This is a genomic window from Streptomyces sp. NPDC003077 (genome assembly GCF_040611095.1).
Taxonomy (GTDB): domain Bacteria; phylum Actinomycetota; class Actinomycetes; order Streptomycetales; family Streptomycetaceae; genus Streptomyces.
Map to the genome: position 1 here is coordinate 1 of NZ_JBEXNM010000072.1, position 45,094 is coordinate 45,094.

The following is a 45,094-nucleotide window of genomic DNA, read 5'->3' on the forward strand; positions in this document are numbered from 1 at the left end:
GGGGGTCTCGCGGGGGGGGCCGGTGCGGGCCCGCTCCCCGGTGGGGGGGGCCCGGGGGGGGGCCCCCCCCCCCGGTGGGGGCGTCGCCGCCCGGACGCGGGCCCCCGTCGCCCCGTGGTGCGGGGACCTCCGCGGCGGCCCGTCCGTCGTTCGCACGCGCGGCCTGTCCACCGTTCGCACGCGCGGCCTGCCCGGCGTTCGGACTCGTGGCCCGTCCGCCGTTGCCCGTACTCGCGGATCGCCCGCCGTCCGTGCTCGCGGGCCTGGTCCCGGGTACAACGGTGCCGGCGCCCCCCTGCGCGCCGCCGCGCCGTCCGCTGCCGCGTTCCGCGCGCAGGATCTCCTCGTACGCGGCGGTCAGCCGTTCGCCGGGCGGTACGCCCAGTTCCTCGTCCAGCAGGCGGCGGGTGCGGTGGAACCACTCGATGGCGTCCGACTGGCGGCCCGTGCGGAACAGCGTGCGGATCAGGGCCGCGATCAGCCCCTCCCGCAGCGGGTGGGTGACCGCGGCGGAGTACAGGACGGACGCGGCCTGCTCGTGGTCGTCCATCGCCGAGTAGGCACGGGCCAGCGCCTCGACCGCGGTCAGCCGCCGCTCCTCCAGCGCGTGCGCGGCGGCGGCGAACGGCGGGCTGGGCACCGTCCCGGTGAGCGCGGGCCCGCGCCACAGGGCCAGCGCCTCGCGCAGCAGCGGTACGGCGTCGCCGGGGGCGTTCTCGGGGCGTGCCAGGGCGACGAGTTCGCCGAAGCGGTGGGCGTCGATCAGCTCCTCGGGGAGCCGCAGCAGGTACGCCGAGCCGTGCGTGGCCAGCCCGACGCCGTACGCCTCCGCACCGGCCTCGGCGAGGGTGGCGCGGAGGCGGGAGACGTGGCCCTGGACGACCGTCCGGGCGTGCTCGGGTGGCTCTTCCTCCCAGAGGGCGTCGATCAACTGCTCCAGCGGAACAGTGGTGTTGGGCCGCAACAGCAGCAGGGCGAGGACGCTGCGCCGTTTGGCGGGCCCGAGCGCCAGCTCACCGGAACCGGTGGCGACGCTGATCGGGCCCAGCAGGGAGAACTCCAACTCACCCCTCCAGGAAGGTGGTCAGCGCGTTGGCGAGCATGTGCGGGTCGTCCGCGCCGCACAGTTCGCGGGCGGAGTGCATGGACAGGATCGCCACGCCGATGTCGACGGTGGTGATGCCGTGCCGGGCGGCGGTGATTGGGCCGATCGTGGTGCCGCAGGGCATGGAGTTGTGGGAGACGAAGGACTGCCACGGCACCCCGGCCCGCTCGCAGGCGTCCGCGAAGATCGCCCGCCCGGTGCCGTCGGTGGCGTACCGCTGGTTGACGTTGACCTTCAGGATCGGGCCGCCGTTGGGCATGGGGTGGTGGCCCGGCTCGTGGCGCTCGCTGTAGTTGGGGTGGACGGCGTGGCCGGTGTCCGAGGACAGACAGATCGTCCCGGCCAGCGCCCGCGCCCGGTCCTCGTACGAACCGCCGCGCGCGAACACCGAGCGCTCCAGCACCGTGCCGAGCAGCGGCCCCTCCGCGCCGGTGTCCGACTGGCTGCCGTTCTCCTCGTGGTCGAAGGCGGCCAGGACGGGGATGCAGGGGAGGGTGGCGCCGCCGGTCGCCGCGGCGGCGAGCGCGGCGGTGCCGGCGTGGACGGACAGGAGGTTGTCCATGCGCGGACCGGCCACCAGCTCGTGGTCGCGGCCCAGGTAGGCGGGCGGTTCGACGCTGTGGACCATCAGGTCCCAGCCGCGCACCTCGTCGGCGGGCACGTCGGCCTCGTCCGCGACGAACGAGATCAGGTCGCCCTCGTGCACCTCGCCCAGGCCCCAAACGGGCGTCATGTGGCGCTGCTTGTCGAGCTTGAGCCCGTCGGCGTTGACGGAGCGGTCGAGGTGGACGGCGAGCTGCGGGACGCGCAGCAGCGGCCGGTCGATGTTGACGAGCCGGTGGCTGCCGTCGCTCAGGGTCAGCCGTCCGCTGAGGCCGAGGTCGCGGTCGAGCCAGGTGTTGAGGAGCGTGCCGCCGTAGATCTCGACGGCGACCTGTCGCCAGCCGCCGGAGTGGGTGTCCGGGTGGGGCTTGACGCGCAAATTGGGAGAGTCGGTGTGAGCCCCCACAATCCGGTACGGAGTGGCCGGGGTGGCGCCCACGGGCACGTACCAGGCGATGAGGGCGCCACCGCGGATCACGTACTTCCCGCCCGCCTCACCGTCCCAGGCGTCGGTCTCGGCTACCTGGCGGAAGCCCGCCTTCTCCAGCCGCTCGGCCGCGTTCGCCACCGCGTGGTACGGGGAGGGACTGGCGGCGAGGAAGGACATGAGGTCGTCGGTGTGGCCGCGATCGAAGCGGGCGGAATTACTCATGTAGTCAGCATAAGGACTGCTGTCTTGCCGCTCTTGGAACGCGCGGGGCGATGGTTGACCGATGCGGGACGGTCGGCGATCGGTATGGGGGCGGTTGGTGAGCGGTGGGGGCATTTGGGGGCATGTTGGGGGCGGCTGGGGGGAGTTGGGGCGCCGGGTGTTCGGCTGTTGGGGTGGGTGGTCGAGCGTTCGTCGGGTGGTGGCCGGTCCTCGTTCGACCGTCGAGCGGTGGCCGGTCCTCGTTCGACCGTCGGGCGGTGGCCGGTCCTCGTTCGTCCGTCGAGCGATATCCGTCCCTCGTTCGTCCGGCAGCCGCCTGTCCGTCGTCCGGCAGCCGCTCGCCCGTCGTCCGGCGCCTGTCCGTCGTCCGGCAGCCGCTCGCCCGTCGTCCGGCGCCCGCCCGTCGTCCGGCGCCCGCCCGTCGTCCGGCGCCCGCCCGTCGTCCGGCGCCCGCCCGTCGTCCGGCAACCGCCCGCCCGGGACGCGTCCCTCGTCAGCCGAGGAGCCGGGCCACCGCGCGGCGGGTGCGGTCGGGGGCCTTGCGGTCGGCGGAGAGCTGGACCGCCTGGTTGAGGGCCATGTAGATGCCGATCAGCTCGAACGCGATCTGTTCGGGCTCGGTGTCCGGCGGCAGCTCGCCCGCCTCCACGGCGAGGCGCAGCTCGCCGATCAGGCGGCGCCGCCAGAGCGTGAAGAGGCGGAAGACGGTGTCCCGCACGGGGCCGCGGCGCGCGTCGTACTCCACCGTGGCCGTGGTGAAGAAGCAGCCGCCGGGGAAGGTGTCGCGTTCGCGTTCGAGGTAGGTGGTCCAGGACTCGCAGACCGCGCGGAGGCGGGCGAGGCCGGGGGTCGCGTCGGCGGCCGGTTCCCAGACCGTGCGGGAGAAGATCGTCGACGCCTCTTCGAGGGTGGCGAGCTGGAGCGCTTCCTTGGTGCCGAAGTGTCCGAGGACGCCGGCCTTGCTCATGCCGAGGTCGGTGGCGAGCCGTCCGATGGTCAGCCCTTCGAGCCCTTCCACCGAGGCGATCGCGATGCCGCGTTCGATGATCCGCTCCCGCGTCTTGCGGGCCTCGGCAGCGGACTTGCGTGGACTCATGCCCCCATCGTATCGCCGGGCGCTCATTTAACTTACGACCGTTCGGTTGCTATTCTCCCCGGCAGTTCCGACGACCCGAGGAGTACCGCCGTGCCGGGAGCCCGCATCACCGCCCTGGGCCACTACCAGCCGTCCCGCGTGCTGACCAACGACGACCTGGCGCGCATGGTCGAGACCAGCGACGACTGGATCCGCCGCCGCACCGGCATCGCCACCCGCCGGATCGCCGACGAGGCCGAGTCCGTGACCGACATGGCCGCCGCGGCGGCGGAGAAGGCGCTCGCCGCCTCCGGGCTCGACCCCCGCGACATCGGCCTCGTCACCGTGGCGACCTGCTCTGCCGTCGACCGGTGCCCCTCGATCGCCGCCCAGGTCGCGGGCCGCCTCGGGCTGCCGTCCCCGGTGGCGTTCGACCTGAACAACGGGTGTGCGGGCTTCTGCACGGCGCTGGCCACCGCCGATCACGCGCTGCGCGCGGGCGCCGCCCGGCACGCCCTGGTCATCGGCGCGGAGAAGATGTCGGACGTCACCGACTGGACCGACCGCAGCACCTGCGTCCTGCTCGCGGACGGCGCGGGCGCGGCCGTCCTCAGCGCCTCGGAGTCGGACGGGGTCGGATCCGGGGCGGACGGCATCGGCTTCGGGGCGGACGGAATCGGCTCCGGGACAGAGGGAAACAGCTTCGGTACGGCCGGGATCGGCCCCGTGGTGTGGGGCTCCGACCCCTCCCGGGGTGATTACGTGCGGCTGGTGGACGAGTGGCAGCCGCGCTTCACGCAGGAGGGGCAGGCGGTCTACCGCTGGGCCACCGCCGAACTCCCGGGTCTCGCCCGGGAGGCATGCCGCCGCGCCGGGATCGAGCCGGGCGAGCTGGCCGGCGTCGTCACCCACCAGGCCAACCTGCGCCTGATCGAGGCGGTGCTGCGCCAGCTTGACCTGCCGGAGGACGTGGTGATCGCCCAGGACGTCGTGGAGTCCGGCAACACCTCCGCCGCGTCCGTGCCGCTGGCCCTCTCCAAGCTGGTCGAGCGCGGCGAGCTGCCCTCCGGCGGCAAGGTGCTGCTGCTGAGCTTCGGCGGCGGGATGTCCTGGGCGGGGCAGGTGGTGGAGTGCCCGTGAGGGGGAGGCCGTGAGGGGGAGGCCGTGAGGGGCAGGCCGTGAGGGGCAGGCCCCGCCCCCCACGCCAAAGGGCCCGCCCCCGCGAACGGAAGGCAGGCCCTTGGAGCCAAGCCGATCGGCCGGGCGGTGCCGGACCCCGGTATCACCGGGCCCCGGCACCCCCGCCCCGGCTCAGAACGCCGCTTCGTCCAGCTCCATCAGCGACTGGTCCACGGTCTCGGCCAGGCCGCGCTGCACCGCGACGCCCGGCAGGACGTTGTGCGCGAAGAACTTGGCCGCCGCGATCTTGCCCGCGTAGAACGGCTTGTCCTTGGCGGAGGCGCCGGCCAGCTTCTCGGCCGCGACCGCCGCGCCCTTCAGGAGCAGGTAGCCGATGACCACGTCACCGGAGGCCATGAGCAGGCGGGTGGTGTTCAGGCCGACCTTGTAGATGGACTTGACGTCCTTCTCGGTGGCGGCGAGGTCCGTCAGCATGGTGCCGACGATCGCCTCCAGGTCGGCCGCGGCCTTGGCCAGCTCGCCGCGCGCCTGCTCCAGCTCCTCGCCGCCGACCGCCTCGGCCAGGAACTTCTTGATCTCCTCCGAGAGGACGGTGAGCGCCTGGCCCTGGTCCCGGACGATCTTCCGGAAGAAGAAGTCCTGGCCCTGGATGGCGGTGGTGCCCTCGTACAGGGTGTCGATCTTGGCGTCCCGGATGTACTGCTCGATCGGGTACTCCTGGAGGTACCCGGAGCCGCCGAAGGTCTGGAGCGACTGCGCGAGCTGCTCGTAGGACTTCTCCGAGCCGTAGCCCTTGACGATCGGCAGCAGCAGGTCGTTCAGGCGGACGGCGGCCGAGGCGTCCTCGCCCGCGGCCTGCTTGACCAGCACCTCGTCCTGCACGGCGGCGGTGTAGAGCACCAGCGCGCGCATGCCCTCGGCGTACGCCTTCTGCGTCATCAGCGCGCGGCGGACGTCGGGGTGGTGGGTGATGGTGACGCGCGGCGCGGTCTTGTCGGTGAAGGCCGCCAGGTCCGGGCCCTGCACGCGCTCCTTGGCGTACTCAAGGGCGTTGAGGTAGCCGGTGGAGAGGGTGGCGATGGCCTTCGTGCCGACCATCATCCGGGCGAACTCGATGATCTTGAACATCTGGCGGATACCGTCGTGCTTCTCGCCCAGCAGCCAGCCCTTGGCCGGGTGGTTGGCGCCGAAGGTCATCTCGCAGGTGTTGGAGGCCTTCAGGCCCATCTTGTGCTCGACGTTGGTGGCGTAGACGCCGTTGCGCTCGCCCAGCTCGCCGGTCTCCCAGTCGAAGTCGTACTTGGGGACGATGAACAGGGACAGGCCCTTGGTGCCGGGACCGGCGCCCTCGGGGCGGGCCAGCACGAAGTGGACGATGTTCTCCGACATGTCGTGCTCGCCGGAGGTGATGAAGCGCTTGACGCCCTCGATGTGCCAGGAGCCGTCCTCCTGCCGGACGGCCTTGGTGCGGCCGGCGCCCACGTCCGAACCGGCGTCCGGCTCGGTCAGCACCATGGTGGAGCCCCACTGCCGGTCCACCATCCGCTGCGCGATCTTGTGCTGCTCCTCGGTGCCCTCGTCGTAGAGGACGCCCGCGAACGCAGGGCCGGACGCGTACATCCACACGGCCGGGTTGGCGCCCAGGATCGTCTCGGCGAAGGCCCACAGCAGCGAGCGCGGCGCGGTGGTGCCGCCGAGCTCCTCGGGGATGCCCAGGCGCCACCACTCGGCGTCCATGTACGCCTGGTAGCTCTTCTTGAAGGAGTCGGGGACGGGGGCGGTGTTGGTCTCGGGGTCGAAGACCGGTGGGTTGCGGTCGGCGTCGGCGAAGGAGTCGGCCAGCTCGTTCTCGGAGAGCCGGGCGATCTCGGACAGCACGCTCTTGGCGGTGTCGACGTCCATCTCCGCGAACGGTCCGGTGCCGTACACGCGGTCGCGCCCGAGCACCTCGAAGAGGTTGAACTCGATGTCGCGGAGATTCGACTTGTAGTGCCCCATGGGTGCGACTCCGTATGTATTCGTGAGGACCGGCCTCAACACGCAATACCAGCAAGTAGCTACCGATGATGCTACCCGTCGGTAATAAGAAGCAACCCCTGATCGCGCATCTGTGACGAGCGTCCCTCGGCGCTTTACGGGGCGGGCGCCGCCGTTCGTCCGGGGTTCGCCGCGCGTTCTCCGCGATCGCCGCCGCCACGGACCGTCGTACCGTCCCGCGGCCGTCTCCCGTGGGCTCGTTGGGGACTCCGTGACCTTTTCCGGGGGGTTCACCGGGGACGCCGTGACCTTTTCCCGTGGGTTCGCCGGGACTCCGTGACCTTGGGCGGCCGTGTGTCACAAGGACTCAGTACGCTGTGCCGCATGTACGGCTACGACCAGAACCCGGGCCCCGGGCAGCAGCAGTACGGCGCCCCGCCGCCGCAGCACCCGGCCCCCGGCGGCTACGGGGAGCAGCCGCTGTACCCGGAGCCGTCACCGCCCTCCCTCACCGACGCGGTGCGCGCCTTCACCACCGGCTCGATGTCGGCCGAGGACTTCCAGGGCATCTTCTCGACGTCCAAGGTCTACTGCCCGCGCGGTGACAACCCCGGCTTCCTGGCGCTCCACAACACCCAGCAGCCGGTCATCCCGATGTTCACCTCGCTCAAGGAGCTCCGCCGGTACGCGGGCAAGGAGTCCAAGTACTTCGTGATCACCGGCGCGGAGGTGCTGGACCTGCTGCCGACCGGCTACGGCTTCGTCCTGGACATGGAGGGCGACCACCGCATGGTCTTCGACGCGAAGGCCGTGGAGCAGATGGTCGACTTCGCGATGCGGCGGATGTACGGCTGATCCGGTTGCCCGGACCCGTAAGGGGCGGGCGCCTGCCGTTTCGCGGCCCGGGGCACGGGTCGCGGAGGGGTGGGCGCCCGCCTTTTCGCGTTTACGGGCCTCGCTGTTTTACGGGCTCCCGCTCATGGGGCCGGGTGATTTCTCGGGTCCGCCGCCTGACGCCGACGAGGCCCGGCGCGCCCCCACGGGTGTATATCCCGCCTCCGTGAGCACCCGTGTGCGCGAAGGCGCGCGGGCGGGCGCCGGAGGGGCGCGATTCCCCTTCCGTACGCGGACGCTCCTGCGGGAATGCCGTGCGCCTTGCTGATTGTTCACTGTTCAACTAAGTTGGGCGGCGAACGCCAGAAGGAGGCCGTCATGCCTGCTGTGACCGTAGAGAACCCGTTGATCCTGCCCCGGGTGAGTGCCCCCGTCGGCGCGCGTCCGCGCCCGGCCCGGGCGGTGTCGACCGCGCCGAGCGGCTTCGAAGGGGAGGGGTTCCCGGTGCGCCGCGCGTTCGCGGGCATCGACTACCGGCACCTGGACCCGTTCATCATGATGGACCAGATGGGCGAGGTGGACTACGAGGCCGGCGAGCCGAAGGGCACCCCCTGGCACCCGCACCGCGGCTTCGAGACCGTCACCTACATCATCGACGGCACCTTCATCCACCAGGACTCGCACGGCGGTGGCGGCACCATCACCAACGGCGACACCCAGTGGATGACGGCGGGCTCCGGCCTGCTGCACATCGAGACCCCGCCCGAGGAACTCGTCATGTCCGGCGGCCTCTTCCACGGCCTCCAGCTGTGGGTGAACCTGCCGGCCCGGGCCAAGATGACCGACCCCCGCTACCAGGACATCCGCGGCGGCAGCGTCAAGCTCCTGACCTCCGGCGACGGCGGCGCGCTGCTGCGGGTCATCGCGGGCGAGCTGGACGGCCACGAGGGGCCGGGCATCACGCACACGCCGATCACGATGATCCACGCCTCGGTGAGCCCCGGCGCCGAGGTCACGCTGCCCTGGCGGCAGGACTTCAACGCCCTCGCGTACGGGCTCGCGGGGCAGGGGTACGCCGGAGCGGAGAGCCGGCCCTTCGGCATGGGCCAGGCCGTCGTCTTCGGCGACGGGGACACGCTCACCGTCCGCGCCGCCGAGAGCCAGGACTCCCGCAGCGCGAACTTCGAGCTGGTGCTGCTCGGCGGGCTGCCGATCCGCGAGCCGATGATGCACTACGGACCCTTCGTCATGAACACGCACGCCGAGCTCGCCCAGGCCTTCGAGGACTTCCAGGCGGGCCGGCTGGGCACCGTCCCGGCCGAAGCGGCGTGACCCCGGCGGGGTGAACCGGGGGCCGGAGGGCGTTGGGGCGCCCTCCGGCGGCACGGCGCCGAGAGGCGTACGGAGCGGCGCGGGCAGGCCCGGCGGCCGAACCATCGGCCCGCGCCGCTCCCCGTGCCGGGAGCCGGGTGCCGGGGACAACGACTCGGGTGTCCACCTTGCGGGACCGGCGTTCACCGCACATGCGTAATGACTGATTTGCGCAATTTGTAGACGTTCGCATGGTCCACTGTTCCCGTGGCGAACGAGGCGAACGACGCGCACGAGGCGAGAGGACACCAGGACCACGACCGGGGCCGGACCGGCGACGGTGCCGCCCTGCTGCCCCGGCCCGTGCGCCGCACGGCGGCCTGGTGCGGGGCGCTGCTGCTGGTGGCCGCCGTGGTCGCCGTCCTGGTGTGGCTGTGCGTGGAACTGCGGGCCGCCGTCACGCCCGTCCTGCTGGCCCTGCTGGGGAGCGCGCTGCTGGGGCCGCTGTACCGGCGGCTGGTGGCCATGAAGCTGAACCACTCGCTGGCGGCCGGGCTGACCTGCGCCGTCCTGCTGATCGTGGTCGGCGGCGCCGGGTACATCGTGGTGAACGCGCTGGTGGACAGCGGCGACCAGATCGTCGCCTCGGTCAAGCAGGCGGCCCAGGACGTCTCCCGCCACCTCGGCACGCCCGGCACCTCGCTGGACGACATGGCCTCCAACGCCAAGGAACTCCTCGGGAAGTTCGGCGGCAAGGCGGCGTCGGGGGTGATGGCCGGGGTCAGCGTCGTCGTGCAGTACGTGGCCGCCGCGGTGCTGGCGCTGCTGCTGACCTTCTTCTTCCTGCGCGACTCCGGCCGGGTGCTGCGCTCCCTGCGGCACTGGGCGCCCGGCTCCTCGGCGCCCGAACTGGAACGGCTGGCCCGGCGCGCCTTCCAGGCCATCGAGGGCTTCATGCGCGGCACGACGCTGATCGCGCTCATCGACGCGGTGTGCATCTGCGTCGGGCTGCTGATCCTGCGGGTGCCGGGGGCGGTGGGGCTGGGCGCGCTGGTGTTCGTCGGGGCGTACATCCCCTACCTGGGCGCGTTCATCTCGGGCGCGGTGGCGGTCCTCGTCGCGCTCGCCGACCGCGGTTTCGTGATCGCCGTGTGGGCGCTGGGGATCATCCTGCTGGTCCAGGTGGTGCTGGAGGGCCACATCCTGCAACCGATCATCCAGAGCCGCACGGTGCGGATGCACCCGGCGATCGTGCTGCTGGCCCTGGCGGCGGGCGCGGCGGTGGCCGGCATCCTGGGCATGCTGCTGGCCGTCCCCCTGACGGCGGCGGCGATCGGGGTGCTCTCGGATCTGCGGACGCGTTACGGGCCGGGGGAGGACGAGAACGAGGACGGGGACGGGGACGAGGGGGGCGGGGACGTGCGGGAGGGCTGATCACGACCGAAGCCCTCAGCCCGCCGCCCCCGGCCCGTCACCCGCCAGGAGCCCTCAGCCTGCCCCCCACCTCGTCACCCGCCGCCCCCACCTCATCACCCGCCATCCACCCCCGTGGACGCCACCACCCCCCGCGCCGCCGACCCGATCGGCTGCTCCGGCGCGGGTGCCGGTTCGCCGTACGCGGCGCCGGGTGTCGGGGGCTTCCCGGTGGTGTCCGGGGTGCCGGTCCCGCCGCCCTCGTCGCCGATTCCCCCGGTGGTCTCGCCCGCGTCCTCGTACATCTCGAACCACGTCGACTTGCCGTCCCCGCGCGGCTCCACGCCCCAGGCGCCGGCCAGCAGTTCCAGCAGCACCAGCCCGCGTCCGGAGGAGGCCATCTCGCCGGGGCTGCGGCGGTGCGGGAGCTCGTCGCTGCTGTCGGCGACGTCGACGTGGATGCGCCGGGAGCCCATCTCGCCGGTGATCTCGGCGACGAGCAGGGCGTCGCCGTCGGTGTGGGTGAGGACGTTGGTGACCATCTCGGAGACCATCAGGACGGCGGAGTCCACCTGGTCGGGGTCGGCCCAGTCGTGCAGCACGTCGCGGACCTGGCGGCGGGCCTCGGCGATCCGCTGCGGCTCGGCCTGGGCGACGGTGACGACCGTGCGGCGGACGGGGCGCCGCCGCGCGCCGCGGGCCGCGGCGTACGCGTGGCTCTCCCGGGACAGCAGCAGCACGGCGACGTCGTCCTCGCGCCGCTCCGCCAGCGGCCCGGTGGTGTGGTACGAGGAGGGCCCGTGCACCGCCTGGACCAGCGAGTCGGCGAGGGCTTCCAGGCCCTCGGCGCTGCCGTCGTCCTCGTACCGCTCCAGGACCTGGCGCAGCCGGTCCCAGCCGGTGCCCAGGTCGTGGCCGCCGGTCTCGATGAGGCCGTCGGTGCAGACCATCATCGTCTCGCCGGGTTCCAGGGCGAACCGGGTGATGGGGTAGTCGGTGTCCGGGGTGATGCCCAGGGGCAGGCCGCCGGCGGTGGGGCGGATGAGCGTGGTGCCGTCGTTCATGCGGATGGCCGGGTCGGGGTGGCCGGCGCGGGCGATGTCCAGGACGCCGGTCTCCGGGTCGACCTCGATGTAGAGGCAGGTGGCGAAGCGCGGGTCGGACACCGCGGCCTCGGTGTCGTTGATGCCGGCCAGGAAGCGGGAGGCGCGGGAGAGCACCGCGTCGGGGTGGTGGCCCTCGGAGGCGTAGGCGCGCAGGGCGATGCGGAGCTGCCCCATCAGGCCCGCGGCGCGCACGTCGTGGCCCTGCACGTCGCCGATGACGAGGGCGATCCGGCCGGACGGCAGCGTGATCATGTCGTACCAGTCGCCGCCCACGTCCAGGCCGCCGCCGGTCGGCACGTACCGCGCCGCGACCGTCATGCCGGGGATGTCCGGCTGCACCGTCGGCATCATGCTGCGCTGGAGACCGGCCGACAATTCCCGTTCCGTCTCCTGGTCCCCGGCGCGGGCCAGCGCCTGGGCGAGCATCCGGGCGACGGTGGTGAGGACCGAGCGCTCGTCCGGGGTGAAGGCCACCGGCCGGTCGAAGGCCGCCATCCAGGCGCCGACCGTGCGCCCGGCGCTGATCAGCGGCAGGAACGCCCACGAGTGGCGGTGGAAGATCTCGGCCAGCGGCCAGGTGGTGGGGAAGCGGGTCCGGTACTCCTTCGGGGAGGAGAGGTAGATGGCCCGGCCGGTGCGGATGACCTCGGCGGCGGGGTAGTCGGTGTGCAGCGGCATGTCCGCGAAGGGCAGCTCGTCGCCGGGCTGGTGCCCGTGGTGGCCGATGATCGAGATGCGGTCGCCCTCGATGCCGAAGACGGCCAGCCCGTCCGGGACGAAGCCGGGCATGGACAGCCCGGCCGCCACCCGCAGCACCTCGGCGGTGGACCGCGCCTCGGCCAGCGCCCGCCCCGCGTCCAGCAGGAACGCCTCGCGGGAGCGCCGCCAGTCGCCGGTGACGGCGTTGCTCGCGGCGGAGGTACCGGGCTGCGGTTCGGGGACCTCCTGGAGGGTGCCGGCGAGCTGGAGTCTTCCCGTCGCGGAGAGCTGGGGGCGGGTGCGGGTGCGGACGACCCGGACGACGCGGCCGTTCTCGTCCATGACCCGCAGGCGCGCCTCGGCGAGCGTGCTCTCGGACAGGGCGAGCCGGACGATGCCGGTGACCTCGGCGAAGTCCGCGGCGTGGAAGCGGGCGCGGACGGCGGCCGGGGTGAGGACCGCCGGTTCGGCGGGCAGCCCCAGCAGCCGGGCGGCCTCGGCGTCCAGGCCGACCTCGTTCGACGCGTCGTCCCACCGCCACAGGCCGGTTGCGATGGCGGCCAGGAGATCCTTGGTGCGCATGGCATCTCTTCGTGTGGAGTACGGGAAGACGGTTACCAGTGTGACGTACGCGACCATCGTGCCACGGAGTGTCTGATGTCTCCGATGTGCCCGAAGTGCCGAGGACAGCCCAGTGGCGGGAGCGGGGGCGGTAACCTGGAGCGGATATCCCCAGGGTTCCGCAGTGTCGGCTCCGGTCCGCGGCCCGCTCCCGGGGAGCCCCTTCGCGGGGGGCTTCCGAGGCGGCGGCGACGGGCCCGGCGCACGCCACCGCGGTCCCACTCTTCGACTCGCGACGACTTGGATGAGCGATGCATCGTTACCGGTCCCACACCTGCGGCGAGCTCCGGGCCGCGGACGTCGACACGGACGTCCGGCTGAGCGGCTGGCTGCACAATCGACGTGACCTGGGCGGCATCCTCTTCGTCGATCTGCGCGACCACTACGGCCTCGTGCAGCTCGTGGCCCGCCCCGGCACCCCCGCCAACGAGGCGCTCAGCTCCCTGACCAAGGAGACCGTCGTCCGCGTCGACGGCAAGGTCAGCGCGCGCGGCGCGGACAACGTCAACCCCGACCTGCCGACCGGCGAGATCGAGATCGAGGTCACCGACGTCGAGGTGCTCGGCGCCGCCGAGCAGATCCCCTTCACGATCAACGCCGAGGACGGGGTCAACGAGGAGAAGCGCCTGGAGTACCGCTTCCTCGACCTGCGCCGCGAGCGGATGCACCGCAACATCATGCTGCGCACCGCCGTCATCGCCGCCATCCGGCAGAAGATGACCGCGCTGGGCTTCAACGAGCTGGCCACCCCGATCCTGTCGGCCACCTCGCCCGAGGGCGCCCGCGACTTCCTGGTGCCCTCGCGCCTGCACGCCGGCCGCTTCTACGCGCTGCCGCAGGCCCCGCAGCAGTTCAAGCAGCTCCTGATGATCGCGGGCTTCGACCGCTACTTCCAGATCGCGCCCTGCTTCCGCGACGAGGACGCCCGCGCGGACCGCTCGCCGGGCGAGTTCTACCAGCTCGACGTCGAGATGAGCTTCGTCGAGCAGGAGGACGTCTTCCAGCCGATCGAGAAGCTGATGACCGAGCTCTTCACCGAGTTCGGCGGCGGTCGCACCGTCACCTCCCCGTTCCCGCGCATCCCCTTCCGCGAGGCGATGCTCAAGTACGGCTCCGACAAGCCGGACCTGCGCGCCAAGCTGGAGCTGGTGGACGTCTCCGAGGTGTTCGCGGGCAGCGGCTTCAAGGCGTTCGCCGACAAGCACGTCCGCGCCCTGGCGGTGCCGGACACCGGCGACCAGCCGCGGAAGTTCTTCGACCAGATGGGCGACTTCGCCGTCCAGCAGGGCGCCAAGGGCCTGGCCTGGGTCCGCGTCGGCGACGAGGGTGCCCTGACCGGCCCGATCGCCAAGTTCCTCACCGAGGACGACGTCACCGCCCTGCTGACGAAGCTGGACGCCAAGCCCGGCCACGCGATCTTCTTCGGCGCCGGCGAGTTCGACGAGGTCTCCAAGATCATGGGCGCGGTCCGGGTGGAGGCCGCCCGCCGCACCGGTCACTTCGAGGAGAACGTCTTCCGCTTCTGCTGGATCGTCGACTTCCCGATGTACGAGAAGGACGAGGAGACCGGCAAGATCGAGTTCTCCCACAACCCCTTCTCCATGCCCCAGGGCGGGCTGGAGGCCCTGGAGACCAAGGACCCGCTGGACATCCTCGCCTGGCAGTACGACATCGTCTGCAACGGCGTCGAGCTGTCCTCCGGCGCCATCCGGAACCACGAGCCCGAGGTCATGTACAAGGCCTTCGAGATCGCCGGTTACGACAAGGAGACCGTGGAGCGCGAGTTCGGCGGCATGCTCCGCGCCTTCAAGTACGGCGCCCCCCCGCACGGCGGCATCGCCCCCGGCGTCGACCGCATCGTCATGCTCCTGGCCGACGAGCCCAACATCCGCGAGACCATCGCCTTCCCCCTCAACGGCAACGCCCAGGACCTCCTGATGGGCGCCCCGAGCGAGGTCGACGAGTCGCGGCTGAAGGAGCTGCACCTGTCGATCCGCAAGCCGCAGGTGAAGCAGAAGTAGGACGGACGGCGAGCGTTCGCTCGTTCGTACGCGAAGCCCCGGATCGGGTGATCCGGGGCTTTGTGGCGTCTGGTCTCTATAGCGTGGCGGTCCCGTACGCCGACGAAGGGACGAGCCCATGGCCAAGCTGCCGCTCGACGCGATCGACAAGGGGGCCCTGGCCGAGGCCGCGGCGGTCCTCGGCACCCGGACGCCGGAGGGGACGGTGGCCGCCGCGCTGCGGGAGATCGTGGAGTGCCGTGAACCCGGGCGTGCTGTGGCCGGTGTGCCGGAAGATCTCCCAGCGGACACCGCACTGATCAGGATGTGGCACAAGGGGGATGCGCCCGACGGCCCACGTGCCGAACTGCTCGACGGCGAGATCGTCCCGCGGCCCACCCCCGGCCACTTCCACGACCTCCCCGGACGCACCTTCGTCCGCCACACCCCGGAGCCGTTCGAGGCATGGAACGGGCGGGGGCTGCTGGTGGCGGACGACTACCGGCCGCGGGCCGATGCCGTCGTCATCCGGTCCGCCGACCGCCCGGCCGGCAACGAGGCCGACTGGCCCGCGCGGATCGTGCTCGCCGTCGTCGAAACGGTCTCCACGACCCGGACCGCCATCCGGCGCGACCGGGAGGACAAAAGGGAGCGATACGCGCAGGTCGGCATTCCCGTCTACGTGATCGTCGATCCCAACGACGCCACCTGGCACGTGCTCCGGCTCGACGGCCGGCACTACGTCGAGACCGCGAAGGGCGTCTTCGGTCAGGACATCCCCATGCCGGAGCCCATGCGGTTCACCGTGCGGACGGCGGGCTGGCACCCGTACGGAGGCAAGGCCGCGTAGGCCCCGGGTGCCGATGGCGAGGGCCCGGAACCGCTGCACGGGTTCCGGGCCCTCGCCCAACGATCCGTCCGCTTACTCGGCCGCGCCGAACCGCTCCCGGTACGACTCCAGGTCGTCCTCCGTGATCTTCGCGAAGAGCACCGGCGGAACGGTGAACGCCGTGCCGGCCGGGACCGAGGCCAGCGCGCGGGCCTCGTCCGCCGTCACCCAGGCGGCCGTGTCGCCGTCCAGGGCGAACGCGCCCCGCATCGCCTTCGCCGAGGCCGGGATGAACGGCTCGGAGACCACCGCGTACAGGTGGATCAGGTTCATCGCCGTGCGCAGCGTCAGGGCCGCCGCCTCCTGGTCGGTCTTGATCTCCAGCCAGGGGGCCTTCTCCTCCAGGTAGGAGTTGCCCGCGCTCCACAGGGCGCGCAGCGCCGCCGCGGCCTTGCGGAACTGGAGGGCCTCCATGTGGCCCTCGTACTCCGCGAGCAGCCGCGCGATCTCCTCGCCGAGCTTGGCCTCGGCCTCGCCGGCCGCCTTGCCCGCCGGGACCTCGTCACCGAACCGCTTGCGCGAGAAGGACAGCACCCGGTTGACGAAGTTGCCCAGCGTGTCGGCGAGGTCCTTGTTCACCGAGGACGAGAACAGCTCCCAGGTGAAGGAGGTGTCGTCGGACTCCGGCGCGTTCGCCATCAGGAAGTAGCGCCAGTAGTCGGCGGGCAGCAGCTCCAGCGCCGCGTCCGTGAAGATGCCGCGCTGCTGCGAGGTGGAGAACTTGCCGCCGTAGTAGTTCAGCCAGTTGAACGCCTTGAGGAAGTCGACCTTCTTCCAGGGCTCACGGGTGCCGAGCTGGGTGGCCGGGAACATCACCGAGTGGAACGGCACGTTGTCCTTGGCCATGAACTCCGTGTAGCGCACGTCGTCGGCCTCGTACCACCAGGACTTCCAGTCCCGCTCGGCCGGCGCCTGGTCGGCCCACTCCTTCGTCGCCCCGATGTACTCGATCGGCGCGTCGAACCACACGTAGAAGACCTTGCCCTCGGCCGCCAGCTCCGGCCACACGTCCGCCGGCACCGGCACGCCCCAGTCCAGGTCACGGGTGATCGCCCGGTCCTGGAGGCCCTCGGTCAGCCACTTGCGCGCGATGGACGAGGCCAGCGTCGGCCACTCCTCACCCGTCGCGTCGATCCAGCTCTCGACCTCGCCCTGGAGCCTGGACTGGAGCAGGAACAGGTGCTTGGTCTCGCGCACCTCCAGCTCGCTGCTGCCGCTGATCGCCGAACGCGCGTCGATCAGGTCGGTCGGGTCCAGGACACGGGTGCAGTTCTCGCACTGGTCGCCGCGCGCCTTGTCGTAGCCGCAGTGCGGGCAGGTGCCGACGATGTAGCGGTCCGGGAGGAAGCGGTCGTCGGCGATCGAGAAGACCTGGCGGATGGCCCGCTCCTCGATGAACCCGTTCTCGTGCAGCTTGCGCGCGAAGTGCTGGGTCAGCTCGACGTTCTGCGCCGACGAGCTGCGCCCGAAGTAGTCGAACGCCAGCGAGAAGCCGTCGTAGATCGCCTTCTGGGCGTGGTGCTGCTCGGTGCAGAAGTCCGCCACCGACTGCCCGGCCGCCTTGGCCGCCAGCTCGGCGGGCGTCCCGTGCTCGTCCGTCGCGCAGATGTACAGCACCTCGTGCCCGCGCTGCCGCAGGTACCGGGCGTACACGTCGGCCGGGAGCATGGACCCCACCATGTTGCCCAGGTGCTTGATCCCGTTGATGTACGGAAGGGCGCTGGTGATGAGGTGTCGAGCCATGGCCGGCTGCTCCCAAGTCGCTACGAACAGTGAGGTTTTGTTCTACGGAACGTCGTCAATATCGTACTGGACCGGGGTGGGGGGTTTGGATCGGGTTTTAGGGGTGGGGATCGGCCGGCCTTCGGCGCCGCGTGTTCGGTGATCGGGGTGCTGGCGGGGTTGCGGTGTGCGCACCGATTCTTCGGATGATTTTCCGCGGGGGCGCTGCCGGTTTTCTTTCGGGGCGGTTCAGTAATTCATTTCCGTCACGCCGTCGAATGGATCCGCCGGTATGCCCCAGTCGAAGGTGACGCGGGCCCGTTCCTGGTCGTAACGTGCCCGCGCGCCGATGTCGGGGGCGTTGCACGCTTGGCGGACCCAGCCGTCCATGGCCAGGGCCGCCACCTCGGACCGGTAATCGCTGAGCGGGAAATCCAGCGACAGCACTTTGACGACCAGGCCGTTTTTGTGTCGGGTGGACAGGTACTCGGCGTGCAGGCGGAGGCCGAAGGACAACCAGGCAAGGTCGAGCCAATAGATTTCGCCGGGTGCCGCCAGGTAGACGTCGCGGTGGATCCGCAGGCGGTGGGCGGGCGCGTCGAGGGAGGTCAGGGCCTGCGCGGACAGGTTCGCGGCCAGCCCGCCCCCAGGGGTGCGCAACCGGTACCGGAATGTCTCACTCATGGCTTCCCCTGGCTTTGCCGTCGGCTCTCGGCTGTCGGGTCCGACCTTGCCCTTGTTCGTCTGGCTTCGCCTTGCCTTCCCGGCTGCCGGGGGTGGGTTCAGCCCCGGAGGATTCCGGACAGGCGGGCGGCCGTGAGCCACTGGGGGAATTCCGACATCAGCTGGTCGTAGAGGGCTGTGTCGGTGAGGGAGCGGGGGTTCTGGCCGGCGTGGAAGAAGCCGGCGTTGTCGATGACGCGCTTTTCGGGGACGGGGAGCTCGTCCAGTTTGCGGAGGAATTCGAAGCCCCGGGAATTCGGGTCGCCGAAGCCGATGAACTGCCAGAAGATGGGCAGTTTCGCCGCCTCGCACAGGGCTTTTTCCGCGGCGGGGCGGGAGGTGGGGCCGCCGTCGGTCTGGAAGATGACGAAGGCCGGGTCGGTGGCGCCGGACTTCTTGTAGTGCTCGATGACGGCGCTGATGGCCCGGTGGTAGTTCGTCCGGCCCATGTGGCCCAGGCCCGCGTGCAGCTCGTCGATGCGGCCCTCGTAGTGGGTGAGGTCCAGGTCGGCGGTGCCGTCGATGTCGGTGGAGAAGAAGACGACGGGGACGGTGCCGTCGTCGTCCAGGTTGGCGGACAGGCCGAGGGCCTGCTCGGCGAGGTGCTGGACGGTGCCGTCCTTGTAGTACGGGCGCATGGAACCGGAGCGGTCCAGCACCAGGTAGACGGTCGCGCGCTGGGTGGCCAGGCCGTGCTTCTTCAGGCTGACGGCGGCGGCCTTGTAGAGGCTGACGAGGCCGGGGGCCTGGGTCTCGATCTTGGTGAGGGAGACGGGGGTGGGAGCCGGGGCGGGGGCGGGGATCGGGTGGGTTTGCTGTTGGGCTTCCGGCTGGGGTTCCGGGGTGGCGGTCGGATGGGTGTCCGGGGTGGTCGGCTGGGGTTCCGGGGTGGCGGTCGGCTGGGGTTTCGTGGCCGTGGCCGGGGTGGGGAGTGACGTTTCCGCCGGCTTGGGGCGCGGGGGTGTGGGGGTGGTGGGGGCCTTTTCTTCGGCTTCTTCGGCCGTCGGGGCGGCCGTCGGTTCACCCGTCGACTTGTCTGCCGGTTCCCCTGTCGACTTGTCTGCCGGTTCGCCCGCCGGTTCCGGGGAGGGAGCGGGGACGGAGGGGGTGGAGGTGAGGGTGTGCGGGGTGGTGGCGGTGCTTTGGGCAGGGAGGTTGGGGGACGTGGGGCGGGCGGGCTCGGGGGTGGGCGGGGTGCTTTCCTCGCGGGCCTCCGGGATCGTGGTCGCCGGCTCGCGCGTCGCCGTGGCGTCGCGCGTAGGGCCCGGCTCCTGGGGCGTCGTCTTCGAGCGGCCGAATGCGTTGCGCAGCAGACTCCGAATGCCCATCGGCGAACCTCTCCTTGCATGTGGTGGATGCGGTGCGGCGCACGTCCGTGGTGCCCGGGCATGTCCCTGACCAGGCCGGTCGGGTAAGCGTAGCCGTCCGCATAGCACGCATCGTGGGACCTCGCGCCGTGATCAGCGGGGCGTACGGCGGTCCGGGTGACGCTGCGGGTGCCGCGATTCGCCGGTGCTGCCACGAACTGGTGTGCGTTACTGGTGCGAGAGCCGTTGCCGGAAGGGTGAGGGCTTGGGGGAGGGGCTGATGTTGGTTATGGGGCGTGAGCGAGGGCGGTTACCGCGAGTGGCGCGGGGCGGGGCGCTGGTGGCCGGCGCGGTGCTGATGCTGGCGGTGGCCGGGTGCGACGGTGCCGGTGACGGCCATGGCGACGACGGCCGCGGCGGGGAGCGGCGGGCCGCGCCGCCGCCGTCCCCGATGACCGATCCGCCCGCGCGGCTGCGCGTGATCGGCGGGAACGGCGAGGACGAGGTGAGCGTCACCGATGCCGTCAAGCCGTCGGGGGACGGGAAGGTGCTGCTGCGGACGGGCTCCCGTCAGGGGAACGCCGAGATGCCGCTCCGGGAGCGGATTCCCGACGGTCCGGTGAGCGTGGCGTTCGCCTGCCAGGGGAGGGGAACGATCACGGTCTCCCTCACCTCGGTGGGTGCGAGCTTTCCGATCGACTGCGTGGCCGACAAAGTGACCAGCGTCCAGAACGTGCACTCGGCGGACCGGGGACGGCCCCGTGACGCGGCCGTGCGGGTCGAGGCGCCGTCCGCGGTGCGGTGGGCGGTGACCGTGGAGCGCGGGGCGGTGGGCGCCGAGCGGTAGGCGCCGAGGCGCGGTCGGTCTTCGAGCTCGGTCAGTCCCCGAGATCGGCCAGTCGTTTGCGGGCCGGGTTCAGGGAGCGGGGGCGCCAGGAGCGGTCCGAGGACCACGGGTCGGGGGAGTCCAGGCGGGCGGGGAGGGTGGTCACGGTCCAGCGGTCCGGGGCGAGTTCCGGGTCGTCGAGTTCGTCGTGGCCGATGGGGGTGGCCACGGGGGCGCCGGGGCGGGCGCGGACGGAGTAGGGGGCGACGGCCGTCTGGGCGTAGGCGTTGCGCTGGATGTCCAGGTAGACGCGGCCTTCGCGGGCGGCCTTGCGCTGTTCGAGGGTGAGGCGGTCCGGGTGGCGCGCGGTGAGCAGTTCGGCGACGTCGCGGGCGAAGGCGCGTACGGAGTCGTAGTCCTCCTTGGCGTCCAGCGGGACGATGACGTGCAGGCCGCGCGAACCGGTGGTCATCAGGCGGGTGGGGAGACCGAGTTCGTCCCACAGTTCGCAGAGCCGGGCGGCGGCCCACCGGACGTCGGGGAAGCCCGAGCCCTCGGCCGGGTCCAGGTCGAAGATCAGCAGGTCGGGGTGGTCGGGCCGGTCCGCGCGGGACAGCCAGCGGTGCTGGGTGATCGACGCCTGGTCGGCCAGGTAGACGAGGGTGGCGGCGTCGTCGCACACGACGTGGGTGACCTCGCCGCCCTCCTTGGCCTGCACCGAACGGTGCACCCAGTCGGGGAAGTACTCGGGCGCGTTCTTCTGCATGAGCGGGCGGCTGCTGCCGTCCCCGATGCCGTCCGGGTAGCGCTCCATCATGAGGGGCCGCCCGCGCAGGTGGGGGACGGCGCGGGCGGCGACGGCGGCGTAGTGGCCGGCGAGGTCCCACTTGGTGAGGCCGTCGTCGGGGAAGAGGACCTTGTCCGGACGGCGAATGGAGAGGGTGCGGGAGCCGGCTTTGAGGGAGCGTTCGCCTTTGGTGTTTTTGGTGGTGCTGGTGGCGCTTTTGCTGTGATCGGCGCCGGTGCTCTTGCCGGACTTGGTGCTCTTGCCGGTGTTCTTGTCGGGGGTGCCGGTGCTCTTGCCGGTGCTGTGCGAGTCGGCGCTGCGTGAGCCGGTGCCGATGCTCTTGCCGCTGCCGCTGTTCTTGCCGGGCTTGGTGCTCTCGCCGGTGCCGCCGCTCTCGCCGTGGTCGGTGCCACCGCCCTTGCGGGTGCCGCTGCTGCCACTCATGGCGGGAACGAGTAACCGTCCGCCCCGCGTCGCAAACCCCGTCGCGGGCCCCTCCGCGGACGGTACCGGTTCGGCGGCGGGCCGTACGAGTTGCTTCCCGCGCACCGCCCCCGTCCTGCCGCACCGTGCGCGGTGCCCGTGCTTACGATCCTGACCTGCCTTCGGTCGAAGGGGGCGGGATGGACGGGCGGTACGGACAGGTACGGAGCAGTGCCGAGGGGTGGGGCGTACGGGCGGGTCGCAAGGGTGGAAGGGAACAGCACGATGAGAGCCGTAGCAGTCACCGCGTTCGGGGAGGAGCCCCGGCTCCTGGACTTGCCGCAGCCGGAGCCGGGGCCGGGCGAGGTCCTGGTGCGGATGTCCGCCGCCGGGCTCAACCCGGTCGACTGGCGGATTGCGGACGGGGCGTTCAAGGACTCCGTGGCGCACGCGTTCCCGCTGATCGTGGGGACGGACGGGGCGGGCGAGGTGGTGGAGACCGGGGCGGGCGTGCGGCGCTTCGTGCCGGGGGACGCGGTGTTCGGGCAGTTCTGGCGGCCGGGGCGGGGGCTGGGCTCGTACGCCGAGTACGCGGTGGCGGAGGAGAAGTCGCTGGCGCACGCGCCCCGCAGCGTCACGTACACCACGTCCGCCGCGGTGCCCACCGCCGGCACCTCCGCCTACAACCTGGTCGAGGAGACGCGGGCGGGGGAAGGCAAGCGGATGCTGATCGTCGGCGCCACCGGAGGCGTCGGCACCTTCGCGACCCAGCTCGCGGCCGGGCGGGGCACGGAGGTGATCGGCACCGCGACCGCCGAGAAGGCGGAACTGCTGCGCACCCTGGGCGCGACCGACACGGTCGACCACACCCTGGGGCCGGTCGCCGAGCAGATGCGGGCCGCGTATCCGGACGGTGTGGACATCCTGCTGGACCTGGTCAGCGGGCCGGAGGAGTTCGACGCCATGACGAAGACCGTGCGGGACGGGGGGACGGCGGTGTCGACCAACGGAGCCGCCGACGCGGACGCGCTGACCGAGAGCAACCTGCGCGGCTTCAACTTCCACAACCGGCCCTCGCCCCAGCTCCTGGAGATCCTCGCCGGGCTGGTCGACGCGGGGCGGTTGACGGCGCTGGTCAGCAACGAGGTTCCGCTGGAGCAGGCGCATGAGGCGTTGGCGCTGAGCCGGGCGGGGCGGGCGCGGGGGAAGACGGTGGTGGTGACGTGAGGGGGCTTCCGGGGCGGGGCGTTCGTTGGTGATCGGGGCGCCGCCCCGTCCGCTGGGCGCCCTGGCCGGCTCGCCCCTCGCGCTCGTCTCCGCGCGCCGGGCGCTCGCACCGTGGGGAGCTGGGCGCTCGTACTGACGTGCGCCGGTTCGTACGCCGGTTCCTGTCCCGGCTCTCACGACGGCTCGCGCGCCGGTTCCTGTCTTGACTCTCACGACGGTTCGTACGCCAGTACCTGTCTTGCGCTTTCGCGACGGCTCGCGCGCCCGCGCCGGGAGCCGGGGTCCTTACGTGCGCTCGCGCCGTCCCGGTCGGTGCACCGGGCCGTGCGTGTCCTCGTCCGCAAGGTCCGCGGCGGCCCGCGCGTCCTCCGCGCCGTACGAATCACCGTCCGGACCGTCGCACGGGCCGCGCCCTATCCGCAGCAGTTCGCCGTCACCGTGCCGCTCGCCCAGGTGGTCCACCTGGAGCGTGGCGTGGCTGATGCCGTAGTCGCGGCGCAGGAGGGACTGGAGGTCGCGGCGGACGGCGTGGCAGTCGCCGCCGGGTACGACCAGGACGTGCGCGGAGAGCGCGGGCTGCCCGGAGGTGATCTGCCAGACGTGCAGGTCGTGGACCTCCACCACCCCGTCGGTGCGGACGAGGCGGTCGCCCAGCGCGGCCGGGTCGATGCCGGCGGGCGCCGCCTCCATGAAGATGCGGGCGGACTCGCGGACGAGTCCGGTCCCGGCGCGCAGCATCAGCACCACCACGACCAGTGACGCCAGCGCGTCGGCCCGGGTGAACCCGGTGGTCAGCACGACCGCGCCCGAGATGGCGGTGGCGATGAAGCCGAAGAGGTCGGTGAGGATGTGCTGGTAGGCGCCCTCGACGTTGAGGCTGCTGCGGTTGGCCTTGGAGATGCACCAGGTGGCGACGAGGTTGACCAGCACCCCGGCGAGCGCCGTCACCAGGACCGCGGCTCCGGTGACGTCCGGCGGGGAGACCAGGCGGGCGATGGACTCGTAGCCCAGCCACAGCGACAGGACGAGCAGGGTCACGCCGTTGGCCTGCGCGGAGAGGATCTCGGCGCGCTTGAGCCCGTACGTGTAGCCGCCGCGCGCCGGGCGCGCGGCCAGCCGCATAGCCACCAGCGCCAGCACGATGGAGACCGCGTCGGTGAGCATGTGGGCGGCGTCGGAGATCAGGGCCAGCGAACGCGCCACGAAGCCGATGACGACCTCGACGGCCATGAAGGCGGTGATCAGCAGCAGCGCGGCCCGCAACCACCGGCGATCGGCGTCGGGGGAGGGGGCGTGGGAGTGGGTGTGGACGTGAGAGTGGGTGTGAGAGTGGGAGTGGGAGCGCCCGTGGACGTGGCCGTCGGCCCGTCCGGCGGCGTCCTCCCCGGCGCGCCCGCCGCTCCGCGCGGTGCCGGGCCGTTCCCCGTCCGCCGCTTCCTGCTCGGTCATCGCGCGCTCCTTCCCGGGTGGCCGGCCCGTACGCGCCTTCCCTGAGCGGACGGCCCGTACGCCCCGCATGCCCCCTGAGGCGCGTCCGGCTCCCGGCATCCCCGGCATTCCCGTCGAATGGCGTACGGCGGCTGACCTATGGGCGTACGGAAGGGGAAGGGCGGCCCGGCCGAACGGTTGGGACGTCCCGACCCTTGATAACCACCACCCGCGCAGACGATCTTTGTGGGTGCCCACCGGCCCGGTCCCGTACCCCTGGACCGCCGCCGCCCGCGCGTACCCCGCGCACGCCCGCGACCCACACCCCGTACCCGTCCCCGGCCCCGCCCGCCCCATCCACCGGCCCGCCGCCTCTCCGGACGGCGGACCGGCCCCACCCCGAGGGAGCGCCTTGCCCGCGAACCACCGCACCGAAGACCGTCCCGGCGACCGCACCGCTGCCTCCCGCTCCGGCGAACGTACGGCCCCCCGTCCCGGCGACCACACCGCCGCCCCCCGTCCCGGCGACCGCACCGCCCCCCGCTCCGGCGACCGCACCCCGCCGGACATCCTCTCGCCGGAGTTCTCGGCCGATCCGTACCGCGCGTACCGCGTCATGCGGGACGAGTTCCCGCTGATACGTCACCAGCCCACCGACAGCTACATCGTTTCCCGGTACGAGGACGTGGCGCGGGCCTTCAAGGACCCGGTCTTCACCACGGACAACTACGACTGGCAGCTGGAACCCGTGCACGGCCGCACCATCCTCCAGATGAGCGGGCGGGAACACGCCGTGCGCCGCGCGCTGGTGGCCCCGGCCTTTCGGGGGACCGCGCTTCAGGAGTCCTTCCTCCCCGTCATCGAGCGCAACGCCCGCCAACTCGTCGAGGGCTTCGGGAACTCGGGGCGCGTGGACCTCGTGGCGCGGTTCGCGACCCGGTTCCCCGTCAACGTCGTCGTCGACATGCTCGGCCTGGACCAGCGCGACTACGACCGCTTCCACCGCTGGTACACCGCGATCATCGGCTTCCTGGGCAACCTCGCGCAGGACCCGGAGGTGGCCGAGGCCGGGTTGCGGACGCGGGAGGAGTTCGCCGCGTACCTGCTGCCGATCATCCGCGAGCGGCGCGCGCACCCGGGCGGCGACCTGCTGTCCACCCTGTGCGCGGCCGAGGTGGACGGGACGGCGATGAGTGACGAGGACGTCAAGGCGTTCTGCAGCCTGCTGCTGACGGCGGGCGGGGAGACGACCGACAAGGCGATCTCCAGCCTCTTCCACAACCTGCTGCGCCACCCCGACCAGCTCGCCGCCGTGCGGGAGGACCGGTCGCTGATCGCACGGGCGTTCGCCGAGACGCTGCGGTACACGCCGCCGGTCCACATGATCATGCGGCAGGTGTCCGAGGACGTGGAGATCGCGGGCGGCACGGTGCCCGCCGGGTCCACCGTCACCTGCCTCATCGGCGCCGCCGGCCGCGACGAACGGCGCTACGCGGACCCGGACACGTTCGACATCTTCCGCTCCGACCTCTCCGCCACCACCGCCTTCTCGGCCGCCGCCGACCACCTCTCCTTCGCCCTGGGCCGCCACTTCTGCGTGGGCGCGCTGCTGGCGAAGGCCGAGGTGGAGGTGGGCGTCGGGCTGCTGCTGGACGCGCTGCCGGACGCCCGGCTGCCGGAAGGGTTCACGGCCCGGGAGACCGGGATCTTCACGCGGGGGCTGGAGGAGCTGCCGGTGGAGTTCACGCCGGTGGGGTGACAGGGCGCCGGAGTTCACGTCGGTGTGACGAAACGGCGGTGCGCGCCGGAGTGATGACGAGGGTTTTTGTGTCGGCGTGATGACGAGGGCGTTCGCGCCGGCGCGTCGGCCGTCCCGTATGGGCAGCCCTCACCCACCCCCCGCCACATACGCCGGTGTGAACTCCACCGGCAGGGCCGACGGCCCGCGCATCCACAAGGACGGGTGCCACGTCAGCTCCTCCGGCGGCACCGCCAGCACCACGTCCGGCAGCCGGTCGAGCAGCACCTCCACCGCCGCCTTGGCGATCACCTCGGCGATCTCCGGGGCCGGGTAGGGGCAGGAGTGCTCGCCGTGGCTGAAGGACAGGTGGGCCTGGTTGCCGTCGGAACCGGCCGCCGTGGGGTCGGGGCGGATGTGCGGATCGGTGTTGGCGGCGGCCAGGCCCAGGACGAGCAGGTCACCCTTGCGGATGCGGTGGCCGCCGAGCTGGGTGTCGCGGGCCGCCCACCTGCCGATGAAGTTCTGAGTCGGGGTGTCCTCCCACAGCACCTCGTTCAGCGCCTGGCCGACGCTGCGCCGTCCGCCGGTGAGGCTCACCGCGAACCGGTCGTCGGTCAGCATGAGCCGCAGGGTGTTGCCGATCCAGTTGGCGGTCGGCTGCTGACCGGCGGCGGTGATCACCAGCAGGTCGATGACCACCTCCTCCTCGGTGAGGCCGGTGGGGTGGGCCAGCAGGCGGGAGGGCACGTCCGGGCCGGGCCGCTCGTGCTTGGCCCGCACCAGGCGGGCCATCCGCTCGGCGACCCGCCGGTGGGCGTCGATGGCGTCCGGCCCCACGTCCAGCGACGAGGCGACGTCCCGTACGAGGTCGGGTACTTCGGTGTGCGGGGCACCGAACAGCTCGGCGATGACCAGCAGCGGCATGCGCGCGGCGAAGTCGGCCACCAGGTCGGCGGTACCGGTCCCGGCGAACGCGTCCACCAGGCCGTCCGCCACCCGCTCGCAGACCTGCCGCAGCTCGAACTGGTCCACGGCCAGCAGCGCGTCACTGATCGCCCCGGCCCGGCGCCGGTGCTCGGGCCCCTCGGCGAACATCACGGACGGCTGGTACCCGACGAAGGGCATCAGCGGCCAGTCCTCCGGGATGCGGTCCCAGGCGTGCCAGCGCCGCGAGTCCCGGGCGAAGAGTTCGGAGTCGGCCGTGACCTGGTGCACCTCGCGGTAGCCGAGGACGAACCAGGCCGGCACGCCGCCGTCCAGCAGGATCGGCGCCACCGTTCCGAACTCCCGGCGCAGCCGCCGGTACAGCGCGGCCGGATCGCCGCTCATGTGGATGCCGTACATCGGGACGGCGTCCGGGCGGTACGGGCAGCCGTCGGCGCGGTCGTCCTGCGGCTGCTGAGGGAGATGAGACGGCTGAGGGGGATGGGGCGCGGTCACGGCGCGGCGTCCTCCGTCGTGCGGGCGGGCCCGGGGGGCTCGGGCCCGTCGGTGGTGGCTACGGCAGGCCCGGTGGTCCCGGTGGTGGCTCCCACCGGCCGGGTGGTGCCGGTGGTGGCTCCGACCGGTCGGGTGGTGCCGGTGGCCAGGGCGTAGAGGTGGTCGACGAGGGTGATCAGCACCGCCTTGCTCGACTCCCGCTCCCGCGCGTCGCAGTCGATCAGCGGCACGTCGGGGGGGAGGTCGAGCGCGTCCCGGATGTGCTCCAGGCTGTGCCGCGGGCCGCCGAAGTCGTTCCGGGCGACGACGAACGGCATGCCGTGCGCCTCCAGCCGGTCGATGGCGTACCAGGACTCGTCCAGCCGCCGGGTGTCCACCAGCACGACGGCGCCCAGCGTCCCGGAGAACAGCCGGTCCCACAGGAACCAGAACCGTTCCTGCCCCGGCGCCCCGAACAGGTACAGCACGTCCCGGTCGCTGATGCTGATCCGCCCGAAGTCGAAGGCGACGGTGGTGGTCGACTTGCCCGCCACCTGGCTCGGGTCGTCCACCCCGACGCCCGCCCGGGTCATCGTCTCCTCGGTGCTCAGCGGCCGGATCTCGCTCACCGAGCGCACCATCGTCGTCTTGCCGACGCCGAAACCGCCGACGATGACGATCTTCAGGCCGTTGTCGGCGGTGGCCTGGAGGGGAGCGGGGGCCCCGTACGGCCGGGCGTCGGGAGCGCCGTCCGGCCGGGCGTCGGGGAGGGGGTACTGGCGGGGGATGCGGGCGGCGACGCCGGCATCCGCGCGGGAACGGTCGGTGCGGGAACGGTCGGTGCGAGGCGTGGTGCCGGTGGTGTCAGAGGCGGTGGAGCGCATCGAGCACCTCCTTGAGCAGGGCGGGCCGGGGCAGCGCGGCCCGGCCGGTGGTCGCGTCGGGCACAGCGGGCGTACGGGGGTGGCGGGCGGTGATCCGGCCGGTGTCGAGCAGGTCGGACAGCAGGATGCGGACGACGCTGACGGGCATCCGCAGCGCCGCGGAGATCTCCACGACGGCCATCGGTGCCCGGCACATCCGCAGGATGCGGGCGTGCTCGGACTGCATCCCCGGGGTCGGATCGCTCTCGCTGACGATCAGGGTGACGAGGTCGAAGACCTCCGCGTCCACCGCCCGGCTGCGGCCACCGGTGACGGTGTAGAGCCGGTCCGGATCGTCGTCGGGGCCCAGCCTCCTCATGCCGTCAGCCCCCGCCGGTACAGATCGCGCTCCCCGCCCTCCTCGCGCGGGGCGGCGCTCAGGTACTCGCCGATCTGCTCCACCAGTTCGTTCATGGTGAAGCCGATGAGGCCGACGTCGGCGTCCTCGACGGCCAGCACGGCCAGGTGCGCGCCGTGCCCGGCCTCCACGATGAACAGGATGCCGCCGTGGAACTCCGTCATCGCCTGCCGCACCCCGCCCGTCCCGTCCCCGAACTCGGCCGACGCGCCGTGCGCCAGGCTCTGGATGCCGGAGGCGATGGCGGCCAGCTGGTCGGCCTTGTCGGCGGACAGCTCCGGGGTGTGGCACAGCTTGAGCCCGTCCCGGGACAGGACCAGCGCGTGCCGCGCGCCCGGCGTCTTCTGCAGCAGGTTCTCCAGCATCCAGTCGAGGCTGCGGTCGGTGGTGTTCATCGGGTGTCGTCCTCCGGGCGGGGGGTGGGGGTGAGGGGGGTCGCGGGGGAGCCGGTGGGGGCGTCGGGGCCGTCGGGGCGGGTCGCCGGGGTGCCGGTGGGGGCCTCGTCCTCGTCGCCGGGCGGCGGGGCGTCGTCGGCCGCGGCCCGGCCGCGTACGGCCTGACGGAAGACGTGGAACCGGGCCGCCGTGTCCTCCCCGGAACGCGGACGGGAGCGGGGGCGGTCCGGGTCCGCGGCCCGGTCCGAGGCGGCGGGCCCCCGGGCGGCGGCCAGCGTCTGCCCGCGGCGCCGCTTGGGCAGACCGCTCGGGCCGTATTCGATGGGGGGAGGGGAGGGGCGGGGGGAAGTGGGGGGAGCGGACGCGGCTGGTGCGGTCTGCGCGGCGGGGGCGGCCTGGCCGGCTGGGGTGGTTCGCTCGTTCGGAAGGGAGCGTTCGGACGGATCGTTTCGCTTGGCAGGACCGGTGCGGTTGTCGGGATCGGCTTGCTTGGCCGGATCGGTGCGGTTGTCAGGACCGTGTCGCCTGGCCGAGTCGGCTCGCTTGGCAGGATCGTTGCGTTCGGCCAGGTCAGTGGACTTGGCAGGATCGTTGCGCTCGGCCGGGTCCGTGCGGTTGGCCGGATCGTTGCGCTCGGCCGGGTCCGTGCGGTTGGCAGGATCGTTGCGCTCTGCCCGTTGGGCGAGTTCCTGCCGTACGTGGAGGCTGTCGTGCGGGTGCAGCGGGGGACGGGAATCGTCGGTTGCCGTGATCTCGCTGCGCAGAGATTCCTCGTCCGGGGTCTGGAGAGCGGCGGACTCCCCAGCGAGTGCGGACGTGGCGGGCTCCCCCGCGAGCGCGGGCGCCGCGGGCTTCTCCTGGACCTGCGTGATCAGTTGGCGGGGGATCAGGACGACGACGCCCGTGCCGCCGCGGGCCGACGGCCGGAAGGACACGGTCAGGCCGTGCTTGCGGGCCAGGCAGCCGACCACCGCGAGCCCCAGGCGCGTACCCGACAGCGACATCAGGTCCAACGAACGCGCGGAAACGGCCTGTTCGGCGCGGCGCAAGGCGGTCTCGCTCATCACCAGGCCGCTGTCCTCGACCGTGACCACCACACCGGCCTGCGCCTCCTCCACGTACACGTGGACCATCGACGAGGGCGGCGAGAAGGACGTGGCGTTGTCCATGATCTCGGCGAGGGCGTGCATGACGCCCTCGGCGGCGTGCCCGGCGACCGCGACGGTGCCGGCGTGGTGCAGCCGCACCCGCCGGTAGGCGCTGATCCGGCCCATCGCGCCGCGCAGGATGCTCTCCATGGGGATGGGCTTGTGCCACCGCCGCCCGGACCGGGCGCCCGTCAGGACCGCGATGCTGTCGGCGAGCCGCCCCGCCTGGGCCGTCGAGTGGTCCAGCCGCAGCAGGTCGCCGAGCACCTCCTCGCCGTGCCGGTGCTCCATCTCGCGCAGGTCGGCGAGCATCCCGGCGGCGAGCGCCTGGACGCGTCCCGCCGCGTTGGCGCACGCCGACATCGCCGCGGCCCGCATCCGCTCGCCCCGCCCGACCTCCTGGGCCAGGGTCCGGACGATCCGCTGGTGCGCGGGCGAGGCCGGGGCGGGCGTCCGGTCGAGCGCGGTGTCCACCGACGCCCCATCGCGCAGCCGGTCGACCAGCATGGGCAAGGTCTCGTCGGCCAGCGCGTCGGCCTCGGCCTCCATGGCGCCGAGGCGCGCACGGTAGTGGCGCACGGTCCGCCATCCGTGGACGGCCACCGCCAGCGCCAGGCTCAGCACCACGGCCGCCGCCCCGCCGCCCCAGGCGACCGCGCCGCGTACCGCCGCGGGGGCGGCGAGGGCGGCCCACAGGCACAGGCCGCCGGTGACGACGAGCGCGGCCAACAGGGCCGACAACGCCGCGCCCAGAGGCGCCCGCGCTCCCGGGGGACGGGCGGTCGCCGGCGCGAGGCCGGGGCTTCGGCCCGGTGCCGGGCCGGGGCCCTGGTCCGGCACCGGCAGGGGGCCGTGGTGCGGGACCGATCCAGGGCTTCGACCCGGTGTCGGTCCGGAATCCGGTGTCGCTGTCGGGGCGGGGCTCGGTGCTGCCATCGGACGGGTCCTCGTGAGCGGGGGCGTGCGGAGGGGGGCGTACGGGCGGGGCGCGCGGTGCGCCGGCACGGCGGGGGTCGGAGGGAGACGGGGAGGGTGGAGGTCGGAGGAAGGCGGGGGTCGGAGGAAGACGGGAAGGCGGGGGTCGGAAGAAGACGGGAAGGCGGAGGTCGGAAGAAGACGGGAAGGCGGGGGTCGGAGGAGGACGGGGAAGGCGGGGGATGGGGCGTCGGGAACGGGCTGTGAAGGCGGCGGATGCGGGCTGTGAAGATCGCCAGCACCTTATCCGCTCGCCCCGGAAGGGCAACTCGTGTGTCGGATGGTGGCGTTGATGCGGTACGGACCAAAGGGTCGCATGGTGTCGGCGCGTGGATAACCCCGGCCGGGTAACGAGTCCCCCTCGCCCGCCGCCCGGACCCGGGTCCCCCGAGGGCGGACCGGGCCCGGGCGGTCAGTAAAGTTCGGCTCCCGCCCATCCGTCCGCCCGCGCGCCCCGAGGTATTCGGCAGTGACCCCCGCACCACCCCCAGCACCCGCCGAGCCCGCCGAAGGACCCACCGAGGCCGCTGCCGGGGGAGCCGCCGCGGTCGGCGCCGGATCACCGGTCACCGCAGGCCAGGACGGCCCGGCCCGCGGCTCCCGCACCGTCGTCGGCATCGGCGCCGACGGCTGGGCCGGGCTGCCCGACCGGTCGCGGGAGGCGCTGCTCGACGCCGAGGTGGTGCTCGGCGGGCCGCGCCAGCTCGCGCTGCTGCCGCCGGAGTGCGCCGCCGAACGCGTCGCCTGGCCCAGCCCGTTGCGGCCCGCCCTCCCCGGGCTGCTCGCCGCGCACGCCGGGCGCTGGCTGTGCGTCCTGGCCAGCGGCGACCCGATGTTCTACGGCATCGGCCGCACCCTCCACGAGGTGCTGACCGAAGTCCATGACGAGACCGGGGCCGGGGCCGGGGCCGAGGACGGTGACGAGGACGGTGACGAGAACGACCCGGCGGGGGGCCTCCGCATCCTCCCCCACCCCTCCTCCGTCTCCTACGCCTGCGCCCGCCTGGGCTGGCCGGTGGAGGACACCGAAGTCGTCACCCTCGTCGGCCGCCCCCTGGCCAACCTGACCGCCGCCCTGCACGACGGCCGCCGCCTGCTGGTCCTGTCGGCGGGCGCGGGCACCCCGGCCGAGGTCGCCGCCCTGCTGCGGGAACGCGGCTTCGGGCCGACCCGGATGCGCGTCCTGGAACAGCTCGGCGGCGACCGCGAACGGCACACCGACGGAACCGCCGCCACCTGGGCGCACCCGCCCGCCGACCCGCTGAACGTCATCGCCCTGGACTGCGTCCGGACCCCGGAGGCACCGCGCCTCGCCGCCGCCCCCGGCCTGCCGGACGACGCCTACGAGCACGACGGCCAGCTCACCAAGCGCCACGTCCGGGCCGCGACGCTGGCCGCGCTGGCCCCCGCCCCCGGCGAACTGCTCTGGGACATCGGTGGCGGCTCCGGTTCCATCAGCATCGAGTGGATGCGCGTCCACCGCACCTGTAGGGCCGTCACCGTCGAACGCGACCCCGTACGGGCCGAGCGCATCACCCGCAACGCGCACGCCCTTGGCGTCCCCGCCCTGCGCGTGGTCACCGGGCCCGCCCCGGCCGCGCTGGCCGGGCTGCCCACGCCGGACGCGATCTTCATCGGCGGCGGTCTCACCGCGCCCGGGCTGCTGGAGGCGTGCTGGGAGGCGCTGCCACCCGGCGGCCGACTGGTCGCCAACACGGTGACGCTGGAGTCCGAAGCGCTGCTGGCGAGTTGGTACCGGCGGCACGGTGGCGAGTTGGTGCGGCTGGCGGTCGCGCACGCCGTTCCGGTGGGAGGCTTCACCGGGTGGCGGCAGGCGATGCCGGTCACGCAGTGGGCGGTGGTGAAGCCTGTGGCACCCGCGGGTCCTCCCGTCGCAGGACGGGACGCTCCCGAACGTGATGGTGACGACGGTCGTCCTGGAGGCGAAGCTCGTCCCGGAGACGAGGCTCGTCCTGGAGGCGAAGCCCGTTCCGGAGACGAGGCTCGTCCTGGAGGCGAAACCCGTTTCGGAGACGACGCCCATCCCAGCGGCGGAGCTCGTCCCGGCGGCGAAGCTCGTCCCGAAGAAGCAGCCCAAGCAGCCCAAGCAGGACACGCAGGAGAAGAAGCTCGATGACCGTCTACTTCATCGGTGCCGGTCCCGGCGCCGCCGACCTGATCACGGTGCGTGGCGCCCGCACCCTCGCCTCCTGCGGCGTCTGCCTGTACGCGGGCAGTCTGGTGCCCCGCGAACTGCTCGCCGAGTGCCCGCCGGACGCCCGCCTGATCGACACCGCGCACCTCAACCTCGACCAGATCACCGAGGAACTCGTCCGCGCGCACGCCGAGGGCCACGACGTCGCCCGCCTGCACTCCGGCGACCCGTCCGTCTTCAGCGCCGTCGCCGAGCAGATGCGCCGCCTGGACGCGGCGGGGATTCCGTACGAGATCGTGCCGGGTGTCCCGGCGTTCGCCGCCGCCGCGGCGGCGCTGGGCCGCGAGCTGACCGTGCCCACGGTCGGCCAGACGGTCATCCTCACCCGCATCGCCCAGCAGGCCACCCCCATGCCCGAGGGCGAGGAACTGGCCACCCTCGGCCGCAGCCGCGCCCTGATCGTGCTGCACCTGGCGGCCCGGTACGTGGACCGCGTGGTGGCCGAACTCGTCCCGCACTACGGCGCCGACTGCCCCGCCGCCGTCGTCGCGATGGCCTCCCGTCCCGACGAACTGGTCCTGCGCGGCACGCTCGCCGACATCGCCGACCAGGTGAAGGCCGCGGGCGTGACCCGTACGGCCGTCATCATGGCGGGCCGCACCCTGGCCGCCGAACAGTTCCCGGACAGCCACCTCTACTCCACGACCCGGGAGCGTCCGCACGCCCCGTGCCGGACGGAGACGGGGACGGGGATGGGGACGGGGATGGGGACGGGGACGGAGACCGGAGAGCCGGGGGCGTAGGGCAGGGCCGCGCGCTCCGGGTCGCACGCGGGCGGACACGGGCGAACGCGCCGGGGCGCGCGCCCGGAGCCGATCGCCCACGCACGCCGCGCGGGACGGCGGACGGTCCGACCCCGGTGGACGGTCCGCCCCCGTCCGGCAGGGGGTGGGCACGTCCCCGTCCGGCAGCGCGTCCGGCAGGGGGCGGGCACGCCACCGTCCTCACCCCGCCCGCCCCACCACCGTCCCCGCCCGGTCGATGCAGATGATGTCCACCGCGACCGGTGCGCCGCGCAGCACGCCCAGCGCCTGTTCGCGGGCGGCGGCGGCCACCAGGTCGCCCAGCGCGACCCCCTCGGCGGCGCACAGTTGCAGCGCGCCCAGCCCGGTGTTGGCCTCGGCGACCGCCGCCGCCAGCTCCTCGCCCGCACCGCCGCGGCGGGCCAGCTCCGCGAGGAAGCCCTTGTCCACCTGGGAACGCGAGGAGTGCAGATCCAGGTGCCCGGCCGCCAGCTTGGAGAGCTTGGCGAAGCCGCCGCAGATGGTGAGGCGGTCCACCGGGTGGCGGCGGATGTACTTCAGGACGGCGCCCGCGAAGTCGCCCATGTCCAGCAACGCGTCCTCCGGCAGCCCGTGCACCGCGACCGCGACCTTCTCGGACGTGGACCCGGTGCACCCCGCGACGTGCGTCCGGCCTGCCGCCCGCGCGACGTCCACGCCGCGCCGGATGGAGTCGATCCAGGCCGAGCAGGAGTACGGCACCACCACACCGGTCGTGCCGAGGATGGACAGGCCGCCCAGGATGCCGAGCCGGGGGTTCCAGGTGCTGCGGGCGATCTCCTCCCCGTGGTCCACGGACACTTCGATCTCCACGTCCCCGGTGCCGCCGTGCCGCGCCGCGACCTCGGCGACGTGGTCCCGCATCATCTGGCGGGGCACCGGGTTCACGGCCGGTTCGCCGACGTCCAGGGGCAGGCCGGGGCGGGTGACCGTGCCCACGCCGGGCCCCGCCCGGAAGACGACACCGGAGCCGGCCGGCAGCACCCGCACCGTCGCCCGTACCAGCGCGCCGTGCGTCACGTCCGGGTCGTCACCGGCGTCCTTGACGATGCCCACCATGGCGCGCCCGTCCGCCAACTCCTCGGCGGCGAGCGCGAAGGCGGGCGTCTGCCCCTTGGGCAGCGTGATCGTCACCGGGTCCGGGAACTCGCCGGTCAGCAGGGCGGTGTACGCGGCGGTGGTGGCCGCCGTGGCGCACGCCCCGGTCGTCCAGCCGTGCCGCAGCCCGGTACGCGCGAGCTGCGCGTCCCGGCCTCCCGTACCCTTCGACTTCGCCTCAGCCATGAAGGAACCCGCAATCGATGACCCCCGCCGCCGATGAACCCCCCATGACGCCCGACGAGCCCCCCAAGGCTCCGGACGAGTCCCCTGTGACGCCCGGCGAGTCCTCTGCGGCGCCTGACGAACGCCCCGCGACGCCCGGCGAGCCCTCTGTGACGCCCGACGAGCCCCTCATGGCGCCCGACACCCCGGATGCGAACGCGTACGAGTCCGGTGCGCCCGCCGCGCACGCTCCGGCGCCCCGACAGGCGCACGCCCCGGCGCGCCAGGACGCGCACGCTCCGGCGCCCCGGCACGCGCACGCGCCGTCACCCCTGGACGCGTACGAACCCGCCGCCCCCCGCCACGTCCTCATCCTCGGCGGCACCACGGAAGCCCGGCGCCTCGCGGCCGTGCTGGCCGAGCGGGCGCCCGCGCTGCGCGTCACGAGTTCGCTGGCGGGCCGGGTCGCCGCGCCGCGGCTGCCCGCCGGGGAGGTGCGCGTCGGTGGTTTCGGGGGCCCGGAGGGCCTCGCACGCTGGCTGCGCGAGCACGCGGTGGACGCGCTCATCGACGCCACCCATCCTTTCGCCGGCACGATCAGTTCGAATGCGGCGCGGGCCGCCGCCACGGCCCATGTTCCCCTGCTCGCGCTGCGGCGGCCCGGTTGGGTCCCGGGCGAGGGCGACCGCTGGCACCCGGTCGGCTCCCTGGAGGAGGCCGCCGCGCTGCTGCCCTCCCTGGGCGAGCGGATCTTCCTCACCACCGGGCGCATGGGCCTGGCGGCCTTTGCGCACCTCACCGAGCCCTGGTTCCTCGTCCGCTCGGTGGACCCGCCCGAGGCCCCGCACCCGCCCCGCATGGAGACGCTGCTCGCCCGCGGCCCCTTCACCCTCGACGACGAGCGGGAACTGCTGCGCCGCCACCGCGTGGACGTCCTCGTCACCAAGGACAGCGGCGGCACCGCCACCGCCCCCAAACTCACCGCCGCCCGCGAGGCGGGCATCCCCGTCGTCATCGTCCGCCGCCCGCCCCCGCCCCCGGGCGTCCCGGTCGCGACCGACCCGGACGAGGCGGTGGCGTGGCTGACGGGCCTGGCGGGCGAGGAGCGGACCTGACGGGTTTTCGACGGGTCTGACGGGCCTGGGGCCTGTCAGGCTGAGCGGCGCTCTAGGAACGCGGCGCTACAGGATCGAATCGGCGGTCCGGCAAATCCAAGCCCGTCCGGCGATTGAGGACAACGCCCCCGGCGTTCACCGGCACCCAAAATTCCCCCCACCGCCCGCCCCAGAGCCCGTACCCGCGCTCGTCGGGGTGTCCTCAAACGCCGGACGGGCTGGGATGGGCGAGCCCCGGCCGAACATTGCAGGCCCTGCCCCCTGACGCCGTCGAACGAGTGCGACACGTCGTCAGTCCGTCACCGTGTCCTCGACCGCCGGACGGGCCGGAAGTGGCGGGGCCGGGGAAGACCCCAGGTCACCCCCGGCCGGCGCGCCCGCTCACCGCTCCGGATACCGCCGCGGCGTCCAGACGACCTCCCCGCCGTCGCCCCGCCGCACGGCCTGCGTCTGGGACGAGCCGATCAGCAGCAGCGTCCGCATATCGACCTGCTCGGGATCGAGGTCGGCGAGCCGGACGACGCGGACCGACTCCTCGGGGCCGCCCACATCGCGGGCCATGACCACCGGCGTGTCCGGGGCGCGGTGCTCCAGGAGCAGGGCGCGCGCCTTGCCGACCTGCCAGGTGCGGCTGCGCGAGCCGGGGTTGTACAGGGCCAGCACCAGGTCCGCGGCGACCGCCGAACGCAGCCGGTCGGCGATGACGTCCCAGGGCTTGAGGCGGTCGGAGAGGGAGATCACCGCGTAGTCGTGGCCGAGCGGTGCGCCGGCGCGCGCCGCCGCGGCGTGCGCGGCCGTCATGCCCGGCACGATCCGTACGGGCACGTCGCGGTACGGGCCCTCGCAGGCCACCTCCAGGACGGCGGAGGCCATCGCGAACACGCCCGGGTCACCGGACGACACCACGGCCACCCGCCGCCCCTGACGGGCGAGGTCGAGCGCGAACTCGGCGCGCTCGGACTCCACCTTGTTGTCCGAACCGTGCCGCCGCTGCCCGGGGCGTACGGGCACCCGGTTCAGGTACGTCGTGTAGCCGACCAGCTCGTCGGCGGCGGCCAGCACGCCGCGCGCCTCGGGCGTCAGCCACTGCGGACCGGCCGGGCCCAGCCCGACCACCGTGACCTCGCCGCGTCCCTCGGACGGCGTGCGGTCCGCGTCCACCCGGCTGGGCAGCACGGCCACCGAGAAGTACGGCACCGTCTCCGGGTCCACGTCGGCGAGCGGCGCGGTGCGCTCGGCGTCCATCGTGGCGCGCTCCACGTACCGCGCGTCCGGCAGCCGGCCCGCGCGCTCCAGCGCCCGGCGCACGGTCGGGAACGTGCGCCCCAGCTTCATCACGACCGCCGAGTCCGTACCGGCCAGCCGCGCCGTCAGCTCCCCCTCGGGCAGCGTGCCCGGCAGGATCGTCAGGATCTCCTCGCCCTCGACCAGCGGCGCGCCCAGCCGCGCTGCGGCGGCGCTGACGGAGGTGACGCCCGGGACGACCTCGGTCGGGTAGCGGTCGGCCAGCCGCTTGTGCATGTGCATGTACGAGCCGTAGAAGAGCGGGTCGCCCTCGGCGAGTACGGCGACCGTGCGCCCGGCATCCAGGTGCGCGGCCAGCCGGGCCGCGGCCTCGGCGTAGAACTCCTCCATGGCGCCCTTGTAGCCGCCCGGGTGGTCGGTGGTCTCCGTGGTGAGCGGGTAGACCAGCGGTTCCTCGATGTGGTCGGAGCGCAGGTGCTTCTCGGCGATGGAGCGCGCGATGGACCGCCCGTGCCGCGCACTGTGGTACGCGACGACGTCCGCCTCGGCGATGACCTCCACGGCCCGCACGGTCATCAACGACGGGTCGCCGGGGCCCAGACCGACGCCGTACAGGCGACCGGTGGCCCGCTCCGGGGCGCCGCCGGACGACTGCCCGTCGGATGTCCGCTCGCCGGACGGCTGCCCGTCGGATGCCCGCCCGTCGGCCGACCTCCCGCCGGACGACCGCTCGTCACCGGCGGTCTGCCGCGGGTCGGCGCCCGGCGTGGGCTGCCCGGGGCTCGCGGCCCGCTGCCGGCCGTCCTCGGGGGACAGGTGCTGCTCGCTCACTCTTCCTCGCTCGCTATCGCGTTGATCGCGGCGGCGGCGATGGCGCTGCCGCCGCGCCGACCGCGTACTACCAGGTAGTCCAGACGGGAGGGGTGCGCGGCGAGCGCGTCCTTGGACTCGGCGGCGCCGATGAAGCCCACCGGCACGCCGATGACCGCGGCCGGCCGGGGCGCCCCCTCTTCGATCATCTCCAGCAGCCGGAACAGCGCGGTCGGCGCGTTGCCCACGGCCACCACGGCCCCCTCCATGCGCTCCCGCCACAGTTCCAGTGCTGCCGCGCTGCGCGTCGTCCCCATACGGGCGGCGAGGTCGGGCACCCGGGGGTCGGCGAGCGTGCACAGCACCTCGTTGTCGGCGGGCAGCCGCTTACGGGTGACGCCGCTGGCGACCATGTTGGCGTCGCACAGGATGGGCGCGCCGCCCCGCAGCGCCTTACGGGCGCGGGCCACCACCTCGGGCGTGTACGAGAGGTCGCGGACGAGATCGACCATCCCGCAGGCGTGGATCATCCGGACCGCGACCTGGCTGACGTCCGCGGGCAGCCCCGCGAGGTCCGACTCGGCGCGGATGGTGGCAAAGGACTGGCGGTAGATCTCCGCCCCGTCCTTCTCGTACTCGAACACTGGGCCCTCGTTCATCTCGTTCCCGCGTCTGTTCCGCTGCTGCGCTGTTCCGCTGTGCCGCGGCGCGATTCCTGGTTTTCCTGCGTGTGGGGTGGCTTTCCCGTGGCGCGTGGGGGCGTCGGGGAGGTGGCCGGGGGGTGATGGGGTGTGGTCATGGTGGTCACGTGCGCGTCCCGTGGCGCGCCGCGCCGATCGCGCGGGCGAGGCCGGCCGGGTCGGAGAGGGGGAGCGGGCCGGGGGCCGTACTCGCCTCCGGTCCGGCCTTCGTCTCCGTCCCCGCCTTTGCTCCCGTCCCCGCCTTTGCTCCGGTCCCGGTCCCCGTCCCGGCTCCGGACCGTACGGACACTTGGTAGCCGCCGTCGCCGGTCGCCAGCACATCGACCCAGGCGCCGTGGGGATGCCCGCAGCGCCGGGCACAGCCGGACCAGTGGACGGGGAGGAGCGTGCCGTACGCGTACATGTCGGACGCGGACGTGCCGGACGCGGACGTGCCGGATACGGACGTGCCGGACGCTGACGAGGACGCGTCGGCCACCGGGGCCGCCATCGTCGCGATCGCCGCCTCTCCGTCAGCCGCCGCGGTCTCCGCGATCGCCGTCTCCGCGATCGCGGCCTCCGCGTCGGCCCGTACGTCCGACAGCGACTTGGCGCAGCCGGGCAGGCCCGTGCAGGCGCCGGTGCCGCGCCAGGGCGAGCGCGGGTCGGTGATCAGTCCCGCGTCGGCCAGCTGGCGCAGCCGGGGGCCCGCCGTCTCCGGGGACAGCCCCGGGACCAGCACGCCGCGCCACGGCGTGAGCCGCAGCTCACCGGCACCGTCCCGGGCGGCGACGGCACACAGCAGCCGCCACTGCGCCACGGACAGGCGACCGAGCGGTACGAGAACGGAGAGGGCCCGGCGCCCGTCCGGCGCCTCGACGAGACCGGGCGCGGGGACGGCGGCCGACGCGTGGGCGGACGGCGCCTGCGCGGACGAAGCGTGCGCGGACGAAGCGTGCGCGGACGAAGGGCGGGCGGACGAAGTGAAGGCGACCGGGGACGCGGGCTCGCGCGCGGGGTCGGCGGAGGTTCCGTGCGCCGGGGTACGCGCCGGCGTGTGCCGGGGCATGCCCGCCGGCGCGGACGGCTCCACGTAATGGGCCGCGATCCCCGTACGGGTCAGGTGCGCGGCGAGCGCCCGCGCGGTCAGGGCGTGTTCGGCGGGCAGTTCGCGCACCCGCCAGGCCCCCGTACCGGCCGAGCGCGCGGCGGCGAGGAACGCCTCGGCGGCGGCGAGCGCGGCACGCGGCACGTCCGCCTCCGCGATCCGCAGGGCGGCGGGGTCGGCCCCGACCCGCAGCAGCACCGCCCCCGGGGCCGTCCCCGCCTCTGCGACCAAGCTCACATCGGGTCCGAGCGCCGTCACGTCCCCCCGGCCGTCGTCCAGCGCGAACAGGAACCGCCCCGACAACTCCACCGCGGTCTCACTCGCGCACAGCAGCGCGTCCAGCCGCCGGGCCCACAACTGCACGTCCGCGGAACGTACTTCGGCGTCCTCCGTGCCACCCCAGGCGCCGTACGCGTCCAGCCCGGCCGGCGGCGAGGCCAGGATGTTGCGCACCCGCTCGTGCCGGGGCGAGGGCAGCAGCCCGGCCGCGTCCAGCAGTTCCGCCAGTTCGCGATCGCACCCGTCACCGAGGCCGCGCAGCTCCAGATTGCCGCGCGAGGTGAGGGAGAGGTGTCCGTCGCCCAGCCGCTCGGCCGCGTCGGCCAACACCTCGCCCTGATGCGCCGTCAGCAGCCCGGCCGGTATGCGGATTCGCGCCAGGAAACCGTCATTCGCCGCGTGCAGCCGCAGCGCGCCCGGGCAGGCGTCACCGCGGTCCCGTATGGGCGGTTCGTCCCGTTGGGGGGAGATAGAGGGGGAAGGCGGCATGGCGGCGAGCATACCGACGATGCCCGAACCCGCATCCCCATGCCGTACCCCAACGGGACACCCGACCCGGGCCCGACCCGGCCCCCGCCCGCGCCCGAAAACCCGCCCGGCCCCCGCCTGGCTTCGATCCGCACCCGGAAACCCACCCAGCCCCGATCCGCACTCAGAAACTCACCGCTCGCCCCCACCCGCCACCCGCGAGCCCGGCCCGGCCCCCGGCGCCGCGACGTGCCGCATCCGGCGAACGGCCCCCCGCCCATCACCCCGCGCCCCGGAACGGCACCCGGCGCCCCGGAACGGCGCCCCACCCCCCGGAACGTCCCCCGCGCCCCGCCCCCGCCCCACCGCCACTTCCCCGCCCGCCACCGCCTGCGCTTACTATGCACGTCGGTGGGTCAGCTGGCCCGCCGAGACGCCAGCGACGGCGCCAGGGAGGAAGCCCGGTGAGAATCCGGCGCGGTCCCGCCACTGTGAGCCCGGCCACCGCCGGGTGAGCCAGGAACTCCCGCCGTCCTTTTACCGCCCGGGGCGCGGACCCCGAGGAAGGCCAGACGCCGCCATGATCCTGCTGCTGTCGACGTCCGACACCGACCTGCTGAGCGCCCGCGCCGCCGCGGGCCCGGTGCCGTACCGGCTCGCCAACCCCGCCCGCCTGGACCTGGCGGAACTCCCCGCGCTCCTGGAAGGCACCGACCTGGTCGTCGTCCGCCTCCTGGGCGGGCTGCGCGCCTGGCAGGAGGGCATCGACCTGCTCCTCGCCCAGGACCGCCCGGTCGTGGTGCTCACCGGTGAGCAGGCGCCGGACGCCCAGCTCATGGAGGCGTCCACGGTCCCGATCGGCATCGCCGCCGAGGCGCACGCCTACCTGGCGCACGGCGGTCCGGCCAACCTCGACCAGCTCGGCCGCTTCCTGTCCGACACCGTGCTGCTGACCGGCCACGGCTTCGAGCCGCCGGCCGCCGCGCCGACCTGGGGCCCGCTGGAGCGCGAGGCCGTCGCCGAGGTGCCCGGGGACGCCCCGCTGATCGCGGTGCTCTACTACCGCGCCCACCACATGAGCGGCAACACCGGCTTCGTGGACGCGCTGTGCGGCCAGATCGAGCGGGCCGGCGCCCGCGCGCTGCCGCTGTTCGTCGCCTCGCTGCGGGCGCCCGAGCCGGAGCTGATCGACGCGCTGCGGCCCGCCGACGCCATCGTCACCACCGTCCTGGCCGCCGGCGGCACCAAGCCCGCCGCCGCCTCGGCGGGCGGCGACGACGAGTCCTGGGACGCGGGCGCGCTGGCCGCCCTGGACGTGCCGATCCTCCAGGCGCTGTGCCTGACGGGTTCGCGCGCCGCCTGGGAGGAGAACGACGAGGGCCTGTCGCCGCTGGACGCGGCCAGCCAGATCGCGGTGCCCGAGTTCGACGGCCGCCTGATCACCGTCCCGTTCTCCTTCAAGGAGGTGGACGAGGACGGCCTGCCCGTCTACGTCGCCGACCCCGAGCGCGCCGCCCGCGTCGCCGGCATCGCCGTGCGCCACGCCCGGCTGCGCCACGTCCCGGCCGCCGAGAAGCGCCTCGCCCTGGTCCTGTCCGCGTACCCGACCAAGCACTCCCGCATCGGCAACGCGGTCGGCCTGGACACCCCCGCCAGCGCCGTCGCCCTGCTGCGCCGGCTGCGCGCGGAGGGCTACGACTTCGGTCCGGAGACCGGCCCCGACGCGGTGCCCGGCCTGGAGTCCGGCGACGGCGACGAGATGATCCGCGCCCTGATCGAGGCCGGTGGCCACGACCAGGAGTGGCTGACGGACGAGCAGCTCGCCCGCAACCCCGTCCGCATCCCGGCCGCCGACTACAAGCGCTGGTACGCCACCCTCCCCGCCGAACTGCGCGAGGCCGTCGAGGAGCACTGGGGCCCGGCGCCCGGCGAGATGTTCCTGGACCGCAGCCGCAACCCGGAGGGCGACATCGTGCTCGCCGCCCTGCGGCGCGGCAACCTGCTGATCCTCATCCAGCCCCCGCGCGGCTTCGGCGAGAACCCGATCGCGATCTACCACGACCCCGACCTGCCGCCCTCGCACCACTACCTGGCCGCCTACCGCTGGATCGCCGCCTCCCAGGAGGACGGCGGCTTCGGCGCCCACGCCATGGTCCACCTGGGCAAGCACGGCAACCTGGAGTGGCTGCCCGGCAAGAACGCCGGCCTGTCCGCCGCCTGCGGCCCGGACGCCGCCCTCGGCGACCTGCCCCTGATCTACCCGTTCCTGGTCAACGACCCGGGCGAGGGCACCCAGGCCAAGCGCCGCGTGCACGCGACCCTCGTCGACCACCTCGTCCCGCCGATGGCCCGCGCCGAGTCCTACGGCGACATCGCGCGCCTGGAACAGCTCCTGGACGAGTACGCGGCCATCTCCTCCATGGACCCGGCCAAGCTGCCCGCCATCCGCGCCCAGATCTGGACGCTGATCCAGGCCGCCAAGCTGGACCACGACCTGGGCATGGAGGAGCGCCCGGACGACGAGGGCTTCGACGACTTCCTCCTCCACGTCGACGGCTGGCTGTGCGAGGTCAAGGACGCGCAGATCCGCGACGGCCTGCACGTCCTGGGCGGCGCCCCGCAGGGCGAGGCCCGGGTCAACCTGGTCCTGGCGATCCTGCGCGCCCGCCAGATCTGGGGCGGCACCTCCGCGCTGCCGGGCCTGCGCGAGGCGCTGGGCCTGGACGAGTCCGCGGCCACCCGCACCACCGCCGACGAGACGGAGGAGCGCGCCCGCGCCCTCGTCCAGGCGATGGACGACGCGTCCTGGGACCTGGCCGCCCTCGACGAGGTCACCCGCGACCTGCCCGAGGCACAGCGCGAGCCCGTCGCCGCGATCCTGGCCTTCGCCGCCCGCGAGGTGGTGCCGCGGCTCGCCGCCACCACCGACGAGATCGACCACGCCGTGCACGCCCTGAACGGCGGCTTCGTCCCGGCGGGCCCGTCCGGCTCGCCGCTGCGCGGCCTGGTCAACGTGCTGCCGACCGGCCGCAACTTCTACTCCGTCGACCCCAAGGCCGTCCCCAGCCGCCTGGCCTGGGAGACCGGCCAGGCGCTGGCCGACTCCCTCCTGGAGCGCTACCGCACCGACCACGGCGACTGGCCCACCTCCGTCGGCCTGTCCCTGTGGGGCACCAGCGCCATGCGCACCTCGGGTGACGACGTCGCCGAGGCGCTGGCCCTGCTGGGCGTCCGCCCCGTCTGGGACGACGCCTCCCGCCGCGTCACCGGCCTCGAAGCGATCCCGCTGGACGAACTGGGCCGCCCGCGCATCGACGTCACCTTGCGCATCAGTGGCTTCTTCCGCGACGCGTTCCCGCACGTCATCGGCCTCCTGGACGACGCCGTGCGGCTGGCGGCCGACCTGGACGAGCCCGCCGAGTCCAACTTCGTCCGCGCCCACGCCCAGGCCGACCTGGCCGCGCACGGCGACGAGCGGCGCGCCACCACCCGCATCTTCGGCTCCCGCCCCGGCACGTACGGCGCGGGCCTGCTCCAGCTCATCGACAGCCGCGACTGGCGCACCGACGCGGACCTCGCCGAGGTCTACACGGTGTGGGGCGGTTACGCGTACGGGCGCGGGCTGGAGGGCCGCCCGGCCCGCGAGGAAATGGAGAGCGCGTACAAGCGGATCGCGGTCGCGGCGAAGAACACCGACACCCGCGAACACGACATCGCCGACTCCGACGACTACTTCCAGTACCACGGCGGCATGGTCGCCACCGTCCGCGCGCTCAAGGGCACCGCCCCCGAGGCATACATCGGCGACAGCACCCGCCCGGAGACTGTCCGCACCCGCACGCTCGTCGAGGAGACCTCCCGCGTCTTCCGCGCCCGCGTGGTCAACCCGCGCTGGATCGAGGCGATGCGCCGCCACGGCTACAAGGGCGCGTTCGAGCTGGCCGCGACGGTGGACTACCTCTTCGGTTACGACGCCACGACCGGCGTCGTCGCCGACTGGATGTACGACAAGCTCGCCCAGACCTACGTCCTGGACCCGGAGAACCGCGCCTTCCTCCAGGAGGCCAACCCCTGGGCCCTGCACGGCATCGCCGAGCGCCTGCTGGAGGCCGAGTCGCGCGGCATGTGGGCCAAGCCCGACGCCGACACGCTGGCCGCGCTGCGCGAGGCGTTCCTGGAGACGGAGGGCGACCTGGAGGGCGGCGAGGACTGACCCCGCCCGTCGTGGGGGGGGGGTTTCGACGAAAAAACCCCACCCACGCCCCCCCCCTGCGCCCCCACCACCACCCCAAACGCCCCCCC

General features: G+C 73.4%; 32 protein-coding genes and 1 riboswitch. Of the genes, 13 read left to right on the forward strand and 19 right to left on the reverse strand.

Annotated features, from left to right (window positions below; all coding sequences use genetic code 11):
• The 3 genes from ABZX96_RS31915 to ABZX96_RS31925 form a co-directional block, all read right to left on the reverse strand.
• A partial coding sequence (locus ABZX96_RS31915) for a BTAD domain-containing putative transcriptional regulator (RefSeq protein ID WP_355551119.1) occupies positions 1–1,063 on the reverse strand: 1,063 nt, incomplete at its 3' end.
• A gap of 1 nt (position 1,064) precedes the next feature.
• The gene (locus tag ABZX96_RS31920) at positions 1,065–2,360 is read right to left on the reverse strand and encodes a M18 family aminopeptidase (RefSeq protein WP_355551121.1); all 1,296 of its coding nucleotides are present in this window, start codon (positions 2,358–2,360) and stop codon (positions 1,065–1,067) included.
• Positions 2,361–2,853: 493 nt separating this feature from the next.
• Positions 2,854–3,456: a TetR/AcrR family transcriptional regulator gene (locus ABZX96_RS31925; protein ID WP_355551123.1), complete on the reverse strand. Its 603-nt coding sequence runs from the start codon at positions 3,454–3,456 to the stop codon at positions 2,854–2,856.
• 90 nt (positions 3,457–3,546) lie between these two features.
• Here ABZX96_RS31925 and ABZX96_RS31930 point away from each other — a divergent pair, with 90 nt between their 5' ends.
• A complete protein-coding gene (locus ABZX96_RS31930) occupies positions 3,547–4,575 on the forward strand; it encodes a beta-ketoacyl-ACP synthase III (protein ID WP_355551125.1) in 1,029 nt (342 codons plus the stop codon).
• Between the two features lie 171 nt (positions 4,576–4,746).
• Here ABZX96_RS31930 and ABZX96_RS31935 read toward each other — a convergent pair whose 3' ends face one another.
• Complete coding sequence (locus ABZX96_RS31935) at positions 4,747–6,573, reverse strand: acyl-CoA dehydrogenase (protein ID WP_355551127.1); 1,827 nt, start codon at positions 6,571–6,573, stop codon at positions 4,747–4,749.
• Between the two features lie 363 nt (positions 6,574–6,936).
• On the opposite strand from ABZX96_RS31935, the gene ABZX96_RS31940 reads away from it, so the two are divergent.
• From ABZX96_RS31940 to ABZX96_RS31950, 3 genes are all read left to right on the forward strand, one after another.
• The gene (locus tag ABZX96_RS31940) at positions 6,937–7,407 is read left to right on the forward strand and encodes an SseB family protein (RefSeq protein ID WP_355551129.1); all 471 of its coding nucleotides are present in this window, start codon (positions 6,937–6,939) and stop codon (positions 7,405–7,407) included.
• 357 nt (positions 7,408–7,764) lie between these two features.
• Positions 7,765–8,718 carry a pirin family protein gene (locus tag ABZX96_RS31945; protein ID WP_355551131.1) on the forward strand — a complete coding sequence of 318 codons (954 nt, stop codon included), beginning with the start codon at positions 7,765–7,767 and terminating at the stop codon, positions 8,716–8,718.
• A gap of 327 nt (positions 8,719–9,045) precedes the next feature.
• Positions 9,046–10,131 carry an AI-2E family transporter gene (locus ABZX96_RS31950; protein ID WP_355551166.1) on the forward strand — a complete coding sequence of 362 codons (1,086 nt, stop codon included), beginning with the start codon at positions 9,046–9,048 and terminating at the stop codon, positions 10,129–10,131.
• 95 nt (positions 10,132–10,226) lie between these two features.
• Here ABZX96_RS31950 and ABZX96_RS31955 read toward each other — a convergent pair whose 3' ends face one another.
• Positions 10,227–12,497, reverse strand: a complete 2,271-nt coding sequence (locus ABZX96_RS31955) for a SpoIIE family protein phosphatase (RefSeq protein ID WP_355551133.1) — start codon at positions 12,495–12,497, stop codon at positions 10,227–10,229.
• Positions 12,498–12,787: 290 nt separating this feature from the next.
• On the opposite strand from ABZX96_RS31955, the gene aspS reads away from it, so the two are divergent.
• Both aspS and ABZX96_RS31965 read left to right on the forward strand, forming a co-directional pair.
• On the forward strand, positions 12,788–14,557 hold the full coding sequence (gene aspS, locus ABZX96_RS31960; protein ID WP_355551135.1) for an aspartate--tRNA ligase: 1,770 nt from the start codon (positions 12,788–12,790) through the stop codon (positions 14,555–14,557).
• A gap of 118 nt (positions 14,558–14,675) precedes the next feature.
• Complete coding sequence (locus ABZX96_RS31965) at positions 14,676–15,386, forward strand: Uma2 family endonuclease (RefSeq protein WP_355551136.1); 711 nt, start codon at positions 14,676–14,678, stop codon at positions 15,384–15,386.
• 72 nt (positions 15,387–15,458) lie between these two features.
• Here the strand turns inward: ABZX96_RS31965 and metG are convergent, their stop codons facing one another.
• The 3 genes from metG to ABZX96_RS31980 form a co-directional block, all read right to left on the reverse strand.
• The gene (metG, locus tag ABZX96_RS31970; RefSeq protein ID WP_355551137.1) at positions 15,459–17,168 is read right to left on the reverse strand and encodes a methionine--tRNA ligase; all 1,710 of its coding nucleotides are present in this window, start codon (positions 17,166–17,168) and stop codon (positions 15,459–15,461) included.
• Between the two features lie 228 nt (positions 17,169–17,396).
• The gene (locus ABZX96_RS31975) at positions 17,397–17,831 is read right to left on the reverse strand and encodes a hypothetical protein (RefSeq protein WP_355551138.1); all 435 of its coding nucleotides are present in this window, start codon (positions 17,829–17,831) and stop codon (positions 17,397–17,399) included.
• Between the two features lie 98 nt (positions 17,832–17,929).
• A complete protein-coding gene (locus ABZX96_RS31980) occupies positions 17,930–19,198 on the reverse strand; it encodes a VWA domain-containing protein (protein ID WP_355551140.1) in 1,269 nt (422 codons plus the stop codon).
• Positions 19,199–19,496: 298 nt separating this feature from the next.
• On the opposite strand from ABZX96_RS31980, the gene ABZX96_RS31985 reads away from it, so the two are divergent.
• Positions 19,497–20,024: a hypothetical protein gene (locus tag ABZX96_RS31985; RefSeq protein WP_355551142.1), complete on the forward strand. Its 528-nt coding sequence runs from the start codon at positions 19,497–19,499 to the stop codon at positions 20,022–20,024.
• Positions 20,025–20,055: 31 nt separating this feature from the next.
• Here ABZX96_RS31985 and ligD read toward each other — a convergent pair whose 3' ends face one another.
• Positions 20,056–20,937, reverse strand: a complete 882-nt coding sequence (gene ligD, locus ABZX96_RS31990) for a non-homologous end-joining DNA ligase (protein WP_355551168.1) — start codon at positions 20,935–20,937, stop codon at positions 20,056–20,058.
• Between the two features lie 561 nt (positions 20,938–21,498).
• Between ligD and ABZX96_RS31995 the strand changes: the two genes are divergently transcribed.
• Positions 21,499–22,440, forward strand: a complete 942-nt coding sequence (locus ABZX96_RS31995; RefSeq protein WP_355551144.1) for an NADP-dependent oxidoreductase — start codon at positions 21,499–21,501, stop codon at positions 22,438–22,440.
• A gap of 285 nt (positions 22,441–22,725) precedes the next feature.
• Here the strand turns inward: ABZX96_RS31995 and ABZX96_RS32000 are convergent, their stop codons facing one another.
• Positions 22,726–23,889 carry a cation diffusion facilitator family transporter gene (locus ABZX96_RS32000; protein ID WP_355551146.1) on the reverse strand — a complete coding sequence of 388 codons (1,164 nt, stop codon included), beginning with the start codon at positions 23,887–23,889 and terminating at the stop codon, positions 22,726–22,728.
• Positions 23,890–24,484: 595 nt separating this feature from the next.
• Here ABZX96_RS32000 and ABZX96_RS32005 point away from each other — a divergent pair.
• A complete protein-coding gene (locus ABZX96_RS32005) occupies positions 24,485–25,627 on the forward strand; it encodes a cytochrome P450 (protein ID WP_355551170.1) in 1,143 nt (380 codons plus the stop codon).
• Between the two features lie 129 nt (positions 25,628–25,756).
• On the opposite strand, the gene ABZX96_RS32010 is transcribed toward ABZX96_RS32005, so the two are convergent.
• The 5 genes from ABZX96_RS32010 to ABZX96_RS32030 form a co-directional block, all read right to left on the reverse strand.
• Positions 25,757–26,953, reverse strand: a complete 1,197-nt coding sequence (locus tag ABZX96_RS32010) for a cytochrome P450 (protein ID WP_355551172.1) — start codon at positions 26,951–26,953, stop codon at positions 25,757–25,759.
• A 92-nt stretch (positions 26,954–27,045) separates the two neighbouring features.
• Positions 27,046–27,714 (reverse strand): ATP/GTP-binding protein, encoded by a 669-nt coding sequence (locus ABZX96_RS32015; RefSeq protein ID WP_355551174.1) that lies wholly within the window; start codon positions 27,712–27,714, stop codon positions 27,046–27,048.
• A gap of 178 nt (positions 27,715–27,892) precedes the next feature.
• Positions 27,893–28,270 (reverse strand): DUF742 domain-containing protein, encoded by a 378-nt coding sequence (locus tag ABZX96_RS32020; protein WP_355551148.1) that lies wholly within the window; start codon positions 28,268–28,270, stop codon positions 27,893–27,895.
• On the reverse strand, positions 28,267–28,704 hold the full coding sequence (locus tag ABZX96_RS32025) for a roadblock/LC7 domain-containing protein (protein WP_355551150.1): 438 nt from the start codon (positions 28,702–28,704) through the stop codon (positions 28,267–28,269). Before ABZX96_RS32025 ends, ABZX96_RS32020 begins: the two co-directional genes overlap by 4 nt.
• A complete protein-coding gene (locus ABZX96_RS32030) occupies positions 28,701–30,593 on the reverse strand; it encodes an ATP-binding protein (RefSeq protein ID WP_355551152.1) in 1,893 nt (630 codons plus the stop codon). The genes ABZX96_RS32025 and ABZX96_RS32030 overlap by 4 nt, the downstream gene beginning before the upstream one ends.
• An 850-nt stretch (positions 30,594–31,443) precedes the next feature.
• Between ABZX96_RS32030 and cbiT the strand changes: the two genes are divergently transcribed.
• Together cbiT and cobM are read left to right on the forward strand one after the other, a co-directional pair.
• Positions 31,444–32,964 (forward strand): precorrin-6Y C5,15-methyltransferase (decarboxylating) subunit CbiT, encoded by a 1,521-nt coding sequence (gene cbiT, locus ABZX96_RS32035; RefSeq protein WP_355551176.1) that lies wholly within the window; start codon positions 31,444–31,446, stop codon positions 32,962–32,964.
• Positions 32,961–33,785 (forward strand): precorrin-4 C(11)-methyltransferase, encoded by an 825-nt coding sequence (gene cobM / locus ABZX96_RS32040; RefSeq protein ID WP_355551154.1) that lies wholly within the window; start codon positions 32,961–32,963, stop codon positions 33,783–33,785. The genes cbiT and cobM overlap by 4 nt, the downstream gene beginning before the upstream one ends.
• Before the next feature lie 201 nt (positions 33,786–33,986).
• Here the strand turns inward: cobM and ABZX96_RS32045 are convergent, their stop codons facing one another.
• Complete coding sequence (locus ABZX96_RS32045; protein ID WP_355551156.1) at positions 33,987–35,108, reverse strand: cobalt-precorrin-5B (C(1))-methyltransferase; 1,122 nt, start codon at positions 35,106–35,108, stop codon at positions 33,987–33,989.
• 311 nt (positions 35,109–35,419) lie between these two features.
• On the opposite strand from ABZX96_RS32045, the gene ABZX96_RS32050 reads away from it, so the two are divergent.
• Entirely contained in the window at positions 35,420–36,202 is a 783-nt protein-coding gene (locus ABZX96_RS32050) for a cobalt-precorrin-6A reductase (protein WP_355551178.1), read from the forward strand.
• 381 nt (positions 36,203–36,583) lie between these two features.
• Here ABZX96_RS32050 and ABZX96_RS32055 read toward each other — a convergent pair whose 3' ends face one another.
• The 3 genes from ABZX96_RS32055 to ABZX96_RS32065 form a co-directional block, all read right to left on the reverse strand.
• Entirely contained in the window at positions 36,584–38,278 is a 1,695-nt protein-coding gene (locus tag ABZX96_RS32055; protein WP_355551158.1) for a precorrin-2 C(20)-methyltransferase, read from the reverse strand.
• A complete protein-coding gene (locus ABZX96_RS32060) occupies positions 38,275–38,916 on the reverse strand; it encodes a precorrin-8X methylmutase (protein WP_355551160.1) in 642 nt (213 codons plus the stop codon). The genes ABZX96_RS32055 and ABZX96_RS32060 overlap by 4 nt, the downstream gene beginning before the upstream one ends.
• Before the next feature lie 145 nt (positions 38,917–39,061).
• Positions 39,062–40,813, reverse strand: coding sequence for a cobalamin biosynthesis protein CobG (locus ABZX96_RS32065; protein ID WP_355551162.1), 1,752 nt, complete (start codon positions 40,811–40,813; stop codon positions 39,062–39,064).
• A 432-nt stretch (positions 40,814–41,245) separates the two neighbouring features.
• A riboswitch (cobalamin riboswitch) is annotated at positions 41,246–41,318 on the forward strand.
• 54 nt (positions 41,319–41,372) lie between these two features.
• Here ABZX96_RS32065 and cobN point away from each other — a divergent pair.
• Positions 41,373–45,005: a cobaltochelatase subunit CobN gene (gene cobN, locus ABZX96_RS32070; RefSeq protein ID WP_355551164.1), complete on the forward strand. Its 3,633-nt coding sequence runs from the start codon at positions 41,373–41,375 to the stop codon at positions 45,003–45,005.
• Positions 45,006–45,094: the final 89 nt, after the last annotated feature.

Coding starts and splice junctions, on each gene's coding strand:
- ABZX96_RS31920 (WP_355551121.1), bottom strand. CDS start 2,360: ATGAGTAATTCCGCCCGCTTCGATCGCGGCCACACCGACGACCTCATG.
- ABZX96_RS31925 (WP_355551123.1), bottom strand. CDS start 3,456: ATGAGTCCACGCAAGTCCGCTGCCGAGGCCCGCAAGACGCGGGAGCGG.
- ABZX96_RS31935 (WP_355551127.1), bottom strand. CDS start 6,573: ATGGGGCACTACAAGTCGAATCTCCGCGACATCGAGTTCAACCTCTTC.
- ABZX96_RS31940 (WP_355551129.1), top strand. CDS start 6,937: ATGTACGGCTACGACCAGAACCCGGGCCCCGGGCAGCAGCAGTACGGC.
- ABZX96_RS31945 (WP_355551131.1), top strand. CDS start 7,765: ATGCCTGCTGTGACCGTAGAGAACCCGTTGATCCTGCCCCGGGTGAGT.
- ABZX96_RS31955 (WP_355551133.1), bottom strand. CDS start 12,497: ATGCGCACCAAGGATCTCCTGGCCGCCATCGCAACCGGCCTGTGGCGG.
- aspS (WP_355551135.1), top strand. CDS start 12,788: ATGCATCGTTACCGGTCCCACACCTGCGGCGAGCTCCGGGCCGCGGAC.
- ABZX96_RS31965 (WP_355551136.1), top strand. CDS start 14,676: ATGGCCAAGCTGCCGCTCGACGCGATCGACAAGGGGGCCCTGGCCGAG.
- metG (WP_355551137.1), bottom strand. CDS start 17,168: ATGGCTCGACACCTCATCACCAGCGCCCTTCCGTACATCAACGGGATC.
- ABZX96_RS31975 (WP_355551138.1), bottom strand. CDS start 17,831: ATGAGTGAGACATTCCGGTACCGGTTGCGCACCCCTGGGGGCGGGCTG.
- ABZX96_RS31980 (WP_355551140.1), bottom strand. CDS start 19,198: ATGGGCATTCGGAGTCTGCTGCGCAACGCATTCGGCCGCTCGAAGACG.
- ABZX96_RS31995 (WP_355551144.1), top strand. CDS start 21,499: ATGAGAGCCGTAGCAGTCACCGCGTTCGGGGAGGAGCCCCGGCTCCTG.
- ABZX96_RS32000 (WP_355551146.1), bottom strand. CDS start 23,889: ATGACCGAGCAGGAAGCGGCGGACGGGGAACGGCCCGGCACCGCGCGG.
- ABZX96_RS32005 (WP_355551170.1), top strand. CDS start 24,485: ATGCGGGACGAGTTCCCGCTGATACGTCACCAGCCCACCGACAGCTAC.
- ABZX96_RS32010 (WP_355551172.1), bottom strand. CDS start 26,953: ATGTACGGCATCCACATGAGCGGCGATCCGGCCGCGCTGTACCGGCGG.
- ABZX96_RS32020 (WP_355551148.1), bottom strand. CDS start 28,270: ATGAGGAGGCTGGGCCCCGACGACGATCCGGACCGGCTCTACACCGTC.
- ABZX96_RS32025 (WP_355551150.1), bottom strand. CDS start 28,704: ATGAACACCACCGACCGCAGCCTCGACTGGATGCTGGAGAACCTGCTG.
- cobM (WP_355551154.1), top strand. CDS start 32,961: ATGACCGTCTACTTCATCGGTGCCGGTCCCGGCGCCGCCGACCTGATC.
- ABZX96_RS32045 (WP_355551156.1), bottom strand. CDS start 35,108: ATGGCTGAGGCGAAGTCGAAGGGTACGGGAGGCCGGGACGCGCAGCTC.
- ABZX96_RS32060 (WP_355551160.1), bottom strand. CDS start 38,916: ATGAACGAGGGCCCAGTGTTCGAGTACGAGAAGGACGGGGCGGAGATC.
- ABZX96_RS32065 (WP_355551162.1), bottom strand. CDS start 40,813: ATGCCGCCTTCCCCCTCTATCTCCCCCCAACGGGACGAACCGCCCATA.
- cobN (WP_355551164.1), top strand. CDS start 41,373: ATGATCCTGCTGCTGTCGACGTCCGACACCGACCTGCTGAGCGCCCGC.